Annotated in this window: 50 protein-coding genes (1 of these 50 running past the window's edge); 44 read left to right on the plus strand and 6 right to left on the minus strand. The window is 42.1% G+C overall.

From position 1 onward, the window contains the following. The 10 genes from D6856_RS15235 to D6856_RS14500 all read left to right on the plus strand — a co-directional run. Positions 1 to 1,410 (plus strand): hypothetical protein (locus D6856_RS15235; protein WP_158588971.1); only part of this gene is annotated, 1,410 nt, incomplete at its 5' end. A 21-nt stretch (positions 1,411 to 1,431) separates the two neighbouring features. After that, positions 1,432 to 3,039: a hypothetical protein gene (locus D6856_RS14460; protein ID WP_120687482.1), complete on the plus strand. Its 1,608-nt coding sequence runs from the start codon at positions 1,432 to 1,434 to the stop codon at positions 3,037 to 3,039. Positions 3,040 to 3,068: 29 nt separating this feature from the next. Next, positions 3,069 to 5,249 carry a hypothetical protein gene (locus D6856_RS14465; protein WP_120687483.1) on the plus strand — a complete coding sequence of 727 codons (2,181 nt, stop codon included), beginning with the start codon at positions 3,069 to 3,071 and terminating at the stop codon, positions 5,247 to 5,249. A gap of 41 nt (positions 5,250 to 5,290) precedes the next feature. Continuing rightward, positions 5,291 to 7,003, plus strand: a complete 1,713-nt coding sequence (locus D6856_RS14470; protein WP_120687484.1) for a hypothetical protein — start codon at positions 5,291 to 5,293, stop codon at positions 7,001 to 7,003. Positions 7,004 to 7,042: 39 nt separating this feature from the next. Then, entirely contained in the window at positions 7,043 to 9,292 is a 2,250-nt protein-coding gene (locus tag D6856_RS14475; RefSeq protein ID WP_120687485.1) for a hypothetical protein, read from the plus strand. Between the two features lie 68 nt (positions 9,293 to 9,360). Beyond that, positions 9,361 to 9,810: an NfeD family protein gene (locus D6856_RS14480; protein ID WP_120687486.1), complete on the plus strand. Its 450-nt coding sequence runs from the start codon at positions 9,361 to 9,363 to the stop codon at positions 9,808 to 9,810. Between the two features lie 45 nt (positions 9,811 to 9,855). Continuing rightward, entirely contained in the window at positions 9,856 to 10,779 is a 924-nt protein-coding gene (locus tag D6856_RS14485; RefSeq protein WP_120687487.1) for an SPFH domain-containing protein, read from the plus strand. 113 nt (positions 10,780 to 10,892) lie between these two features. Continuing rightward, positions 10,893 to 12,704, plus strand: coding sequence for an ABC transporter ATP-binding protein (locus D6856_RS14490; protein WP_243114100.1), 1,812 nt, complete (start codon positions 10,893 to 10,895; stop codon positions 12,702 to 12,704). Then, on the plus strand, positions 12,701 to 14,518 hold the full coding sequence (locus tag D6856_RS14495) for an ABC transporter ATP-binding protein (RefSeq protein WP_120687489.1): 1,818 nt from the start codon (positions 12,701 to 12,703) through the stop codon (positions 14,516 to 14,518). Before D6856_RS14490 ends, D6856_RS14495 begins: the two co-directional genes overlap by 4 nt. Next, positions 14,515 to 15,411 carry a metallophosphoesterase family protein gene (locus D6856_RS14500; protein ID WP_092247752.1) on the plus strand — a complete coding sequence of 299 codons (897 nt, stop codon included), beginning with the start codon at positions 14,515 to 14,517 and terminating at the stop codon, positions 15,409 to 15,411. The genes D6856_RS14495 and D6856_RS14500 overlap by 4 nt, the downstream gene beginning before the upstream one ends. 43 nt (positions 15,412 to 15,454) lie before the next feature. On the opposite strand, the gene D6856_RS14505 is transcribed toward D6856_RS14500, so the two are convergent. Next, positions 15,455 to 17,254 carry an L-fucose isomerase gene (locus D6856_RS14505; protein ID WP_120687490.1) on the minus strand — a complete coding sequence of 600 codons (1,800 nt, stop codon included), beginning with the start codon at positions 17,252 to 17,254 and terminating at the stop codon, positions 15,455 to 15,457. Positions 17,255 to 17,402: 148 nt separating this feature from the next. Here D6856_RS14505 and D6856_RS14510 point away from each other — a divergent pair, with 148 nt between their 5' ends. The 17 genes from D6856_RS14510 (at position 17,403) to D6856_RS14585 (ending at position 34,281) form a co-directional block, all read left to right on the plus strand. Then, a complete protein-coding gene (locus tag D6856_RS14510; protein ID WP_442861334.1) occupies positions 17,403 to 18,260 on the plus strand; it encodes an AraC family transcriptional regulator in 858 nt (285 codons plus the stop codon). Between the two features lie 38 nt (positions 18,261 to 18,298). Continuing rightward, positions 18,299 to 19,147 (plus strand): class II fructose-1,6-bisphosphate aldolase, encoded by an 849-nt coding sequence (gene fba, locus D6856_RS14515; RefSeq protein WP_120687492.1) that lies wholly within the window; start codon positions 18,299 to 18,301, stop codon positions 19,145 to 19,147. Between the two features lie 101 nt (positions 19,148 to 19,248). Next, the gene (locus D6856_RS15415; RefSeq protein ID WP_243114101.1) at positions 19,249 to 19,599 is read left to right on the plus strand and encodes a LacI family DNA-binding transcriptional regulator; all 351 of its coding nucleotides are present in this window, start codon (positions 19,249 to 19,251) and stop codon (positions 19,597 to 19,599) included. After that, complete coding sequence (locus D6856_RS14520) at positions 19,523 to 20,248, plus strand: substrate-binding domain-containing protein (protein ID WP_243114102.1); 726 nt, start codon at positions 19,523 to 19,525, stop codon at positions 20,246 to 20,248. Before D6856_RS15415 ends, D6856_RS14520 begins: the two co-directional genes overlap by 77 nt. 97 nt (positions 20,249 to 20,345) lie before the next feature. Beyond that, positions 20,346 to 21,839, plus strand: coding sequence for a xylulokinase (gene xylB, locus D6856_RS14525; RefSeq protein ID WP_120687493.1), 1,494 nt, complete (start codon positions 20,346 to 20,348; stop codon positions 21,837 to 21,839). Positions 21,840 to 21,908: 69 nt separating this feature from the next. After that, entirely contained in the window at positions 21,909 to 22,958 is a 1,050-nt protein-coding gene (locus D6856_RS14530; RefSeq protein ID WP_120687494.1) for a galactitol-1-phosphate 5-dehydrogenase, read from the plus strand. A 64-nt stretch (positions 22,959 to 23,022) separates the two neighbouring features. After that, the gene (locus D6856_RS14535) at positions 23,023 to 24,036 is read left to right on the plus strand and encodes an aldo/keto reductase family protein (protein WP_092247731.1); all 1,014 of its coding nucleotides are present in this window, start codon (positions 23,023 to 23,025) and stop codon (positions 24,034 to 24,036) included. Positions 24,037 to 24,078: 42 nt separating this feature from the next. Next, entirely contained in the window at positions 24,079 to 25,407 is a 1,329-nt protein-coding gene (locus D6856_RS14540) for a class II D-tagatose-bisphosphate aldolase, non-catalytic subunit (protein ID WP_120687495.1), read from the plus strand. A 27-nt stretch (positions 25,408 to 25,434) separates the two neighbouring features. Beyond that, positions 25,435 to 26,409 (plus strand): ABC transporter permease, encoded by a 975-nt coding sequence (locus D6856_RS14545; protein WP_120687496.1) that lies wholly within the window; start codon positions 25,435 to 25,437, stop codon positions 26,407 to 26,409. Positions 26,410 to 26,444: 35 nt separating this feature from the next. Then, complete coding sequence (locus tag D6856_RS14550; RefSeq protein WP_120687497.1) at positions 26,445 to 27,941, plus strand: sugar ABC transporter ATP-binding protein; 1,497 nt, start codon at positions 26,445 to 26,447, stop codon at positions 27,939 to 27,941. 11 nt (positions 27,942 to 27,952) lie between these two features. Further along, positions 27,953 to 28,927: an ABC transporter permease gene (locus D6856_RS14555; protein ID WP_092247719.1), complete on the plus strand. Its 975-nt coding sequence runs from the start codon at positions 27,953 to 27,955 to the stop codon at positions 28,925 to 28,927. Between the two features lie 60 nt (positions 28,928 to 28,987). Further along, positions 28,988 to 30,142, plus strand: coding sequence for a substrate-binding domain-containing protein (locus tag D6856_RS14560; RefSeq protein ID WP_120687498.1), 1,155 nt, complete (start codon positions 28,988 to 28,990; stop codon positions 30,140 to 30,142). A gap of 92 nt (positions 30,143 to 30,234) precedes the next feature. Beyond that, positions 30,235 to 30,693 carry an RbsD/FucU family protein gene (locus tag D6856_RS14565; protein WP_120687499.1) on the plus strand — a complete coding sequence of 153 codons (459 nt, stop codon included), beginning with the start codon at positions 30,235 to 30,237 and terminating at the stop codon, positions 30,691 to 30,693. 25 nt (positions 30,694 to 30,718) lie between these two features. Beyond that, positions 30,719 to 31,156: a hypothetical protein gene (locus D6856_RS14570; RefSeq protein ID WP_092247710.1), complete on the plus strand. Its 438-nt coding sequence runs from the start codon at positions 30,719 to 30,721 to the stop codon at positions 31,154 to 31,156. Positions 31,157 to 31,211: 55 nt separating this feature from the next. Beyond that, a complete protein-coding gene (locus D6856_RS14575; RefSeq protein WP_120687500.1) occupies positions 31,212 to 32,618 on the plus strand; it encodes a rhamnulokinase in 1,407 nt (468 codons plus the stop codon). A gap of 56 nt (positions 32,619 to 32,674) precedes the next feature. After that, positions 32,675 to 33,388 (plus strand): class II aldolase/adducin family protein, encoded by a 714-nt coding sequence (locus D6856_RS14580; protein WP_120687528.1) that lies wholly within the window; start codon positions 32,675 to 32,677, stop codon positions 33,386 to 33,388. Beyond that, entirely contained in the window at positions 33,385 to 34,281 is an 897-nt protein-coding gene (locus tag D6856_RS14585) for an AEC family transporter (protein WP_120687501.1), read from the plus strand. Before D6856_RS14580 ends, D6856_RS14585 begins: the two co-directional genes overlap by 4 nt. Positions 34,282 to 34,361: 80 nt before the next feature. Here D6856_RS14585 and D6856_RS14590 read toward each other — a convergent pair whose 3' ends face one another. Together D6856_RS14590 and D6856_RS14595 are read right to left on the minus strand one after the other, a co-directional pair. After that, the gene (locus D6856_RS14590; RefSeq protein ID WP_158588972.1) at positions 34,362 to 36,212 is read right to left on the minus strand and encodes a DUF4832 domain-containing protein; all 1,851 of its coding nucleotides are present in this window, start codon (positions 36,210 to 36,212) and stop codon (positions 34,362 to 34,364) included. Between the two features lie 184 nt (positions 36,213 to 36,396). Then, positions 36,397 to 36,825 carry a hypothetical protein gene (locus D6856_RS14595; RefSeq protein WP_092247698.1) on the minus strand — a complete coding sequence of 143 codons (429 nt, stop codon included), beginning with the start codon at positions 36,823 to 36,825 and terminating at the stop codon, positions 36,397 to 36,399. A gap of 405 nt (positions 36,826 to 37,230) precedes the next feature. Here D6856_RS14595 and D6856_RS14600 point away from each other — a divergent pair, with 405 nt between their 5' ends. After that, the gene (locus tag D6856_RS14600; RefSeq protein WP_120687503.1) at positions 37,231 to 37,515 is read left to right on the plus strand and encodes a co-chaperone GroES; all 285 of its coding nucleotides are present in this window, start codon (positions 37,231 to 37,233) and stop codon (positions 37,513 to 37,515) included. 63 nt (positions 37,516 to 37,578) lie between these two features. Continuing rightward, positions 37,579 to 39,201, plus strand: coding sequence for a chaperonin GroEL (gene groL, locus D6856_RS14605; RefSeq protein WP_120687504.1), 1,623 nt, complete (start codon positions 37,579 to 37,581; stop codon positions 39,199 to 39,201). A gap of 269 nt (positions 39,202 to 39,470) precedes the next feature. Here the strand turns inward: groL and D6856_RS14610 are convergent, their stop codons facing one another. From D6856_RS14610 to D6856_RS14620, 3 genes are read right to left on the minus strand one after another with little or no spacing between them, the layout of a single operon-like run. After that, positions 39,471 to 40,106 (minus strand): prolipoprotein diacylglyceryl transferase family protein, encoded by a 636-nt coding sequence (locus D6856_RS14610; RefSeq protein ID WP_120687505.1) that lies wholly within the window; start codon positions 40,104 to 40,106, stop codon positions 39,471 to 39,473. Between the two features lie 6 nt (positions 40,107 to 40,112). Further along, on the minus strand, positions 40,113 to 40,502 hold the full coding sequence (locus D6856_RS14615) for a hypothetical protein (protein ID WP_120687506.1): 390 nt from the start codon (positions 40,500 to 40,502) through the stop codon (positions 40,113 to 40,115). An 18-nt stretch (positions 40,503 to 40,520) separates the two neighbouring features. Beyond that, entirely contained in the window at positions 40,521 to 41,015 is a 495-nt protein-coding gene (locus D6856_RS14620) for a hypothetical protein (protein ID WP_120687507.1), read from the minus strand. Positions 41,016 to 41,459: 444 nt separating this feature from the next. On the opposite strand from D6856_RS14620, the gene D6856_RS14625 reads away from it, so the two are divergent. The 15 genes from D6856_RS14625 to D6856_RS14690 all read left to right on the plus strand — a co-directional run. Continuing rightward, positions 41,460 to 42,167 carry a queuosine precursor transporter gene (locus tag D6856_RS14625; RefSeq protein ID WP_158588973.1) on the plus strand — a complete coding sequence of 236 codons (708 nt, stop codon included), beginning with the start codon at positions 41,460 to 41,462 and terminating at the stop codon, positions 42,165 to 42,167. Further along, the gene (locus tag D6856_RS14630) at positions 42,164 to 42,913 is read left to right on the plus strand and encodes a radical SAM protein (protein ID WP_120687509.1); all 750 of its coding nucleotides are present in this window, start codon (positions 42,164 to 42,166) and stop codon (positions 42,911 to 42,913) included. Before D6856_RS14625 ends, D6856_RS14630 begins: the two co-directional genes overlap by 4 nt. 970 nt (positions 42,914 to 43,883) lie before the next feature. Next, a complete protein-coding gene (locus D6856_RS14635; protein ID WP_120687510.1) occupies positions 43,884 to 45,395 on the plus strand; it encodes a type I restriction-modification system subunit M in 1,512 nt (503 codons plus the stop codon). Beyond that, positions 45,388 to 46,887 (plus strand): type I restriction-modification system subunit M, encoded by a 1,500-nt coding sequence (locus tag D6856_RS14640; RefSeq protein ID WP_120687511.1) that lies wholly within the window; start codon positions 45,388 to 45,390, stop codon positions 46,885 to 46,887. The genes D6856_RS14635 and D6856_RS14640 overlap by 8 nt, the downstream gene beginning before the upstream one ends. Further along, on the plus strand, positions 46,874 to 47,995 hold the full coding sequence (locus D6856_RS14645) for a restriction endonuclease subunit S (protein ID WP_120687512.1): 1,122 nt from the start codon (positions 46,874 to 46,876) through the stop codon (positions 47,993 to 47,995). The genes D6856_RS14640 and D6856_RS14645 overlap by 14 nt, the downstream gene beginning before the upstream one ends. A 72-nt stretch (positions 47,996 to 48,067) precedes the next feature. After that, the gene (gene xerA, locus D6856_RS14650) at positions 48,068 to 49,042 is read left to right on the plus strand and encodes a site-specific tyrosine recombinase/integron integrase (protein ID WP_120687513.1); all 975 of its coding nucleotides are present in this window, start codon (positions 48,068 to 48,070) and stop codon (positions 49,040 to 49,042) included. A gap of 127 nt (positions 49,043 to 49,169) precedes the next feature. Next, complete coding sequence (locus D6856_RS15105; protein WP_147367853.1) at positions 49,170 to 49,697, plus strand: hypothetical protein; 528 nt, start codon at positions 49,170 to 49,172, stop codon at positions 49,695 to 49,697. Then, a complete protein-coding gene (locus D6856_RS14655; protein WP_199704180.1) occupies positions 49,694 to 50,155 on the plus strand; it encodes a restriction endonuclease subunit S in 462 nt (153 codons plus the stop codon). The genes D6856_RS15105 and D6856_RS14655 overlap by 4 nt, the downstream gene beginning before the upstream one ends. Then, positions 50,149 to 53,055 (plus strand): type I restriction endonuclease subunit R, encoded by a 2,907-nt coding sequence (locus D6856_RS14660; protein ID WP_120687515.1) that lies wholly within the window; start codon positions 50,149 to 50,151, stop codon positions 53,053 to 53,055. The genes D6856_RS14655 and D6856_RS14660 overlap by 7 nt, the downstream gene beginning before the upstream one ends. A 26-nt stretch (positions 53,056 to 53,081) precedes the next feature. Then, positions 53,082 to 53,834 carry an adenylate cyclase gene (locus tag D6856_RS14665; protein ID WP_120687516.1) on the plus strand — a complete coding sequence of 251 codons (753 nt, stop codon included), beginning with the start codon at positions 53,082 to 53,084 and terminating at the stop codon, positions 53,832 to 53,834. Between the two features lie 47 nt (positions 53,835 to 53,881). Next, positions 53,882 to 54,409, plus strand: a complete 528-nt coding sequence (locus D6856_RS14670) for a Pycsar system effector family protein (protein WP_120687517.1) — start codon at positions 53,882 to 53,884, stop codon at positions 54,407 to 54,409. A gap of 10 nt (positions 54,410 to 54,419) precedes the next feature. Then, entirely contained in the window at positions 54,420 to 55,163 is a 744-nt protein-coding gene (locus D6856_RS14675; RefSeq protein ID WP_120687518.1) for an adenylate/guanylate cyclase domain-containing protein, read from the plus strand. 34 nt (positions 55,164 to 55,197) lie between these two features. Further along, positions 55,198 to 56,226: a restriction endonuclease gene (locus D6856_RS14680; RefSeq protein WP_120687519.1), complete on the plus strand. Its 1,029-nt coding sequence runs from the start codon at positions 55,198 to 55,200 to the stop codon at positions 56,224 to 56,226. A 49-nt stretch (positions 56,227 to 56,275) separates the two neighbouring features. Further along, a complete protein-coding gene (locus D6856_RS14685) occupies positions 56,276 to 56,899 on the plus strand; it encodes a hypothetical protein (protein WP_120687520.1) in 624 nt (207 codons plus the stop codon). A 92-nt stretch (positions 56,900 to 56,991) separates the two neighbouring features. After that, positions 56,992 to 57,671, plus strand: the 5' portion of a protein-coding gene (locus D6856_RS14690) for a hypothetical protein (RefSeq protein ID WP_120687521.1). 106 nt of this gene lie beyond the right edge of the window; only the first 680 of its 786 coding nucleotides appear in the window; it begins with the start codon at positions 56,992 to 56,994; its stop codon lies off the right edge, out of view.

Genomic DNA, 57,671 nt, shown 5'->3' on the forward strand with positions numbered 1-57,671 from the left:
GTAGCTTTTGACAGCGAGCTTACCGATCATGTAAGAGCGCACGATACAGAGGCGTTTAACGGTGAGTTTAACCAAAAAATTGCCAATGCAACAAATTCTTTTAACAACGCGGATGCGATGCCAAAGCCTCTTTCATTTAATAATTATAAGACTATCAAAATGCTGGGACATGCCCAATCAGGGCAGGTGGATCCCGATACATTGTATGGCCTGGAATACGGAGATAATATGATGCGTGTACTCCGTGAGGGCGGTTATACAGATGAGCAGATAGAAAAAATGAATTATATACAACGTCTCATGGCTGCGTCAAATTTAGCTGCGGCTTCCAAGAAAAATCCCAAACCATTAGATGCTTTCGGGGATTTTGGAGCTGATCAGGGGTTGGGAATAAGCAGAGTTTTTAAAGCCAATAATGATATTCCCATTGATATAAGCGATCCAAATGATTTAAAACTGTTTATGGCTGATCCCAATAAATACAATGATTACATTATTCCTAAGGATAAGGAACAGTACGGATGGATCAAGCAAATTCCCGGATGCAGGAATCTGACTGATGCTGAGATTTTAAGGGAAATGATCAATATGAAACAATACGGATGTTCATATATGTTTCCGGTGAATATTATATTTGATGCATATGTAGGAGATGAAGAGGGATTTCTAAAGAAATTTGGATTCCCTATGAAGAATGAGAATGGGGAACTCAATTATGAGCTGCTTGAGATTTATTATTTTTTAGCAGAGGAAAATGTTGTACATCTTGATTGCTATGAAGGAGTAAATGCATGTGCCAAATATAGAAAGCAGTACTATGAGATAAGACCTAATGAATACAAGCAGAAATACGGAACAGACTTTGCGGTTGATAGTGGTAACGGAGCGCTTGATAATAACTGTTTAAAAGAGGCGGAAGAAATCCAAAAGAGCGGTGTTATAGATTACAGGCCGAATGTGAAAATTGAGGGTGAGTATAGAATTTCCGCTGCCAATAAGCTGGATCATTTTATGAAGAAGAATAAGATAATGGATGTTCAAATAGAGGATCTTGGACTTATTCCTGATTCCGCTGCTTTAAAGAAAGCTCTTGATAATGGAGGTAAAGTATTTTTAGGATTGGCCGGGGGCTTTGTTTTTGAGGATTATGAAGGAATTACTACTAACGATAAACCAATTGATCACGCCGTTGAATTGATTAATATTTCCGATGATGGAAGATTTGAGATATCGACCAACGGGAGGAGATTGTTTTATGATCCCCAAAAGAATGCAATGAGGGGATATGGCTATGATGCCTTTTCCGTGAACTATAAAAAGCCGCTTAAAGATCCTGAGAATAAAGGCCAGTGGAATATTGATCACGGAATTTTTGATGATGTGAATATTAATGATCTGCTTCCACGGTGAATATAGGAAAGAGTGAAAAGAATGAGTTTGAAATACGATCCGTCTGCGAACAATAAGCCTGCTAATGCGAGTTCACTTTATCTCGATAACGCAGGCTATAAGCAGCAACAAGATAATATCAATAATCATGAGAACGCGCAGAAACTAGATGTTTCAGCGTTCTCAGCACAGGAGGAGGTCAGCGGCACAGAGTGCGTTGGCCTCCTTATTGAGCATTGGAAAGACGTAGCGGGCGCGGGTGATAAGTTTAGAGATTTCGGAACGGGAGTGGTTAACGAAGCACTTTCGAGGCAGCAGAAGTCAATAGGTGATGTTGATAATGCAAATGCCAATTCAGTTCCGGTTGAAATAGCAAGCATGAATGAAAATAATAAATATATAAAGTCAACAAATCTTGTTTTTGAGTCAATTATAACGCCCAAGCCGTTTGATGATATAGGAAAGTACGGAGCTGATCAATCAGGACCTGAGAGTAATATTATCGGAGTTTGGAAAGATTTTCCTCTTGATATGAATAAAGTAAATACTATTAATGAGATTAAAAAGAATCCGGGATTGTATGATAAGTATTTTTATGTCTTGAATGAAAAGAGATGGCAGTTTATCAAACAGATTCCTGAATTCAAAGATAAGAGTATTTCAGAGATATATGCAGAACTTTATGAAATGAAGACAAGCGGCTGTACTTACATGCCTGTAGTTAATTTTATTTTTGATGCTTATCAGGATAATAAAGAAGAGTTTGAAAAACGATCCGGTTTTCCCATGGTAGGAGATGACAATGAGCTAAACTATGAACTCCTTCAGATAGCATATTTTAATCAGGAAAAGAATAAGGTTTATCTTGATGAACCTTACGGAATTGAGTGCTACGCCGAATATAAAGAAATCTATTACGAAGAGCATCCTGATGAATATGAAAAGAAATACGGAAGGCCGCTTTATTTACCTGATGGGAAAGAAGATCCCAAGCACTTTGAGCTTTGTTTGAATGAAGCAAAGGAAGCTCAAAAAGCAGGAATAAAAGAGATGAGATTTGATATAGGATATTCTCCTGCGGCTTCTGAACATTCGGTAATTAACAGAGGTAGTCATTTCTGCAAGACGAATCAAGTATTGGATATTCGATTTGAGGATATGGGACATACACCAACAGATAAGCAGTTGCAAGAAGTGCTGCAAAATGGCGGTAAAGTTGTATTCACGACAGAGAATTATGTTTTGGAAGATTACGTCGGAAACAGTATTGCGAAGTCTTCAAGCGGTCATCAGATGATCATCACGGGTATAACCGCAGACGGTAGATATATAGTATCAACATGGGGAAGGAAACTATTTTATGATCCTAAGAAAAACAGTATTAAAGATCCCAATCAGAATTGGTTTTATGCATCATACTACAGCATACCTAAAGTCAAGATAAATAAAACGGTTAAAAGATTCGACCTGGATTCGGTTGATGCATCGTTATCTGATATAGTACTGCCTCTAAATATCAAAAGTGTGGAAAACACTGACGTGATCGTTAACCCAATGTTGGGGAAAGGTGGAATCTCTAAGGATCACAGTTATGATGTTCAAGTTCCGGAAACACTTGAGATCAGTCCTGCAATACCATGGGAAGAGTAAATAATTAACGCAAAAGGGGAAGAGTAGATATGTGGTTAAAATACGATCCGACTTCAAACAACAAGCCTGCCAATGCAAGCTCTCTTTATTTCGACATCGCAGGCTTTAAACAACAACAAAATAATATCTATAACCATGAGAGCGTACAGAAACTGGATATCTCAGCGCTTTCAGCACAGGAGGAGGTTAGCGGCACTGAATGCGTTGGCCTCCTTATTGAGCATTGGAAAGATGTGGCAAGTTCCGGTGATGAATTCAGAAAATTCGGAACAGGCGTATTTGATCCTGCACTTTCAGGGCAGAGCAAGTCATTCATCGATGTGGATGTGAAAGAGGCAGAATCAATCCGGATTGAGTCACAGGGAACCCATGGCGTACGCGCACTTATAGAGGCACCGATGCCGGCTCCGCCTGAACCCGCAAAAGAAATCAGTCCGGCTATACCTTGGGAAGAAGATAATAAACCTGATCTCGGAATCGATCCTTTTGATAATAAAGGACAGTTTGGAGGAGATCAGACTGCGATGCAGGTATGGCCTGATAAAAGGCTGTTTGAATTACCGACAGAAGATTCCGAATTATATGAGTTCATAAGAAAGCATCCCGGATATGAAAACTATTCTGACGAAGCTATTTATGCACTTTTAAGTGAGATAAAAATGAATGGATGCTCTTATGTTGCTATTGCCAATATTATCTTTGATCAGTACAAGGATGATCCCGGTGAATTTATGAAGAGATTCAATATTCCGATGACAGCAATAGGTGGGGATCTTAATTACAAACAATTAATAGTGGATTTTTATTTGGAGACTCATAATAAATTGTATCCGGATGAGATGTGTGGCGTTATTAGTTTTTATCATTATATGGATAAATTCCCGAATGCAAAAAAGAAAATTGATCTGATATCAGAAATGAATGTAAGTGGTTATGACGAATGTGCTCAAGCTCTTGTGGAACTATGGAAGCATGGAATAAAAGAAATATACTGTGACGAAGAAGATCGTACCAGTAAGGAACAGCAGCTGAATAGATTATCACATTATCTTAGAATTCATGGCTGCGATGAATTTGAATATAAGACATTTTGGACTTCAAGAGGTGATGTAGAGAGACAAAAACAAATTAATCATGATATACAGCGTGCTATTGATGAAGGATATACTGTAGAAGTTTCCGCCGAGAAATTTGCGCTTTTGGATGAAAAAGGGAACGTACAATATGCGAATGTGGACGGCGGTCACGCAATGATAGTAACAAGAATTATGCCTAATGGTTTATTGGAAGTATCAACTTGGGGTGAAAGATTATATCTTGATCCTATAAATAATAATCCTGATATGAGTATTGATGGCTTCATGGCCGTGAAAAGAAAGAAAAAAATAACCCCCATTGAAGTAAACGGAAATAATATGTCAAAACTGGAACAGTTTAATAAGACATTGGCTGATCCGATGAGCGCTGAGGAAATGAATGAAAAAATACTTGCCGCAAACAGCAATATTTTTGATATGGTCGGACAGTACGGAGCCGATCCCGGTGGTCCCAAAGCTGAATTCGGAAATGGCATCAATCCGGAAAAAAGAAAAGAAATATTGAATTTTATTAAGAGGCATCAAAACTACGCTACTTGTGATGAAGAAGGGCTTAATACAGTTTTGGATGAAATAGAACTGTATGGCTATGAATGTATTCCTGAAGTAAATGCGATCATGTATGCATACAGAGGACGTCCGAAAGAGTTTGAGAACGAATACGGATACTCTATGATAAGAGAAGACGGTGAGCTTAATACAAACAGACTTCTTGTGGATTATTGTCTTGCGAACGGAATCTGCACCGAAGATGATCTGACATCGGCCCCCGCAGCGGCACAACAGAGATTGGACAATTTCCTGAAAGATAAAAAAGCCGGCGCAAGTGTCAAGAAACTTGGGGATAAACCTAAATACGATGAATTAAAGAAAAAGGTTAATGACGGTTATATAGTATCGTTTAAGGCCAATCCCTATGATCTGCATAATGAGCTTGGTTCCGGTAATAGTATAAGTGCATCCGGGCAAAATGCAGATCGTTTAACTGTTACAAGAGTTAAAGAAAAAGAAGATCAGTTATTTTATGATGTGGCACACTGTGGAAAGCAACATCGATTTGATGCATCCTTTTATGAGAGCAGTGATTATTATGCTATAAAAGTAAATATATAATATATATGGGGAATTAACGCAAAAAGGAAGAGAGTAAAAAGATGAAAATGCAATACGATAAGACTGCAAACAACAAGCCCGCAAACGCAGGCAGGCTTTATTATAATGACGCAGAATTCAAGGTACAACAGAATAATATCAACAACCATGAGAATGCGCAGAAACTTGATGTTTCGGCGTTCTCATCACAAGATAAGATCAACGGGACCGAATGCGTTGGTCTCCTTCTTGCGAATTGGAGTAATGTAGCAAACTCAGGCGATACATTCAGAAACTTTGGAACAGGAGTGCTTGATACTACGCTCGGTAAGATGGCGATGTCAATCAATAAAGTTGATGATGCTGCGGCAAAATCCATCAATATCGAAAGGGGTGTCGCATCAAAGCCGGCCAATATAAACGGTGTTAAAACGGAAGCAGAGAATATGGATAAAAAAAGTCCTGCTTCTGCCGGTGGTATAGCCGCCGGAAGAACCGCGGCTATAGCTGCAGGAGCTGCAGGAGCTGCAGGGGCTAAAGCTGTAGTAGCTGCAGGATCCACGGATGCCGAAAAGGGGAATACTTCTAAGACGTCCAATAAGAACGGAATAAAAATGGAAGTTAAAAATATGGATGCAGAACATGCCGCTCTCGCCGGGGCTATAGCCGTCAGAGACACCGGATCTGAAGTTTTTGGACCGGCGAAAGGAAGAGTGACAAAGAATTCCGGCTATGATGTACAGGATGTTGCAAAACAGGAAAAAAAGGAACTTGATTGTGCCGTACCAATGGAAGGAGAGTATCAGGGAACCAATCCCTTTGATGAACATGGATCATTTGGCGGAAACCAAGAGGACATGGGCATGGGTACAAGCTTTAGCATTTTTGGAATAGCAGGGAAAGATGAAGCATTATACAAATTTATCCGAACCCATAAAGGGTTTGAGAATTATAGTAATGACCAGATCCATGATCTATTAAAAGATGTAGAAGCACATGGCTGTACATTTGTAGCTTTGGCTAATTCTATATTTGAACATTATAGGAGTGATAAAGAAAGCTTTAGAGATAAATTAGGTTTTCCTATGATTGGTGAAAATGGTGATCTAAACTACAGATTTCTTATTATGGATATTGTTTGCAATACAGGGTTTAAGATCTACCTCGATGACGCAACGGGAGTGACTCCTTTAGCAAATTATTTTTATCATTATCCCGATGAAGTGAAAAATAAAAATTTATATGATGAAAAATTAGATCGTCTACAAAATGCTGAAAATGCAGCCCTTCAGTTATATAACCAAAATGGAGAGAACAAAGTATTTGAGACTAAATATTTACGTGGCCCTGTCGGATCAGTGTTTAATAGAGGGTTGCATTATTTTAAGGAAAAAGGTCTTGAGCTGAATATGGGGCCTTTGTTGTATGAGGATGATTATTTTGTAAAAGTAAAAGAAGAAGTGGAAAAAGGACATATTGTTGTATGTGCTGTACAGAATTATACTTTTGAAGATGCTGAAGGAAATCAGGTCTTTAATACTGAAGGAACTAATAATGCGCATGCGATTACTATAGTTGGAGTGACAAAAGATAATAGATTCATTGTTTCATCAAAGGGGAAAAAATACTATTATAATCCTTCAAAACAAAAAAGTAAGGAGAGTGATATACACGAATTTTATTATATATCACGTGACTCATATAAGTGGGTGCCGCATTATGAGTGGGCTAACACACCCCACGGTTCTTCCACGGCTATAAAGATCAAACAGTGATCATATCTAAGAACAATATAAAAGGAAAGAGATAAAGATATGGATTTAAAAAAAATAAACACAGGAAACTTTGGAACAAATGGTGACACCCTGTATCTTAACAGCAAAGTGACCAAGCAAAAGCAGGAGAAGGTACGCGACTGCGAAAGCCTGCAAATACTGGATGTCTCACCGATCAATGATATGGGGAATGCGATAAGAGGAACAGAGTGCATGAATTTGCTCATTAAGAACTGGGAAACTGTCGCAAGTTCGTCAGATCAATTCAGAAACTTTGGAGTCAATGATGTAGACACCGCGATTTCCGGGATCATGAAGTCTATTAATAATGTGGATGAGTTAAATGCAGATAATATAGGTCTTACCAATGACGCAAGTACCAAATATATAAAGACAAGCGGAGGAGATGAATGCATTGACGATCTTATTAAATGGATTGAACATGAAAGACCTTATGATGATAAGGGAAAATATGGCGGAAATCAGAGGGATTACGGAAGCGGTACAGATGTTTGGTTTACTATATGGTTTGAAGATGATGAAATATATGATTTTGTCAGAAGATATCCGGAATATAAAGATGCAAGTCAAGGCAAGATCCATGATATGTTAGAACGGATAAAACATACCGGCTGTACTTATATGGGAATGGCCAATATGATCTTTGACCAATACGTGTATAATCCTGAAGAGTTTAAGAGCGTGTTTGGCTTTGATATGATAAAGGATGGAGATCTAAATTACGCAGAATTATGTGTAGATATTTTTGTGAATACCGAAAATAAGTTCTATCTTGATGAACCGTTTGGAATAGCCTGCTACTCCAAATATAAAATGAAATATTACGTCCTGAATCAGGATGAATATAAGGCAAAATATAATGAAGGAAGTTTTTCTTATAATGATATAACCGGACATATAGAAGGTGACAGCAATGTTGCTGGTAATTGTATGTTTGAAGGAGTGCAAGAGTGGAAAAGAGGGGTTAATGAGATTAAAGCAGATTATCAAATGACTGCTGATCAGAATACAATAAACAGATTTTCACATTATTGCAGAGAGCATGGGATCGATATGGAATACAGGATGGTGGATAAGAACTCTCCTACTTTTGTTCAATACTATCTGGATGCTGGATATTCAGGTTTTATTGGAGCAGAAAACTATGATCTTCAAACGCCGGATGGGAAAATCGATCCTCAAACTACTGCACATTTGATGACAGTGACCGGAACAACAAATGATGGGAAATATAAGGTGTCTTCCTGGGGGGAAATGTGGTATCTTGATCCGAAAAGTAAAAGATCTGATATGAGACTCAATAATGTTTATCTTTTTAAATTAAAAAAGTCAGAGACATACGGTAGTTTAAAGGAAAAAATAAAAAATGAAATGATCAATCTTCCGGGTATGCAGCAAGATAGATCGTGTATGAATATTTTCAAGAAGTATCCCGGTTACGCAAACGTTTCTTATGATGATGCATGTAAGGTTCTGGATAGTTTTGAAAAAAATGGTACATATGCAAAGGCTGCTGCTGAAGCGATCATTGATATATATAAGTATAAGAAAGAAGAATTTAAGGAGAAGTTCCACCTGGATATAAATCGAAAAGACGTGGTAGATCTTCTTGCTTTGGATATTTATCTGCAAACCGATGGAAAGGTATATTTAGATGAACCGGGCAGTAAGGATAGCTGCGCACAGTACATTTACCAATATTATTGTAAAGATCCCAAGTCATTTAAGCTAACACACAATGATAATGTATTTGATGCGAATGGGAACATTAATAATGGTATGGATAACCAATTGTGGTCAATTTGTCAGAAAGAGGCAGGTATTTACGAAGAACTTGCCAATAAATCGCAGGAAAAAGAAATATTGTTCCCGAAATTATGCGACGAATGGGGAGAAAATGCTACTACATTCCAGAACAGGATCGATCATTATTTCAAGGAAAATAATATAGAAGCTAGTGTCAATATGCTTGATTATAAGCCAACTTTTAATCAAGTAGACCAGATGCTCAAAAACGGAAGCAGGGTGTCTTTCTGGACAGATCGTGCTGTTTTTGCTCTGTGCGATATATACGGTGATCTTTACTCTCCAAGTGCTCGTGATGCGGATTTAAAAGAGTTTGTGATAACGTCGACTATACTGACAAAGGATGAATCCGGAAAAGTTGTGGGCCGATATGTTGTTTCATGCGGCGGAAAACAGTTCATTTTTGACCCCAGATATGCTGAAACGACTATGAGTGGATTTTGTGAAATAAAGAAAAAATAGTATTTTAGCCTAAAAAAAGGTATAATACCTGTAATATCGTTTATATTAACAGGGGAAGGGGGCATCTTATGAATATAATTTCTACAGCGGCTGCTTTCTGGCTGATACTCACTGTGATCTTAGCTATTGTTGAGCTTGCTACCGTTGGACTTGTGACGATATGGTTCGCGGCGGGAAGTTTTGTTGCGATGTTTTTCGCGGCATTTGGAGCGAGTATTCCGGTGCAGATCGCTGTTTTTGCGCTTGTGTCGGTTATATGTATCGCTGCGGTCAGACCGCTTGCGGCCAAGTACCTTAACAACAATGTTGAGAAAACCAATATAGACTCTATCATCGGAAAGAGACTGGTCGTTAAGGTAGAGATCGACAATCTTAAAGAGAGCGGAAAAGTTGATTTCGAAGGCTCGACATGGCTTGCCAGATCCGAGGACAATAACATCACGATCCCGGAGGGAGCGGAAGTTACCGTCGTTAGGGTAGAAGGCAACAAGCTTATTGTAAAAAGAGATTTTATGTAAAATGAATGATCAAAAAAATTACGTATATACAAGGGAGGAAAGAACATGGCATCATTTTCATTTTTTATCGGTATAATAGTTGTCCTGGCTATTATCATACTTGCAGCCAACATCAGGATCGTGCCTCAGGCACATTCATTTGTAATTGAGAGACTCGGAGCTTATAAGGAGACTTGGGATGTAGGTCTTCACTTCAAAGTTCCTTTTATAGACAGAGTGGCAAGACAGGTGGACCTCAAGGAGCAGTACTGCGACTTCCCGCCTCAGCCCGTTATCACACAGGATAACGTAACAATGCAGATTGATTCCATCGTCTTCTTTAGAATTTCAGATCCCAAGGCTTACGCTTACGGAGTAAGAAATCCTATCGGAGCCATCGAGAACCTCACAGCGACCACACTTCGTAACGTTATCGGTTCGCTTACACTCGATGAGACACTTACATCAAGAGATCAGATCAACGCACAGATGCAGGATGCGCTTGATATCGCTACCGATCCTTGGGGAATCAAGATCACAAGAGTCGAGCTCAAGAACATCAATCCTCCGGAGCAGATCCGTGACGCGATGGAGAAGCAGATGAAGGCTGAGCGTGAAAAGAGAGAAAAGATCCTCTTCGCGGAAGGTGAGAAGCAGTCACAGATCACCGTTGCAGAGGGTGAGAAACAGAGTAAGATCCTCCAGGCTGAGGCTGATAAGCAGGCAACAATTCTTAGAGCTGAAGCTGAGAAGGAAAAGAAAATACGAGAGGCAGAAGGTCAGGCAGCGGCTATCAAGAGCGTGCAGCAGGCTAATGCGGAAGGTATCAAGATGCTCAAAGAGGCAGGTGCGGATGAGTCCGTTCTTACACTTAAGAGCCTTGAAGCCTTTGAGAAAGCTTCTGACGGACAGGCAACCAAGATCATCGTTCCCTCCAATATTCAGGGAATCGCAGGTCTTGCAAGCTCAATAAAAGAGTCTTTGAAGTAATCGGGCTCTTTATGGGCTTATAACAGCCATGGCCGATACTGACCATAGGTTTATACATGAACAATAAATATAAAACAAAATCACAAATGGTCCTATACTTCCTCAAAGGAAGCGTGATCTTTTTTGTAATAAGCATGATATGTTCGGTGCTTGTGACGTTTTTTGAACTTGTAAGTCCGAAATTCGTGCAGTATACGGTTGATTTTCTTCTCGTGGACGCTGCGGACAGCAGCGTCCCGAGCTATATCGATCACGTGATAAATATGCTTGGAGGAAGGGACTATCTGAGAGTACATCTTTATCTTATGGCGCTTGTTGTCGCGGGGTGCGCGATAGCAACGGCTCTCTTTAGATATTTATTCAAGCTTTTTAATTCAATAGCGGCGGAGAAATTTACAAGGCGAATGCGGGATACTCTTTTCGAGCACATCATACGCCTTCCTTTTGCATGGCATTCGGAGAACCACACGGGAGATATTATCCAGCGATGCACTTCCGATGTCGATACCATCAAGAATTTCGTATCCGAGCAGATGATCAATCTTTTTAGGATCACTGTCAGGATTGCTGTCGCGATGTATTTTATGCTAGGAATAAGCGGCTACCTTACGATATTCTCGGCTGTTTTTATTCCGATCATTGTGCTGTATTCATGTCTTTTTCACAGAAGGATCAGTAAGGGCTTTGAAAAGGCCGACAGTGAGGAAGGTAGACTTTCCGCGACGGCGCAGGAGAACCTCACGGGAGTGCGCGTTGTGCGTGCTTTCGGAAGAGAAGCGTATGAAAAAGAGAGATTTGAAACGCAGAACTATCATTACACAAATCTCTGGATTGACCTGATCCGCACGTTGTCTGCGTTCTGGGCATCGAATGATCTTATTTCGGGCCTTCAGGTCATGCTTGTTACGATCATCGGTGCTGTGCTGTGCGTAAATAACAGCATAACTGTCGGTGAGTACATCGCTTTTGTTTCTCTTAATGCGATGCTCACATGGCCCGTAAGAGCGCTCGGAAGGATCATCTCCGAGATGAGTAAAGCGGGAGTTTCAATCGACAGGCTTCGTTACATCATGAATTCCAAAGAGGAAAAAGACAGCGAGAATGCGATAGAACCTCCGATGAACAGGGATATTGTATTTGATAACGTATCGTACAAATACGGAAACGGAACGGAGGATGTCTTAAGCAATGTAAGCTTTAGGATTAAAGCGGGTACGACCTTCGGAGTTCTGGGCGGAACGGGCTCGGGTAAATCGACGCTTATGTATCTGATGGACAAGCTATATGATCTTCCGGAAAGCACAGGCGATGCCGCCAAGGCAGAAGGCCACGGGGGTGCGGGTGATGCCGAAACGGCAGAGAATTCCGGCAGGATCACGATCGGCGATGTCGACATCAAAGATATCAGGCGAAGCTACTTACGCCGCAACATAGGCCTTGTGCTTCAGGAGCCTTTTCTTTTCTCAGGTACGTTATCAGAAAATATTGCAATAACACAGAGTGACGCTAGTTTCAAGGAAGTTCGTGATGCCGCCAAGATTGCGGATCTCGATGAAGCGATACGTAACTTTAACAAAGGCTATGAAACGTACGTCGGAGAGAGGGGAGTGACGCTGTCCGGCGGTCAGAAGCAGAGGACCGCGATCGCGCAGATGCTTATGGGGAAGCCGCCTATTATGATCTTTGACGATTCGCTTTCGGCGGTTGATACAAGGACGGATGCGAGGATCAGAAAGGCTCTTTCAGAGACGACTGTCGGAACAACGGTCATTCTCATATCACACAGGATCACTACGCTCATGCATGCGGATACCATTCTTGTTCTTGATAAGGGCAAGGTTGCCGAGATCGGCTCGCACGATGAGCTTGTTGCAAATAACGGAATTTACAAGAGAATATATGATATTCAGAAGCAGGGAATATGAAAAAGGAAAACAGTACAACAGGTACGAATCTTAAACTTTTCGGGATCCCAAAGCTGTATCCTTACATAAAGCCATACCTTTGGAAGATAGTGTTTATGGTAAGTCTGGGAGTTTTGAGTTCACTCCTTGATTCGTTTATTCCAATCTTCAACAAGTATGCGATCGACAATTTTGTCGGAAAGGGAACGCTTAAGGGATTACCGGTATTTATAATTTTATACGTTGCTCTTTTGATCGTTTTGGTAGTTGATAACTTTGTCTGCACGTACATCTGCGGACAGGTCGAGATGGGCATGGACAGAGACTTAAGAAACGCTGCGTTTAATCATCTTCAAGAGCTTTCTTTTGCCTACTTTAATCAGAACAACGTGGGTTACATTCACGCGCGTGTCATGAGCGATACCGGAAAGATCGGTCTCATGGTGTCGTGGAGAATGATGGACATTGTCTGGAACGGCTCTTTTATCGTCTGCGTCCTCATCATGATGCTAATTCAAAACGTGAAGCTTGCGCTTATTGTTATGGCGATCGTGCCGGTTACGGTCGTTCTTGCGACTTATTTTCAGAAAAAACTGATCGCGATAAACAGAAAGGTCCGTGAGATCAATTCGACCATAACGGGTAACTTCAACGAAGGAATAACAGGCGCCAAGGCGATAAAGACGCTTGTTGTTGAGGATAAGATACAGGCGGATTTTGAAAAAGATACAAAGAAGATGTTTAGGACATCGGTAAACGCCGCGCATTATTCGGCATTTTTTACCGCATCCGTTACCATGCTTTCATCGTTTGCGCTTGCACTTGTTTTGTATAAGGGCGGAATCATGACGATGAAAGAGGTCCTTGGAATCGGCACGCTCTCAGTCTTTTTATCATATGCGCTTGCGCTCATGGAGCCTGTGCAGAACGTTATCGTGACGCTTTCCGAGCTTATCACGGTGCAGGTTAACGTCGAGAGATTTTTTAAGCTGATCGAGGAAAAGTCCGATGTATTCGATACTCCCGAAGTTATCGAAAAATACGGCGATACTTTCAATCCCAAGAAAGAGAACTGGGAGGAGCTTATAGGAGATATCGAGTTTAAGGACGTTTCCTTCCATTATCCGGACGGAGATGAGTACGTTCTTGAGCACTTTAATCTTAAGGTTCCTCAGGGAACGAACGTTGCGATCGTAGGTGAGACGGGCGCCGGCAAGTCGACGCTTGTAAATCTCGTTTGCAGATTTTTTAAGCCGACCGAAGGTTATGTTCTTATCGACGGAAAAGACGCAGCGGCAAGGTCGCAGCTCTGGCTTCACAGTAACATCGGATACGTCCTTCAGACACCGCATCTTTTTTCGGGTTCCGTAAGGGATAATTTAAGATACGGTAAGCCGGATGCGACGGATGAAGAGATATGGAAAGCGCTTGACCTTGTGTCGGCCTCGGATGTCGTTCGGAAGATGGACAAGGGTCTTGATGCGGATGTGGGAGAAGACGGCGATATGCTATCGACGGGAGAGAAGCAGCTTCTTTCTTTTGCAAGGGCGATACTTGCAGACCCGAGGATCTTGATCCTCGACGAAGCGACTTCATCCATCGATGTCGTTACTGAGAAAAAAATTCAGGACGCCATCGGAATCGTTACTAAAGGCAGGACTTCTTTTGTCATCGCGCATAGATTATCAACAATTGTTGATGCGGATATCATTTTGGTTGTACAAGATGGTAAAATAATTGAGAGAGGTAAGCATAGTGAGCTGATGAATCAAAAAGGCTACTACTATGAGCTCTTTACAAGACAGTTTGAGGAACGGAGTTTTAACCTGATATGACGGACATTGCGGTTTTCAGCGACATACATGCCAATCATACGGCGCTCCAGGCGTGCATTGATTATGCGATGGGCAAAGGTATCACGAACTTTGCTCTTCTTGGCGACTACGTGACGGACTGCCCCAATCCGCAGAAGACGATGGAGCTTATCTATGTGCTGAAGCAGTATTTTAACACTTATATCATCAGAGGAAATCGCGAGGAGTACCTTCTGGACTATTGGAAGGAAGGTAAGGGCAATTGGAAAAAAGGCTCTGCGAGCGGTTCGCTCCTCTATACATACGAGAACCTGACGGAAAAGGATCTTGAGTTTTTTGATTCTCTGCCGAATTACATGCTCTGCGAGATCAAGGGATATCCGCCTTTTGAGATATGCCACGGATCGCCCGAGAACACCGCTGAGCTTATGTTCAGGGAAAAGAGAAATACCAAGAGGATAATCGCGCATCTTAAGACGAATCTTTTGCTGCACGGTCACAATCATGTGCAGGATACGTATATCTACAGAGGAAAAAAGGCAGTGAATCCGGGATCCATCGGAATTCCGTGGTATCACGAAGGAAAGACTCAGTTCTGTATTCTTCACGGAAACGGAAAGGCTTGGGAAGAGGAGCAGATTCAGCTTGATTACAACAAGAAAGAGATCATCAGAGAATTCAAGGCGTCGGATCTCATGACGATGGCGCCCGCCTGGGCTGCCTCCGCAATGCACACGATCCGCACCGGTGTCGACATCAATGAGACGATCCTTCTTCGTGCGATGCGACTTTGCGAGCAGGAAAGAGGAGTCGTTCGTTGGCCCGACATCCCTGAGAAATACTGGGCGATCGCCCTTAAAGAAAACTATGTGGACCTCCACGGAAAAGACATTCCGCGGGAGACAGAAGAGTAAATAAAGAGGCCGCCTCAGCATGTTGGCTGAAGCGGCTTTTGATTTATTTATACAGCGGGCCGTAGGCGGCGCAGGCTCTGTAGTCCTGGCCTTCCTTGTCACTTCCGAAAGCGTTCCAAGCGGCGGGGCGGTAGATGTCGTCAGGTGCTACGTTGTGCATGCAAACGGGGATGCGAAGCATCGAAGCCATAGTGATGAGATCTGCTCCGATGTGACCGTAGCTGATAGCGCCGTGGTTGGCACCCCAGTTGTTCATTACATCGTAGGCTGTCATAAACGGTGAACCTTCCACGCCGTCCGTGCGAGGTGCAAACCATGTGCACGGCCAGGTGTAATCAGTTCTTTTCCAAAGAACATCAGATATTTCATCCGGGAGCTTAACTGTCCAGCCCTCAACAATCTGAAGTACAGGTCCCAGACCCTTTACAATATTAAGTCTTATCATGGTTGCGGGCATATCGGCTTTAGTGATAAATCTTCCCGAATAGCCGGCTCCTCTGAAATATCCGTTGTCGGCAGGGCACCACTCGGTCGCCGCCATTACCGTCTCGATATCTTTATCGCTTACGTTGTACCATTCCTTCATAACGGCGTTGCCGTTTTCATCCCTAAGCTCTCCGCACGCATCAAGACAGCAGGCACCTGAATTTATCAGATGAATAAAGCCGTCAGATTCTTTTGCATGACCTTCAAGCTCAAAGCCCGTCACACGTTTAACCGCATCTGCGCTCCAGTATGTGCGCACATCCGCAAACATCTGAGGTCTGTTAGTTAACAGCTTCATGAACAGCATCGAAGCTCCGTTTAATGTATCATTCTCCGTTGCAAGGATGAACGGTTCACGAACTCCGTTCCAGTCAAAAGAAGTATTGAGAATAGCTTCGGGAAAATCGCAGTTGGGCCAGTGATCTGTCCACTGTCTCTGTCCCTGGAAACCGCCGCAGATAGCGTTGTGACCAACGGCTTCTTCTTCGCAGCCTTCGGGGAGATTTGGATTTCCCTGATAGAGATCTTCAATGATGACCGCCATTTTTGCCGTGAATTCCCAATCCTTTTCTTTTTGCTCATCGGTCTTTTTTACCGAATCGGGATTCTTGTCAAAGCCCTGTCTGCAGTACTTCTTGATCCAAGAAAGAGCTTTCTGATATTCGTCCTCATTGTAGATATGTTCTTCCATGCGACGAAGGATCTCAACTTCGTCGACTGATTCAACTCGCATTCCGAGATATTCTTCAAAGAAATCGTGATTTATTATAGAGCCTCCGATTCCCATGCACTGAGAGCCTATCTGAAGATATGACTTATCGCGCATGGAAGCAGCTGCAACGGCGGCTCTTCCAAAGCGAAGGAGCTTGGTCTTTACATCTTCCGGAATAACCGTATCGGTTGCATCCTGAACGTCTTTTCCGTAGATACCGAAAGCGGGAAGACCCTTCTGAGCGTAGGTTGCAAGCACGCTTGCAAGATATACGGCGCCCGGTCTTTCCGTTGCGTTAAGTCCCCACACACCCTTTATCGTAAGAGGGTTCATGTCCATTGTCTCTGCGCCGTAGCACCAGCAGGGAGTTACGCTTAAGGTTATTGCAACGCCTTCTTTTCTGAATTTCTGCTCGCAGGCAGCCGACTCCGCAACACGTCCTATCGTTGTGTCAGCGATTACTACTTTAACGGGTTCGCCGTTTGAATACTTAAGGTTTTCTTCAAACAATTTCTTGGCGGAGAGCGCCATGTTCATTGTCTGGTCTTCAAGTGACTCTCTGACCTTAAGAGGTCCGCGCCTTCCGTCGATTATAGGTCTTATTCCTATAACCGGATAATCCCCGATATATCTGTTTTTTGCCATAAAAATCCTCCTTTGAATTCTTTTTTCACCCCAATAAAAACATGTTTATATGCCATGATATTATCTCTACCCGATTTGGAATTGAAGTGCTATACTGTAAAAAAATATAACAATATTCACCCATTTGTTAAAAGGGGTTGAGAGGAAGGTGACTTTGAAATACACTGACTATATCGAAAAAAGGGTTCAGGGAACGTTCAATTTTCCTATAGCCTATTACCGTGAAAACCCGCAGAGTCCGCGGTATTACATGCCTTATCACTGGCATCCTCACTACGAGATAATACGTATTATCGAAGGCTCTTTTAACCTGACACTTGATAATGAGACCAAGAGGTATAAGGCCGGGGATATTATAATGGTCACCGGCGGCGTAATTCACGGAGGAGAACCCGAGGATTGCATTTACGAATGTATTGTTTTTGATTTTGATATGCTTCTCAAAAACAATCACGCTTGTGCGGCTAAGATACAACAGATCATCAGCGGTAAGATCCGTATTCATACGCTCCTTTCGGAAAAGAGCTCACGCATACCGGCGATAGTTGCTTCGCTGTGTCAGGTGCTCTCCGAGAAAAAAGAGGGATATGAATTTATGACACAAGGTTATCTGTATCTTTTGATCGGAACCGTCATAAAGGAAAAGCTCTATGAAGAGTCCGCGTATTCCGCCGTTACCATCGAGCGTCTCAACTCGCTTAAGAGTATAGTGGACTACATCTCGGATCATTACTCCGAGAACATAAGTCTTGAGAAGCTCGCAAGGATAGCGGGAATGAATCCCAAGTATTTCTGCAGATATTTCCGCAGACTGACGGGTCGCACACCTATCGATTATCTTAATTACTATCGGATAGAAAGCGCCTGTGAGATGCTCAGCACTCGTAACATCACGATTAAAGAGACTGCGATGAACTGTGGTTTTTCTGATGAGAGCTACTTTGTAAAGACTTTCAAGAAGTACAAGAATACCACACCTAAACAATATACGAGAAAAGAATTCTAGTTCGCAGAATATGAGTTATTTCAGGAGGGAAAAATGAAATGCCACTTGTGACAACTGAAGAGATTTTGAGAAAGGCGAACGACGAAGGATACGCTGTCGGAGCTTTCAATGTCGAGAACATGGAAATGGTCCGCGCCGTCATCAAAGCCTGTGAGGAGATGAATGCTCCCGGCATTCTTCAGACAACTCCTTCAACCGTCAAATATGCCGATCTCGACATGTACGTTGCGATGGTTTCGGCGGAAGCCAAGAAGGCAGACGTTCCGATCGCACTACACCTTGATCACGGAAGCAGCTTCGAGCTTGCGATGCAGGCACTAAGAAGCGGTTACACCTCGATCATGATCGACGGCTCCAAGCTTGAGATCGATGAGAACATCAAGCTTTCCAAGAGTGTTGCCGATGCTTGCAGACCTTCGGGAATCCCCGTAGAAGCCGAGCTTGGTAAGGTCGGAGGAAAAGAGGATGATATGAGCTGCGACGATCCCGGATACACGGAAGTTGACGACGCAGTGAGATTTGTAAAAGAAACAGGAGTATCATCACTTGCCGTTGCGATAGGTACAGCTCACGGAATTTACAAAGGTGTTCCCAAACTTGATGTGGACAGACTTTCGGAGATCAAGAAAGTAGTTTCCATTCCGCTTGTACTTCACGGAGCATCGGGAGTTCCGGATGACGCAGTAAAAGAGTGCATAAAGAGAGGCATCAGCAAGGTTAACTTTGCTACAGAGCTTCGAATCGCATTCAGCGACGGACTTAAAGAGTACTTGCAGGAGAATCCCGATACATTTGATCCCAAGAAGTATTGCACCGCAGGTTCTTCCAAGGTGACAGAGCTTGTAAAAGCAAAGATAAGAGTTTGCGGATCCGAGAATAAAGCTTGAGGTTGTGTTGAACTTCCTATTTTTTTTTAGTATAATAAACGAAACGTTTCGCGCTGCGAAATGCAGCCAAAGGAAATAGATTCAAAAAAAGGGGAGTTCAAATGCCATCAACGATCAAAGACATCAAAGAGTATACCGGTTTATCACTTGCGACAATTTCCAAGTACCTTAACGGCGGAAATGTTTTACCTGAGAATCGTGCCAAGATCGAGAAGGCTATAAACGAGCTTCACTACGAAGTCAATGAGATAGCAAGAGGCCTTGTCACCAAGAAGACAAAGACAGTCGGCATCTTGGTATTTAGCATAACCAGCCCGTTCTCCGGAATGATACTTCATCATGTGGGACAGGCACTTCGCAAAAAAAGGCTACGGAATGCTTATCGTAGATTCATGCGACGACGAAGAGATCGAGAGAAAGAACGTCAATTATCTTATCAGCAAGAAGGTTGACGGCATTATCGTTCTTCCCGTTGCATCAAAGGGCGATTTTCTCAAACCTGTTAAAAGAGCCGGAATACCCGTAGTTTTACTGGACAGAGCACTTGCGGATTCACAGTATGATTGCGTTAGGATCACCAACCGCAAATCAACATACTATGCGATGCAGGAGCTTATAACAAGAAATCACAAAAAGATCGCGGTGATCGCATCTGAGAGAGAGTACACGGGACGCGAGCGTTTCAATGGTTTTATGGAAGCTATGAGAGATGCGGGACTTGAAGTACCCGTGGAGTATCAGGTCAGAGGTAAACACTCAATAGCAAGCGGCTACAACGGAATGATGAAGCTCCTTACGCTCAAGAACAGACCTACAGCCGTATTTATGAGTAACTATGAGATCACACTCGGTGCGATGCTTGCAATAAACGAGTCGGGACTTAAATCTCCCGATGACATTTCACTACTAGGTTTTGACGATCAGCTCTTCTTCCATGTCATGCAGCCTCAGGTCTACATGGTAGAGCAGCCTACACAGGCGATGGGAGAGAAGGCCGTTGAGCTTTTGCTTAAAAGAATAAACGGCGAAACTCAGGACGGACCTATGGAGCTTGCGCTTGGCACAAGTCTTCACAGAGGCAATTCGATCAAGACTTTGTAGGATTTTTGCAACTAAAAACTACAAGGGCAATTGCCCCATTAATTTTTAGATAAGAGCGAAACGTTTCGCTCAAAATCGACCAAATATGAGGATAAACATGACAGAACAACTATTACTGGGTATCGATATAGGTACTTCGGCATGTAAGGTGGCTGTCTTTGATACAGACGGAAATGTAGTGGCACAGTCCAATAAACCGTACCTTGTGTACTATCCGCAGCAAGGATATGCGGAACAGGATCCGGAAGAGTGGTGGGGCGCAATCGTAGCTGCCATCAGGGAAATCCTGGATCTTAAAACTTTCGATCCAAAGAAAATAGCAGGTATAGGAGTAGACGGACAGAGCTGGTCAGCCATACCGATTGACCGAAAACAAAACGTCCTTTACAGGACACCTATATGGATGGATACGCGAGCAAGGAACATTTGCGATAGAGCGAAACGTTTAGCTCAAGATGAAGAGATCTTCTCGATTGCAGGAAATGATTTCCTCCCATCGTATGCAACACCAAAGATGATCTGGTTTAAAGAAAACATGCCGGAGGTCTTTGGGAAAACGAATCTATTCCTGCAATCGAACAGCTTCATCGTTATGAAGCTCACCGGAGAGGTCAGCCAGGATCTCAGCCAGGGATACGGTATTCACTTCTTCGACATGAAGAAAAAAGAATACAACGCAGAACTGGCAGAGAAGCTGGGCTTATCCGTATCGCTTGTTCCTTCACTCTATAGATGCGACGAGATAGTAGGAGTGGTAACCAAAGAAGCTTCTGAGTTAACGGGCTTGCCCGAAGGAATTCCGGTTGTGGCGGGCGGACTTGATGCAGCCTGCGGAACACTGGGAGCCGGTGTATATGATGTCGGACAGACGCAGGAGCAGGGCGGACAGGCAGGAGGCATGAGCATTTGTACGGATAGTGCTCTTTCTCATAAAAAGCTGATCCTAAGTACCCACGTTGTTCCGGACAGATGGCTTTTACAGGGAGGTACCGTAGGAGGAGGCGGAACTCTCAAGTGGTTCAAGCAAGAGTTCGGTAAAGACTTAAGCTTTGATGAACTTACCAAAGAGGCTGAGAAAGTAAGCCCCGGTTCGGACGGCGTTGTCTTTCTTCCTTACATGGCGGGTGAGAGGTCACCGATCTGGGATCCCGATGCAAAAGGAGTTTTCTACGGACTTTCTTTTGACAAGACAAGAGGACATATGATCAGAGCCGTTTTGGAAGGCGTGGCGCTTTCACTGCAGCACAATATGCTTACGGCGGCGGAGACGGGCATCACGGTTGACAGTCTTAATGCAATGGGCGGATCTGCAAATTCTCTTTTGTGGACACAGATCAAAGCAGATGTCACAGGAAAAAGAGTTCAGGTTCCCGCATCGGATACGGCGACAACACTGGGAGCAGCGCTCCTTGCAGGAAAAGGCTGCAGTATTTACAAGGACTACAAAGAGGCGGTTGAGAAGACAATAAAGATCACCAGAGTCCACGAACCTAATGCCGAGAATCATGAGATATATAAGCACTCAATGGAGCTTTATCTAAGGCTTTACGAGGACCTAAAGGATACCTTTAAGGAATACAAAGATATCTAAGCTAACATAGCAAAACAGAGCAAAGCCAAACAAAAAAGTAATAACAAAACACAGAAAAGAGGAGAAAACATGAAAGCAGGTGTGGTACATGCCAAAAACGATATCCGCTACGAAGAGATCGAGAAGCCGATAGCGGGTCCCGGAAAAGTACTTATCAAGGTTAAATACACGGGTATATGCGGATCGGACATTCCGAGAGTTAACGGCGATGCCTGTCACTACTTCCCGAACGTACTGGGACATGAGTTTTCGGGTACCGTTACGGAAGTCGGAGACGGCGTAACTTCACTTAAGGTTGGGGACAGAGTTGCGGGAGTTCCGCTTGTTCCCTGTATGAAATGCGAGGATTGCCAGAAAGGAAATTACAGCCTTTGCAAGCATTACAGCTTCATCGGCTCAAGAGAGTTCGGAAGCTTTGCAGAATACGTTGCGGTCCCCGAGAAGAACGCGGTTAAGTTTGACGACGAAGTAAGCTTCGAGAAGGGCGCATTTTTTGAACCCGCAACGGTTGCTCTTCACGGACTAAGAAGAGTTGATTACAAGGGCGGTAAAAACGTGGCTATCCTCGGAGGAGGAACAATCGGACTTATGACAGCTCAGTGGGCCAAGATCTTCGGTGCCAAGAGCGTTACGATATTCGACATTTTGGATGAGAGACTTGAGCTTGCAAACAGGCTCGGCTGCGACTACGGCGTTAATTCATCCAAGCCCGATTACATGGACAGGGTAAAAGAGATCACGGGCGGCAAAGGTTTTGACTACGTGTACGAGACAGCCGGAAATACGATTACCATGAAGATGGCATTTGAGCTTGCGGCAAACAAAGCGCAGGTGTGCTTCATAGGAACTCCCACCAAAGATCTTTCTTTTACCGTACAGGAATGGGAGAACATGAACCGTAAAGAGTTCACGTTAACGGGATCGTGGATGAGCTATTCGGCTCCTTTCCCCGGGGATGAATGGGAGCTTACGGCTTACTACTTCAAGACGGGACAGCTCAAATTCGATGACTCTTTTATCTTCCAAAAGATTCCGCTTTCTTTGATCGACGCGGCATTTGAGATGTATAAGACACCGGGAACGGTAAAGGGCAAGATCCTGATAGACAGCGAGAAATAAAAGTAATACCGACACATAAAAAACACAAAAATCAATTACTAAAAGAAATACGGAGGAGAGAAAAATGGCAGTTGATGCAAACAAGGTTCCGCAGATTACCCTGTATAACGGCGACAAAGTTCCGTGCATAGGAATGGGTACTTTCGGATCCGACAGATTTACGGCAGAAGAGGTTTCAAACGCGGTTGCGGGCGCTATCAGAAAGGGTTACAGAATGTTTGACTGCGCAGCCTGCTACGGCAACGAAGACCTCATCGGAAAAGTATTTAAGCAGGCTTTCGACGAAGGCGTTGTAGAGAGAAAAGAGATGTATATCATGACCAAGGTTTGGAACGATATGCACCGCGATGTTGAGAAATCATGCCTTAAGTCGATCAGTGACCTGCAGTGCGAATACATTGATCTTTTCTTTATCCACTGGCCTTTCCCGAACTATCATGCACCTCACTGCACGGTAGATTCAAGAAACCCCGACTCAAAGCCTTTCTCGGTTGCTGAGTTCATGGATACCTACAGACAGATCGAAGCACTTGTAAAGAAAGGACTTGTTCGTCACATCGGAATTTCAAACATGACAATTCCTAAGCTTGAGGCTGTTATCGACAAGTTCGAGATTAAGCCCGTTGCATGCGAGATGGAGCTTCATCCTTGCTTCCAGCAGCAGGAGCTCTTTGACTGGCTCGTTGCTCATGAGATTCAGCCCATCGGATTCATGCCTCTTGGTTCTCCTCAAAGACCCGAGCGCGACATGGAAGCAACGGACATCGCAGATATGCAGACACCCGAGCTTCAGGCGATCGCTAAGGCACACAATTGTCATCCTGCGATCATCTGTCTTAAGTGGGCAATGCAGAGAGGGCAGATACCGATTCCTTTCTCAATTCACGAGATGGAATATACAAGCAACATCGAGGCAACAGTTTCAGAGCCTCTTACAGACGAAGAGATGAAGACTCTTTCAACTCTTGAGAAGAACAATCGTCTTGTAAAGGGACAGGTATTCCTTTGGGAAGGAGCTACCGACTGGCACGCACTCTGGGATGAGGACGGATTCATCGTTGATTGTCCCGACGCCTAAATGAGGTATAAAAAGGTATTTCTATCGAATGGGGTATAGATTATGGATGCTATGAGAGAAATGCTTGCCAAAAGAAAAAAAGGAATGCGGTACGCAGGTATCCCATCCTTTTGCACAGCTTCCGACCTAGTCATAGAAGCGTGTCTTAAGCAGGCAATGCGGTTTGACGACCACGTGCTCATTGAAGCGACAGCCAATCAGGTAAATCAGTTTGGCGGATACACGGGCATGAAACCCGCAGATTACAGAGATTTTGTTTACAAGATTGCCGATGATGTCGGATTCCCGAGAGAAAAGATCATACTCGGAGGAGATCACTTGGGACCGCTCACCTGGCAAAACGAACCCGAAGAGGAGGCAATGGCTAAATCAATAGAGCTCGTTAAGCTCTTTGTCCTTGCAGGGTTTAAGAAGATTCATCTTGATACAAGTATGAGAGTCGCGGACGATCCAAAGGATCAGCCGCTGACGGATGAAGTAATAGCAAGAAGGGGAGCGATTCTCTACGAAGCTTGCGAGGAAGCGTACAAGGAACTTTTAAAAGACAATCCAAGCGAGGAACGACCTGCTTTTATCATAGGCAGCGAAGTTCCGATCCCCGGAGGGGCGCAGGAGGAAGAAGATTCCATCAGCGTTACCAAGCCTGAAGCAGTAGAGAAAACGCTCGCGGTATACAAAGAGCAGTTTGAAAAAAGAGGCCTTGAAAACGCCTTCGACAACATCATCGGCATAGTTGTTCAGCCCGGTGTTGAGTTCGGAGATGCGGATGTCTTCCATTACAACAGGGGTAACGCGGCAAGACTTACGGAAGCGATGAAGAAGTACAGCAACATCGTACTTGAAGGTCACTCGACGGACTACCAGCCGCCGCAGCGTTTAAAAGAGATGGTAGAGGATGGAATAGCGATCCTTAAGGTAGGACCCGCACTTACATTCTCACTTAGAGAAGGGTTATTTGCTCTTTCAATGATGGAGAAGGCACTTGTACCTGAAGAGAAGCAGGCACACTTCATAGAAGTCATGGAAGAGACGATGCTGGAGCATCCGGAGAATTGGCAGAAACACTATCACGGTAGCGACACGGATCTCGCTTTCAAGAGAAAATACAGCTTCTCGGACAGATGCAGATATTATTTTGCACAGCCCGAAATGAAAGAGGCTATAGACAAACTCTTTGAGAACATGTCACAGATTGAGATCCCTATGGGAATGCTGAGGCAGTATATGCCGCTTCAGTACGTAAAGGTAAGAGACGGCGCTCTGAAGCCTTTACCCAAGGATCTTGTAGAAGATTTTGTTGTACATCTCATAGAAGATTACAACTACGCTACCAAACTTAATTACATGATAAGCGACGCTCTTTGTTGCTGATATCTTGATGTATTGGGAGGAGAAGTTTTGATACTTAAGAAGATAAAAGAAAATCCGATAGTAAAAAAACTCGGATTTAACCGAATTGTTCTTACCGGTGTCTTAATACTAATGTATGTCATATTAAGCTGCCTGGTCAATAATTTCGCCGGAATGCCCAGAGTTATGAGTGCACTCAACTATGCATATTTCTTGGGCTTTCTGTCACTCGGAGTTACTTTCGTAATTGCAACCGGCGGAATTGATTTCTCCATCGGACCCGTTATGTTCTGTTGCGCTCTTATTTCGGGCTATAGCCTTACGAGCCACGGAGTCCCGATGGGATTAAGTCTCATCATAAGCCTTGTAGTAGGCGTGATCTTCGGAGCTTTCAACGGCTACCTTGTAGCATATCAGAAAGTTCCGCCGTTCATAGTTTCCATGGCAAGTATGAATATCGCCAAGGGTGTCGCGAGTGTATTTACAAAGACTCAGTCCGTAAGCTGGCCTCAGGCAGCCAAAGGCGGATGGTTCAGATACTTTGTAAAAGTCGGAAAGGTTCCGGTAGGCATCATTGTCTTTTTCGCAGTGGCAATAGCCTGCTCGATCTTACTTAATCACACAAAGGCGGGTAGATATATGCTCAGTCTCGGAAGCAATCGTGAGGCGGTAAGGCTTTCCGGAGTAGATGTAAAAAAATGGGAGATGCTCGCATACGTTATCTGCGGACTCCTAGTAGGCATCGCGGCAATCTACTTTGTAGGCGCATATACGACGGTACAGCCCGGCTACGGCGATCAGTACAATAACGAAGCAATCGCGGGCTGCGTAATGGGCGGAACTTCCATGGCGGGAGGACTTGCATCCATCGGCGGAACCGTCATCGGCGTTTTCATTATCGCTCTTTTGCAGGAAGGAATATTGGCGCTTGGTTTTACCAAGGATTACCAGCTTATCATCACCGGAATCATAGTTATCTGCGCTGTATATGCAGATGTAATGGCAAGACGCAGAAGAAACTGATAACCGGCACATAAATGCAGAAGGGAGAAAAGAAAATGGGTGAAGTCATACTTCAGATGAAAGATATAGATAAAAGCTTCCCCGGCGTACATGCTCTCAATCATGTCAGCTTTAGTGTTGAGAAAGGCGAAGTACATGCGCTGATGGGAGAAAACGGTGCCGGTAAATCGACACTTATGAAGGTCCTTACGGGTATATACACCAAGGACTCGGGAACAATAACCTACGAGGGAAAAGAGGTTGAGTTCCACAATGCAAGAGAAGCTCAGGCGGCGGGCGTTGTTATCGTTCACCAGGAGCTCAATATGGTTGGTCATCTAAACGTTGCTCAGAATATCTTTATCGGACGTGAGTTCAAAAAGGGAATAAAGATAGATGACAAAAAAATGATCGAGGAGTCGAGAAAGCTCTTTAAAAAGCTCAACATCGACATCGATCCCACGGCAACGATGAGCGACCTCACGGTAGGAAAGCAGCAGATGTGTGAGATAGCAAAAGCAATCTCACATGATGCAAAGGTAATCATATTCGACGAGCCTACGGCTGCTCTTACAGAAGCGGAGATACAGGATCTTTTTAAGATCATAAGAGACTTAAGAGAGCAGCAGCTCGGAATCGTATATATCTCACACCGTATGGATGAGATCAAAGTAATCACGGACAGAGTTACCGTAATGCGTGACGGCTGCTATGTAGGAACACTTATCACCAAGGACTGCACTAAGGATGACATCGTCAACATGATGGTAGGACGAGTTATCTATGAAGAGCCCAAGACCAAGAGCATGGTTTCGGAGGACGCTCCGGTTGTTCTTAAGGTCGAGCATTTAAATGCAGGCAAGATGGTACAGGATGTCAGCTTTGAACTTCATAAGGGCGAGATCCTCGGATTCTCGGGACTTATGGGCGCAGGACGAACTGAGACCGCAAGAGCGATATTCGGTGCGGATCCCAAGGAGAGCGGTGACATCTATGTAAACGGAGAGAAGGTTGTAATAAACAGCCCCGAGGATGCCGTAAAGGCAGGAATCGGATATCTTTCCGAAGACAGAAAGAGATTCGGAATCGTAGTTCAAAAGACAATTGCAGAGAACACCACAATGGCGAATCTATCCGAGTTTATGAAGGGCATCTTTATAAACAAGAAGAAGGAAAAGAAAATCGCAAAAGAGCTTGCTGATTCACTTGCTACAAAAATGCCGAGCGTAGATGAGCTCGTCGTTAACCTCTCAGGCGGTAATCAGCAGAAGGTCGTAATAGCAAAGTGGCTGTGCAAGAACTGCGACATCCTGATCTTCGATGAGCCTACAAGAGGTATCGATGTAGGTGCCAAGAACGAGATCTACAAGTTAATGAATAAACTCGCAAGCGAAGGAAAATCGATCATAATGATCTCTTCCGAGATGACGGAGATCCTGAGAATGAGCGACCGTATCGTTGTTATGTGTGAAGGTAAGAAGACGGGCGAACTCAGGATAGAAGAAACGACTCAGGAAAAGATAATGAACTTCGCAACAAGAGATGTGGGCTAGGAGGAGAAAAGATGAAAAAGGAAAAAACTGCTGTGAAACTTAAGCAGGAACTTATCGTATTTTTGGTGGTGATCGCACTGCTCACTTTCTTTTGCTTAGCCAGCGAGAATTTCAGACAGTACACAACAATCCTCACCATCATGGATTACTCATATTACATAGTCCTTATGGCAATCGGTGTGTCTTTTCCCCTGATAACCGGAGGAGTAGATCTTTCAATCGGTACCGGACTTGTGTGCTACTCGCTTGCGGGAGGATATCTGATCCTTCACTGCGGATGGCCTGTGGGACTTGCAATGGTTGTGACGGTTCTTTTCGGAACGATCATCGGTGTTATAAACGGCGTACTCATAGGGGTTATGGATCTTCCGCCGTTCCTTGCGACACTTTGTACCTGCATGATAACAAGAGGACTCGGTTCCATCTGTTCACAGAATACCGGTATTTCATGGCCTACAGCGGGACAGCCCGGAAGCTGGTTTAGAAGCATCTTTAAACTTGATATCGGCGGAACAAAGATACCGCTTGGATTTATATGGGTACTGCTTCTTGCGATAATGATGCATTTCGTACTAAGGCACACCAAAGTCGGACGCTACATCATCGCAATCGGAAGTAACAAGGAAGCTGCGATACTTTCGGGTATCAACGTTAAGTTCTACCACATAATGGCATATACGATCTCAGGTCTTTTCGCCGCACTTGCAGCAATCGCATACTCAGCCGTGTTCAAGACGGTCCTTCCCGGAACGGGCGCAGGCTTTGAGCTTGAGGCTATCGGCGGAGCGATCATAGGAGGCGTATCCGCAACGGGCGGAGCGGGCTCCATAATCGGAACCTTCGTCGGCGTATTTGTCATCTGCCTTCTTAAAACGGGACTTCCGTTTATCGGGTTACAGGCAAACTGGCAGCAGATAGTTACGGGCTTTGTACTTATCGGCTCAGTAATGGTGGACATTATCAAAAAGAGAAGAGAGAAGAAGTGATATGGACTACGGACGTAGATCATATAAAAGAGAATGTATTTTTTTCTAAGGAGGATGAAAATGAAAAAAAGACTTTTTGCATCAATCATGAGTGTAGTTATGGTTACAGCACTTGTTGCAGGCTGTGGAGCACAGCAGGCACAGGCTCCCGACGCCGAGGCACCCGTCGCTGACACACAGGCTACTGAGGCAGCAGCTCCCGAGTCGGCAGCGCCCGAGGGAAAAGAGCTTAACTTCAAGATCGTTGTTAAGAGCTTCCAGTCATCATACTGGCAGGCAGCCGTTACAGGTGTTAATCAGGCAGCAGAAGAGCTTGGTGTAAACGTAGAGTGTAACGGTCCTAACGCTGAGTCTGACATCGCAGATCAGGTTAACATGCTCACCAACTATGTAAACGGCGCACCCGACGGAATCGGCCTTGCAGCTTGCGATCAGAGTGCATGCCTTGATGCTCTCCAGATGGCAAAAGACGCTGGAATCCCTGTAGTTTGCTTTGACTCAGGATGCCCTGATGCTCCCGAAGGATCTGTTCTTTCAACAATCGCAACAGACAACTACGGAGCAGGCGCAACGGCAGCTGAGAATATGTATGCAGCTCTTAAGGATACTATCGCAAACGCATCCGCACCCGTTCGTATCGGCGAAGTTAACCAGGAGTCAACTTCAGAGTCCATCACACAGCGTGGTCTCGGATTCATCGACAAGTTTGCTGAGCTTGCTGCAGCAGACGGCAAGAAGGTTGCTGTTGTAGGTAACGAGTTCTATGTAAACGGCGCTAAGGACAAGGGCGACGAGGCATCAGCAGATGTTATCATCGAGGTTGCCGTTCCCGCTCAGACAACAGTTGAGCTTTGTGCTACAGAGGCTTCAGCTATCATGAACAAGTCAGACGTTCTCGGAATCTTTGGTTCAAACCAGGTTGCAGCAGAGGGTATCCTTTCAGCTAACGAGAACCTCAACAAGCTTGGCTCAGAGCCCGGCAAGACAATCCTTGGTGTAGGCTTTGACGCAGGTAGCGTAATCAAGGGAGCAGTTAAGGACGGAACAATGTTCGGTGCTGTTACACAGTCACCTCTTGCAATGGGTAGAGCAACAGTTAAGACACTTTATCAGATCGCAACAGGCGAGACAGTATCTGATATCTCCACAGAAGGTTATTGGTACGACAGCACAAATATGGATTCACCTGACATTCTTCCTAACCTTTACGACTAAATCTATTCCGAAAGGGATCGGGATTACCGGTCCCTTTCAATAAAAAAAGAGCATAAGTTTAAGAACATAAATAAAAGAAAAGAGGAATAAAGATGTTAAAAGGAATCCCAACGATATTATCACCCGAGCTTTTGATGGTTTTGGATGAGATGGGACATACGGATGAACTTGTAATTGCAGACGGTAATTTTCCCGGAAGCACAATGTGCGACTACGTTATAAGAGCGGACGGACTCGGTGTTCCCGAGGTTCTTGATGCTATTCTTACAGTCTTTCCGCTTGATACATATCCCAATTCAAAGGGCGAAGAAGATGCACCCTGCACGCTCATGGCGCTTGAGCCCGGCGATGTTGGCAAAGTAGCCACACCTATCTGGGATGAGTATAAAAAGATCGTTGCCAAGTACGATGAGCGCGGTGAGAAAGCTTTTAAAGAAATCAATAAATGGAAATTTTACGATCAGACCAAAGAAAGAGCTAAAGTTGTAATTCAAACAACAGAGACGGCAATCTATGCTAATATTATTCTTAGAAAAGGTGTTGTTATCTAAAATTTTTTTATCGGAGGGATGATCCATGCCGGAGAACGTCGAAGTTATTTTTGAAAACAGAACAGCTATGATGCGTAAGCTTAAGAAGAAAAGCTACGAGATAAATATGCAAAGCTTTAGGGATGAGCACGGTCACTTTTTTGACGAGATGCTAAAGAAGGTTAATGCATCGGAAGATAAGGCTGCCGCTTCGCTTGAAGTGGGAAAAGAATTTGCGGATAAGATATTTGATGCCTATAACACCAAGGGTAAGATACGCGGTGCGATGCAGGCGGATCTCAATCTTTTCATGATCTATTATGTTTTTCCCGCAGTGCTTCTTACAGAAGATGAATCCGCAAAAGAGCTGTGCGACGGACTTAAAACGGCATGGAACAATCGCTTCGATGATACAAATATAAGCTATACGGATTATGCCACACTCTATAACTCTTTCCGCGATAAGATCTTTGGAATGTTCTAAGGAAACTCCGTGAATCCGGTGTTTCCTTGTGACTTAGATCGAGAGGGAAACATAAGTGAATAGAGAGTATTTTCTGGCAATAGACATTGGTGCGTCGGGAGGGCGTCACATCCTCGGTTCTTTGGCAGGCGATAAGATGGAGCTTACAGAAGTTTATCGCTTCCGAAACGGAATGGATGAAGCGCCGGACGGAGAACTCTTTTGGGACACCGAAAGACTCTTTTCCGAGATCCTGACAGGCCTTTCCAAGTGTAAAGAGCTTGGCAAGATTCCAAAGAGTGTTGCCATTGATACCTGGGGCGTTGACTATGTGCTTCTTGATGACATGGACAAGCCTCTCGGACGAGCCGTCGCCTACAGAGATCACAGGACAGACGGCATTGATACAGAAGTCTACAAGAAGATTTCGGAAAAAGAGCTGTATGCAAGAACGGGCATTCAGAAAGCAATGTACAATACGATCTTTCAGCTTGCGGCTCTTAAGAAATATCATCCGGAACTTCTTTCTAAGGCTGAGAGCCTTCTTATGCTGCCCGATTATTTCGGATTTCTTTTGACCGGAAAAAAGGCGCAGGAATATACGCAGGCAAGTACCACTCAGCTTTTAAACCCCATAAAAAGAGAATGGGATACAGAGCTTATTTCCGAAAAGCTCGGATTCCCCCAAAAGCTCTTTGGCAGGATAGCTATGCCCGGGAGCGTTCTTGGCACGCTGCGTGATGAGATCAGGGACAAAGTCGGTTTCGACTGCACTGTGACTTTGGCTCCTTCGCATGATACCGCGAGCGCTGTTTTTGCTGTGCCCGGAGAAGGCGATATTTGCTATATCTCATCCGGAACATGGTCGCTGATGGGCGTTGAGTTATCGCACCCTAGCTGCACGGAAGAGAGCATGGAGGCGGGGCTTACGAACGAAGGCGGCTACGGCGGAAGGATAACTTATCTGAATAATATAATGGGCCTTTGGATGATACAGTCCGTTCGCAATGAGCTTGCCAAGGATCTGGACTACGGCACTATATGCGAGATGGCTTCGCACGAAACTATAGGAAGTGTTGTTGATTGCCTGGACAATAGCTTTTTGTCGCCAAAAGATATGGCGGCCGCGGTTAAAGATTATTGTAAAAAGACAGGACAGGAAGTGCCGGAAACTTTGTCCGAGCTTGCCGCAGTTATCTACAACAGTCTTGCCAAGTGTTATGCGGATAGGCTTTCCGTTATTGAAGAAGTTACGGGTAAGCGCTACGACTGCATACATATTGTCGGCGGAGGATCCAATGCTTCATATCTTAACGAGCTGACCGCAAGGCGCACGCAAAGACAGATAATCGCAGGACCTACGGAAGCAACCGCTATCGGAAATCTTATGACGCAGATGATAACCGCCGGAGTTTTTGCGGATGAAAAAGAGGCAAAGGAGTGCGTGAGGAACTCTTTTGACGTAAAGAGATATGAGCCATGATCCATGAGGGTCATTTTGATATGGCAACGCATGACGTGGAAAACAGAGGTAGGAAAATGAATGAAATAGAGATCAAGCATTTAATATGTGACTTGGGTAAAAGAATATATGATAGGAACATGGTTGCGGCAAACGACGGAAATATCTCGGTAAAGCTAAACGACCACGAATTTCTGTGCACGCCCACCGGTGTGTCCAAGGGATTCATGACGCCTGAATATATATGTAAGGTTGATGAGAAGGGCAATGTACTTGAGGCAAGCGAGGGCTTTAGACCTTCAAGCGAAATAAAGATGCACTTAAGAGTATATGAAAGACGCCCCGATGTGGGAGCAGTCGTTCATGCGCATCCAAACTTTGCGACAAGCTTTGCGATCGCGGCAAAGCCCTTGAACAAGCCAATCATGCCTGAGGCCGTGATAGCGCTTGGCTGCGTTCCGCTGACACCTTACGGAACTCCTTCAACTATGGAGATCCCTGAGGCTATCGATCCTTATCTTGATGATTTCGATGCACTTTTACTTGAGAATCACGGAGCGCTTACGTGGTCTGTCGATCTCTTGAGCGCGTACATGAAGATGGAGTCGCTTGAGTTTTACGCTGAGCTCTTATATAAGTCGCAGACTATAGGAGAACCCAAGGAGTTTACTAAGGAAGAGATAGATAAACTTGTTGAGATAAGAAGAAAGATGGGAATGCCGGGAAAGTTCCCCGCAGACAGAAAAGGACCCAATTGCTATAAGTGCGATAGGTGTATTTGGAAACAATGAATACTACGGTAGTTTTGGGACAAATGATCATGATATTTATCATGATCTTAATAGGTGTCTTCCTATATAAAAGGGGACGTTTATCCAATGACACTTCGAAGCAGCTGTCGTGGATAATCGTTAACATCACAAATCCCATTACTTTACTTTGCGCTGCCTTGAAGGAAGAGCAGAAGATATCGGCAAAAGATCTTGCTACTTCGTTTGCACTTTTTGCGATCATGTATGCGATTCTTATCGCCTTTTCTTATTTGATCCCGAGACTTCTTTTTATAAGTAGGGAAAAGAGATTTGAATTCCGCATGCTAACGATATTCGGAAACGTGGGATTTATAGGGATACCTTTTGCGTCCGCCGTTCTCGGAAGTGCGTCGCTTATCTATGTGGCAATCTGCGGGCTTTGTTTTAATCTGATCTTCTATACGTATGGGATGAGAGTGCTGGCTTCGAGGTATGGTGGCATTGTGAATGCAGGGACCGTTATGTCTGTCGCAACGATACTTGTGTATGTGGCGGATTTTAAGATCCCGGGCGCGGTGAGCACGTTGCTTACGCATATCGGTTCATGTACGACTTTTATGTCGATGCTGGTACTTGGCGTATCCGTAGCGCAGATGATACCGAGAAAGGTCTTTTCCAATTGGAGATTGTATGTGTTTATTATGCTAAGGCAAATTGATGTTCCTATCATGCTTGCATTTATAATGAAGGCAATCGGAATTCGCGGACTGATGCTGCAGACGATTGTTATATTGTCGGCAATGCCCGCCGCAAATCTTCCGCTTATGGCATGTAAACAGTTTGGGATAGAAGAGGAGAATATATCCGCAGGTATCATTTTCACTACACTTGCTGCGATCGTGACGATACCGCTTGTTGTGATGTGGATGTAGCGATCGGTTTCGGAGAAAAACTAATAAAGTATATAAAAACAAACGGCAGGAAAACCTGCCGTTTGCAATGTTAGAGTGTATCAGTGCTTCTTATGTTTGTAGTGCTTGAAGCTGTATTTTTTGCCTGACTTATGCTTGTTGTCTTTTTTCTTGTTATGATAGTGCTTGTCGTCTTTTTTATCTTTTTTATTTTTTTTGTCTTTTGAATCACAAGAATCTTTCTTGTCCTTGTCTGTTTTGCCCTGATCATCGGTAGAAGCATCGGTGCCGGGTTCGTCAGTAGAAGCGTCGGCGCCGGGCTCATCAGTTGAAGCATCAGTGCCGGGCTGATCGGGAGTGTCGGGCTCATCCGTAGTTTCTTTTACGCCTTCGCTTGAGATGCTGATCGTTCCGATCTTGTTGGCACGAAGATCTTCATCGAAGCAGTCTTTGTTTGCAAAGCTGATTCCTGTCTTAGAAACTTCGCCTGTATCGGACGCATTTTTGATCCTGAGATAAACATCCCAGTCACCGGAAGCTAAGTCTGTAGGAACTTCGAAGGTCCAGTCATAATCCATGGTTCCGAGTGACTTCAGCTCTTTTGCATTAAATGAATCAATGCTTGAAATGAAGATGTCGTCGCCGTTTTTAAGGATGACCTCTGCCTTCTTATCTGTAAGGAAGTTACCAAAGCCGGTGTTTGTGATCTTACCTGTCATGCTGAAGGTTCCGTCTTCGTCAACGGTTTCTGACAGATCAGACTCTTTTACCAAGAGGCGATAGCCCATGTGATCGCGGATAAATTCTCTGTAGGACTTTCCTATATAAGGTGCAACGTCTGACTTATCCATGCCCGGAAGGATAAAGTCTTCCGAGACAGTGAGCTTGTCGAGCTCGCCTGCGATAACATGTCCGGATTCATTGATGTTGTGAAGGTAAGATAAGTGGGACATGTAAAGCTCGCCCATTAGCGCGGGCTCATCATAGATAATTGAACCGTCGGCTTTAAGTGAGGCCGCCGTTACATAAGCCATCTCTCCGCCGTAAGGAACGGTGTCCATTCTTTGAAGGAGATCGGCTGCAGTTTCACGAGTGATGTAAGGCCACTCATTTTTGTCGCCGAATGTACCGACATCTGTCGATGAACCGAGGTATCCGTCATTGTACATACCAAGCCTTGGATCGATCTTAAGGCTTCCGCTACTAACCGCTGCGGCAAAATCCTCTGCCTTACCTGCAAAGTCGTAGTGCGCCATGAGGTGCTTGGGCGCTCTTACAAGAACCTTGATGTTTGGATCCAGATCTGCGATCCAAGCCTTTGACAACTGACCGTAATACTCAGGCTCGTCGTACATTGATGTGTGCATTTCGCCCCAAGGGCCGTACATTCCGCACTCAACCGCAAGTACAGTGTCTTTATAATCATTTATTACATTGCTTAATTCCGAGATGTGTTTGAGAATAAGGTCGACGTCGGGCTCAGCGCCTTTTTCGCCTGCCTTGGAAGGCTCATTTCCTGTTGTTTTATCGCTTGCATAAGAAAATCTAAGAATAATAGATGTGCCGCTGTTTCTGGCATTTTGAAGTGTTTCTCTTAATGAATCAAGGAAATCGGGATGTTCGGTGAGAGATTTGTAACCACCGCATCCGGTTGAACTCTGATAATCGTTTTGAGTGAAATCATTACCGTTAGAAAAATACCGAAGATCGTACATGATGCTGTACATTCCTCCGGAGGGGTAGAGGACCTGAGTAGCTCCGTCGTTAACCGTGACCCATGTGTAAGGACATTCACCTCTTTCGACGTTGTTAAGCTCCATACCTGACTCCTCAAGGCTGATCGTTGAACCGAGATTCTCGGCATACACGGGCGCTGCACATAATACCATCGTTGACATGGTCAGAATGGTAGACGTAAGCAGACGCAGTACATTCGTCTTCTTTAACTTCATATTCACTTCCTTTCCTTTTTGCGTGTTGTACATTGTTACTAAAGCATGGTTGCATCCGTGTTCCCCATATGTAAAAAATGCACCATATGTCTACAGATTATAACGGAAACCTTTAGTAATTGCAAACAAAAAACCGACAGGGCACATACCCTGCCGGTTCCACGTCGGTTATTGAATTCTTGTATCAAACTGTGGCGTCAAACGATACCGAAGTATCCGCAGCCGTTGTTTTGGTTGCATCCTTATCATACTGCTTAAGCTGATTGTCGAGCCAGTCGGATTTAAGCTTCTCATACTTATCCGCTGTATTAACGGTGCTGTCAGTCTTCTTGGTAGTGGTAGCAGCTGCCTCTTTTGTCATCTCGGAAACAGTCTTAACCGTTTTGGTCTTGGAAGACTGTGATTCCTCTTTGGCAGGAGCCTCTACTGAAGCTGTAGAACCGGTTTTGCGGTAAGCGTCGAGAGCATTCTGATTGCCAACTTTTTTAACATACGATTTCATGAGTGTACCGTATGATCCGTTCTTTATGCTCGAATAATCAGAAAGGAGATTGCTCATATCATTAACATAATTATATGAACCTGATAAGCTACTGAATATGTTAGCACTCATAGGCATTACCTCCTTGCCAATCGCTTGCGTATAGCAAATCTCAAAACCTCCGTGTTTTGACTGATCTTTAAGTATCTGTATTATGCGCCGTAAAACGATTAATTGCAATTGCTTTATAATAAAATAATTCTAAAATAAATCTTACTGCGACAGATTAATCTATAAACTCCGAAAAGGCTTTTTTATATTGGTTTTATCAATGTTTCAGAAGAAATAGAAGAAAATGAGAGTATAAAAGAGTTATCGAGAGTATACAAAAGAAATAATGAGCAAATCCAATATATCCATATTTGCACATACACCTATAAGTAACTAATATATGTTCTTAGGGGTTAGCACTCGAGATAAAAGAGTGCTAACAATAAAAAAAGAAAAAAGAACCTATTATATAAAGGAGGCACCATAATGAAGTTACAACCACTTGCAGACAGAGTTGTGCTCAAGGCACTTGAAGCAGAGGAAACAACCAAGTCCGGAATCGTTCTTCCCGGAGCAGAGAAGGAGAAGCCCCAGCAGGCAGAAGTTATCGCTGTTGGACCCGGCGGAGTTGTAGACGGCAAGGAAGTTAAGATGCAGGTTAAGAAGGGTGACAACGTCATCTATTCTAAATACGCCGGAACAGAGGTTAAGCTCGACGACGTAACATACATCATCGTTAAGCAGAATGATATATTAGCTATCATCAAGTAATTGATATGGCAGAGCGAAGCGGAGCAATCCGTTCATAATTAATAATCTTGGAGGAAATTTATAATGGCTAAGACAATCAAGTACGGCGCAGACGCCCGCACAGCTATGGTAGAAGGCGTTAATAAGCTTGCAGATACAGTAAGAGTAACAATCGGACCTAAGGGAAGAAACGTAGTTCTCGACAAGTCCTATGGTGCACCCACAATCACCAACGACGGTGTAACTATTGCAAAAGAGATCGAGCTTGAGGATGCTTATGAGAACATGGGCGCTCAGCTTGTAAAAGAAGTTGCTACAAAGACAAACGACGTAGCAGGTGACGGAACAACAACAGCTACAGTTCTTGCACAGGCAATGATCAACGAAGGTGTTAAGAACCTCGCAGCAGGCGCTAACCCTATCGTACTCAGAAAAGGTATGAAGAAGGCTACAGATTGTGCAGTTGCAGCAATCGGCAAGATGGCTACAAAGGTTAAAGGCAAAGATCAGATCATGAGAGTTGCCGCTGTTTCTTCAGGAGACGACGAAGTAGGACAGATGATTGCTGACGCTATGGAGAAGGTTTCAAACGACGGCGTTATCACAATCGAAGAGTCCAAGACAATGCAGACTGAGCTTGACCTCGTAGAAGGAATGCAGTTCGACAGAGGATACATCTCAGCTTACATGGCAACAGATATGGATAAGATGGAAGCTAACCTCGAAGATCCTTTTGTTCTTATTACAGATAAGAAGATCTCAAACATCCAGGACATCCTTCCTCTTCTTGAGCAGATCGTTAAGACAGGATCTAAGCTCCTTATCATCGCTGAGGACGTTGACGGAGAGGCACTTACAACTCTTATCGTTAACAAGCTCCGCGGAACATTCAACGTAGTAGCAGTTAAGGCTCCCGGCTACGGCGACAGAAGAAAGGCTATGCTTGAGGATATCGCAATCCTTACAGGCGGTAAGGTTATTTCTTCAGACCTCGGCCTTGAGCTTAAGGATACAACAATGGATGACCTTGGAAGAGCTAAGAGCATCAAGGTTGAAAAAGAGAAGACAACAATCGTTGACGGTCTCGGAGTTAAGAAAGAGATCCAGGCAAGAATTGCACAGATCAAAAAGCAGATCGAAGATACAACATCTGATTTCGATAAAGAGAAGCTTCAGGAGCGTCTTGCTAAGCTCGCAGGCGGCGTAGCCGTTATCAGAGTCGGCGCAGCTACAGAGACAGAGATGAAAGAAGCTAAGTACAGAATGGAAGATGCTCTTAACGCAACAAGAGCAGCAGTAGAAGAAGGAATCATCTTCGGTGGTGGTTCAGCTTACATCCACGCTTCCAAGGAAGTTGAGAAGCTTGCTTCTGAGCTTGAGGGAGATGAGAAGACAGGTGCTAACGTAGTTCTCAAGGCACTCGAGGCTCCTCTTTTCCACATCGCCAACAACGCAGGTCTCGACGGATCAGTTATCGTTAACAAGGTAAAAGAGAGCAAGGTGGGCGTAGGCTTCAACGCATACTCAGAGAAGTATGTAGACATGGTTAAGGACGGAATCATCGATCCCGCCAAGGTTACAAGAAGTGCAATCCAGAACGCTACATCTGTTGCATCAAGCTTCCTCACAACTGAGGCTGCCGTAGCAACAATCAAAGAACCCGCTCCCGCAATGCCCGCAGGAAATCCCGGAATGGGAATGATGTGAGCGATAACGAGTAAAACTCATCACTCAAAAAATCAAGCACCACGAAGTGGTTTAATAATGAAGAACCCCATCACCAAGCTCGCTTGGTATGATGGGGTTCTTTGTTATTATAGTGCGCCGTAGGCGCGCTTGATTTTTTGAGTGTGCGAGCTTTACGACAACGGACGACAATAGAAACCGCCACCACAGTGATCAAGCTTACTTGCAGAACAGTGGTGGCGGTTTCTATTGTATGAGCGATAGCAATAAAGTTTGTTTATCGCATCGCCTTATTCTTTATCCTTCCGGACAGCCTTCCCTACAACAATCCCCGCAACAACCGCCATACACATGATCTGATTCGCCGTGATCACGCGCTCCGCATGCGTATCCCGCAGGAAATCCAAAAGAATCTTCACAAGCGCATATATCACAGCCGCGATAGCGGGAGAGTACTTTCGCTTAAGAAAAAAGAAAGTGGATACCGCAAACAAGATCAGGAATACAGCGGCTTCCACAGCCTGTATCGGGAAGACATTTCCGCTTTTACCGTGAACATGCAAAAGTCCGTTGTAGCCGATACCGCCACAGCAGCCTGCAAAAGCGCAGCCAATCTTGCCAAGCCCATACATAAGTGGAAGAGCCAAGATATAAGCGCTAAAAATAGAGTCCTTATACATTGGAGTAATCTTAGAAAAGATCAGCGCGCCAAGAAGAATCCCAACAGCGCCGCCGGTGCTGTTAAGCCCGTAGCTCTTGCCACCCGACAGAAGATAAGCGAACATCACACCAAGATACATGGATATCGTAAGTTCAAGAGCGACTGAATATATGATTATATTGTTAGGAACCTTCCTCATCTTGAGCGCGATTGCAGCAGCCGCATTTCCCAAGATAAAAGAAAGCCCGATCATTATACTGTACATGATTTATCACCCGATATTACCGCAGCTGCTGCAGTCATTTATGCATGAAGCAAAAGTAAAGATGCAAGCAGCTACAACAATGACCATTACGACCAAAGCAACTACAATTTCAACTATATACAGAATGATGAGCACCTTGGCAAATTTATTCTTTGGATATAAGACTTTGGCAATGATAGCCAGAACAAATCCGGCGATAAAGATCAGACCGTTTACTTGATAAATATATCTTGAATAATCTCCTAAAAACCCAAAAAGTGAATGAGGAAGAGCAAGTGTTATATTCGCTACTATCAAACATATCAGTGACGCGATACAATACTGTCGTGCATTCGGATTGTTGTTATCTTCGTATTCTTTTTGGGCATTCAAGTCATAATTATAATTATTGTCCATATTCTGTCTTCCATTAAATTAGCCTATATTACCGCAGCCGCTGCAATCATATAAGCACGAATCACATGCACTGCCGCAAGTAATTAACAACCAAAGATATAACCCTCCGACGATTACCAGCTCGATTATATAGATAATGATAAGAACTTTGGCGGTTTTGTTTTTAGGGAATTTAACCTTTGCGATTATAGCAAGGATAAAGCCTGCGATAAAAAATAAACCTATCGGAGGAAAGATACCAAGATCAAGCCACCATTCAAAAAGAAATATCGAAAGATGAGCAAGTACAAGTAAAAATATTGAACATACGCAGAGTATACTTGCTTTGGTATTGTGATTGTCCTCATATTCAAGATGAGCGTCAAGATCCGGACCGTCAGGCCGGCCATCATAATACTTATGTATATGTGAGAGAGGATCTTCCTCGGAAGTTTTACCTTCACCTGTGAAGGCGTTCTCCTCCGCGCTTGTATTCTCGTTGTTTTCGATATTGTTGTTATTGTTTTCTTCCATATTTCCCCTACATTCGGTTTTATATAACTATATCATAACCACCACCCCCTTGACACCATCCCCGCGCCATAGTAAACTACCCAAGGCTGTTACATTACGTAACCCCGACAGTTCGTTTGCACCATCCTGTCGTTAAACAAAACCAGGGCTAGTTAGAAACAACATGTATTACCATGCAATCTGATGGCTCTGCGTACTCCGCGCAGAGCCTTTTTATATCATAGGAAATTCCTTCGGATTACCTATGATATAAAAAACGTTCCACTATGGATGCGCAGCTCGCGGAATGGTAGATAATTGCTTCGCAATACCGCTCGCGCGCAAGCATTTCGCGAGCGAAATGCCATTTATTTTCCGGAGAATCCGATCCGAATCTAACTCCCCCTGCACCAACCATATACATATCAGAAAGGTTATAACGAAATGAATCTACTCCTAGGCATTATGGAACTCATAGTAATATTCTACGGAGTCCTCCTCATGGACAAACTCTTCGGCAAATTCGGCCTTTACACATGGATGGCCCTCGCCGTGGTATTTGCCAACATACAGGTCTCCAAGCAAGTCGACATCGCCGGCGTCTCAACCGCGCTCGGCAACGTTATGTTCGCATCAACCTACCTTACGACCGACATCCTCAACGAAAAATACGGCGACAAAGCAAGCAAAAACGCAGTCAAGATCGCAGCAGCGGCGCTCATCGCCTACATACTGTTCGCCCTCTTTACACAAGCCTTCATCCCCAACACCTTCGACACCGTCGATCCCGGAATGAAGAGCATATTTGCCATGTCCGTAAGGATTACCACAGCCTCCGGCATCATGTTCATCCTATCCAACTGGGGCGACGTCATCATCTACCAGAAGCTCAAGCAAAAGACAGGCGGCAAGCACATGTGGTTTAGAAACAACCTCTCGACCATCCTCTGCAACTGCGCCGAGAACTTCGGCTTCTCAATCCTTGCATTTATCGGAACATTCCCGCTCCTTTACTGCCTCGAGGTCGCTGTTACAGGCTCAATCATCGAGATGCTCATCGCCCTTTGCGACACACCTTTTCTCTACCTTGCAGGCATCTTCAACCGTAAGAGCGGCATTCTCCTGGAAAAAGAAAATGCTAAGGACGAAACTCTCTCGGAGGAAGCAGCATGATCTACGACCTCGTTCGCTACCAGCTTGTAGATGAAAAGACAAGCTCATTAAAAAGAGAAAACGTTCTCCTCGTATCCCTCGGCTGTTCCTGGGGAAAATGCGCCTTCTGCGACTATCAGGACGACAAAGCTTCAACCGTCCTTGAGAGCGACGCCGTAAACAAAAAAGTCCTCGCACAGGTGAAAGGAAGAGAAGTAGGCTCTTTTACCCTGGAAGTAACGTGCTCTGCCTCATACACAGAGCTTCCTTTTACCACCATAAACTACATCCGCGAGGTCTGCCGCGAAAAAGGAATAGACACCGTAATCCTCGAAGGACACTACATCTTCAGAGACGCCAATCCGTTTTTTACCGACTTCTTTAGGCAGTACGGGATCAAGACCATCTTCAGATGCGGCGTCGAGACCTTCGATGAGCACATCAGAGAGGACATCCTCCAGAAAGGCCTTCCCGGCGTGACGCCCGAGCAGATCGCACGCCACTTTAGCTGGATCAACATCATGTTCGGCATGGAAGGCCAGACCACCGCTCAATTGGAAAAAGATATTGCTACGGGCCTTAAGTACTTCGACCGCGTGAACCTTAGCATCTACACCACAGTCAAAAACGGCCCCGCCCGCGACAGCGCCGCGATCAAGACATTCTACGACAGCGCCTTCTACCGCGACCTTACGCAAAATCCCGCCATCGACATCTACGACGAATGGGACGACGCCAACGAGCATAAAGTCGGCCATGATATTTGACGTAGCCGCAGAGAACTGCCAATATAATAAAAGAAAAGGTGCTACCGATAGACGGTTAGCTCCGGTTAATAGTTACAGATCAAAAAAGACTGCATCCTACTTTGCCAGAAGTGTTTCAGCGGTCTTTTTTGATGCTCATTTTTGTCTGTTCTTATAAATACTGATCACAGTAACGATGATACTGATAATCGTCACTACAATACTTATAAGAGTTATAGCAATTTCTAACATCAAGATTGCTCCCTATCAGATTTCCCATACCGTTCCCTGTACTTATTTAGTACATTTTTTGACGCCAACCCCGACCGGATGTTATCCTGTTAGAAATACTTACAAAGGCTATCGGTATGTATTTCGGCACACGTCACTTTATGAAATGGCGCGAGATCTACATGATGCACACAATAACTCACAATAGGAAAAAAGAGATCCTGCATATGGTCTTGTCCGTGTTTCTCGCGATCTTGTCGCTGGTTGTCTTTATAAAGTCCGGAGGCTGGTTGATGGATGTACTTGTGTTTTTAACATAGCCGGCTGCGCACTTTGGAGAGAACGCTCCGGGAAGTGACTGTTAGCACTGTAATATGATAATATTGTCTAATAACCACTTAGTTTCCAGGCCAGGCGGTTATTTTTGTGTCTTGGAAAAGGCGACGCTGAACAGCGCCGCCTTTTTTGTACATAAAAGACGAATCTTATAATTCAATTACCTCATCATATGTATTTAATTTAGTCATTTGTCCGGTAAATGACTAAATTAAAACAAAAATAATAGTCTGAAAATGACAAAAAGAAAACCTTGTTGTTACGCATATTTATAAGGATTGGTACGTTGTCTATGATATAATTAAAAGCGTATACACAGCTTGAATTCAGCACAGTTAATACTACTACACTTTAATATAGTTCTAGTATATTTGTTAAAGATTATTATTTCTATGTTGAAATATCATATAAAAGGAGACACGCATTGGATATTAATATAAATTCATCTGAAGAAACTACGAGCCAGGAGCTATTTTCACACTTGTTTGAGGCTTGCAATATTCTGAGAGGCCCAATTAATCAGGATGACTATAAAAGTTATGTAACACCAATCCTTTTCTTCAAAAGATTGTCAGATGTTTATGATGAGGAGACTCAGATTGCATTAGACGAATCAGATGGTGACGAAGAATATGCGGCATTCCCTGAGAACCACAGCTTTATTATTCCAGAAGGATGCCATTGGAAAGATGTACGTGAAGTTAGTGAAAATGTGGGCACAGCTATTGTTAATGCTATGTATGGCATTGAGAGAGCTAACCCAGATAGACTTTCAGGTGTATTTAGCAGTTTTGATGATGCAAACTGGACAGATAAAACAAAGCTCAGCGATGAAAGACTGAAAGATTTAGTAGAGCATATGTCTAAGATCCGTGTAGGAAATAATGATTACGCTGCGGATGTAATGGGCGATGCATATGAGTACCTTATAAAGAAATTTGCAGATTTATCTAAAAAGAATGCAGGTGAATTCTATACACCTAGAACAATAGTTAAACTTTTGGTTATGCTTATGGCTCCTCAGGCAGGAGAGTCGGTTTATGATCCTGCTTGTGGTACTGGAGGCATGCTTATTGAAGCTATCCGCTACATGCATAATGATCAGCTAACCTATGGAAAAATCTATGGTCAGGAAAAAAATCTATCCACATCAGCTATAGCAAGAATGAATTTATTTTTGCATGGTGCAAGGGACTTTAAGGTTACCCAGGGTGATACACTCAGAAACCCAAACTATATTAACGCTGGCCAGTTACAGACTTTTGATTGTGTAATTGCAAATCCACCATTTGGTCTAAAAGCTTGGGGAGCAGCTGCTTTTGAAACTGATGCTTATGGTAGAAATATTTGGGGTTGTCCTTCAGATTCTAACGCAGATTTTGCATGGCTGCAGCATATGATTAAATCAATGAATCCGGCTACAGGTCGTGTTGCTGTAGTAATGCCGCAGGGTGTTCTGTTTCATGGTGGTAAAGAAGGCGAGATAAGAAAGCAGATTATCGAGTCTGACAAGATTGACTGCATTATTACTTTGGTGGGTGGTATTTTTTATGGCGCCGGGGTATCCGCATGTTTAATACTGATGAATAATCAGAAAGTTCCGGATCATAAAAATAAAATCTGTATGATTGACGCTACAAGCATCTATACACCAGCAAGAGCTCAGAATTATATGTCAGAAGATGATATTCAGCTTGTATTTAATCTTTATTCTAACTACAAGGATGAAATAGAAAAAGTGAAGATTGTTTCACTTGATGAAATTAGGGATAAAGATTACACCTTATCAGTTAATACATACATAGAGAAAAAGGAACAGGAAGTAGTTCCTCCTGAGGTTGTTCGACAGAGCTATTTTGAAGCACTGCAGGAAGTAAAGGATGCCGAGCAAAAAATGAAAGAGCTGTTAATTAAGGGAGGCTACATTAATGAGTAAAAGAATTACACAAGAAGAACTCGAATCATACCTTTGGGGTTCTGCCGTATTGCTCAGAACTAGTATTGATGCCGGAGCCTATAAACAATATATTTTCCCACTATTATTCTTTAAAAGAATTAGTGATGTGTATGATGAAGAATGTGAAAAGATTCTTGAAGAATATGATGGCGATGAAAGCGCACTAGAATGGGAGGAAAACCATTTGTTTATGGTTCCTGAAGGAGCCCATTGGAAAGATGTACGTGCTAAATCAGAGAACATTGGTGCGGCTCTTGTAGATGCTTTTTATAAGGTCCAGAGTGCGAACCCGGATAAGCTGCAGGGAATCTTTGGTGATGCGGCCTGGACAAACAAAAACAGGTTACCGGATAGACTTTTAAAAGATTTGATTGAGCATTTTAGCTCCAAGACTCTTTCCCTTGCTAATTGTCCAGAGGATGAATTAGGACAGGGATATGAGTACCTTATTAAGCAGTTTGCGGATGACAGTGGACATACAGCGCAGGAATTTTACACAAACAGAACAGTAGTGCATTTAATGACTGAAATGCTAAAGCCACAATCTGGAGAAAGCATATATGATCCAACTTGTGGTTCTGCAGGAATGCTTATATCAGCGATTGCTTACCTTAAAGAGAAGGGTGAAGAATGGAGAAATGTAAGCGCCTATGGACAGGAGATAAATGCCTTAACATCAGCCATTGGAAAAATGAATTTGTTCCTTCATGGAATAAAAGATTTTGAAATTGTAAATGATGATACTTTGGCAAGGCCCGCTTTTATTGAAAATGGGAAGTTGAAACAGTTTGATCTTGTATTAGCCAATCCACCTTATTCTATAAGCCAGTGGGATAGAGAAGCTTTTGCATCAGATAAGTATGGCAGGAATTTCCTTGGAGTGCCTTCGCAGGGAAGAGCAGATTATGCTTTTTTACAGCATATTATTAAAAGTATGAATAAGAATACTGGAAGATGTGCAATACTGTTTCCTCATGGAGTACTTTTTAGAAATGAAGAAAGTGCAATGCGAGCAGAGTTGGTAAAAAGTGATTATGTCGAATGTGTAATTGGACTAGCAGCTAATCTTTTTTATAACTCACCTATGGAAGCATGTATCATGATTTGCAAAATGAATAAGAAACCTGAGAATAGGGGTAAGGTACTGTTCATAAATGCAATCAATGACGTTGAGAGAAAAAATGCTCAGAGCTATTTGACGGATGAGCATATCAAGCATATCGCTGGTGCTTACGATAATTATGAAGACGTTGATGGATTTGCAACCGTAGCAACTATTGAGGATATTGCTAAAAATGATTATTCATTAAGTATTCCATTATATGTTAAGTCCAATAATGAGGGCATTGAGAACGATAATAGGACTTTTAAAGAAATATATAGCAGCTGGGAGCGTTCATCAGATAGTATGCATGAAAGCTATGATGAGCTGAATAGATTATTGCAGGAGGTTAGCAATGTCAAGAGTTAAACTTGGGGATGTTGCTTTTGAGCGAAAAGAGACATTGAAGAATAATACAGGGCTGCCCACAGTTGGGTTGGAACATTTAATTCCTGAAGAAATAGAACTTACAAATTGGGATGAAGGTGCAGATAACACTTTTACAAAAGTTTTTCATGTAGGGGATGTTCTATTTGGTAGAAGGCGAGCATATCTAAAAAAAGCAGCTGTAGCTCCTATAGATGGTATATGTTCAGGAGATATAACAGTAATTTCGGCAGATAAGGATAAGATAAGTCCAAGACTATTACCGTTCATTATTCAAAATGATAGTTTTTTTGATTTCGCTGTTGAAAAGTCAGCTGGTTCCTTATCACCAAGAGTAAAATGGCAGCATGCAAAAGAGTATGAATTTGAGCTTCCGGATATGGATAAACAGGAAGAATTGGCAGAGCTTTTGTGGTCAATGAATGCTACTAAAATGGCATATAAGAAACTGCTTCAGAAGACAGATGAACTTGTGAAATCTCAATTTATCGAGATGTTTAAAGATTATCCAAGAGAACGATTTGACGATTTTTGCTCTACACATGCAAGAATTGGGTGGCAGAGACTTACGAGTGCAGAGTTTTTAGATGAAGGAGACTACTATCTTGTTACAGGTTGGGACATAATGCCAGATTATACTGTAGCCTTTAATCAATGCAAGTATGTAACAAAGGAAAGATATGAGCAGGATCCTAAGCTGATTTTATCTAAAGGCGATGTTCTACTAACGAAGGATGGAACACTAGGTAAAGTCGCTATTATTGGGGATCTTGATAAACCAGCCACACTAAATGGGCATATATTCGTAATACGACCAAAGGACGATAGAATCCTTCCGGAGTTCCTGATTGGATTGTTCACATCAGAAGACTTTAAAAGGCAGATGGAAACAAATAAGACAGGGAGTACTATTGTCGGAATCACGCAGAAAGCGATACTTGAGTTTATGATACCGGTAGCACCGGTTGAGAAGCAAAAAGAATTTATTCTGTTTATGCAACAGAGCGATAAATCAAAATTTGAACTAGAACAGGCGATTGCAGAATTGACTGCAACATATAAAAAAATAATAGCAGACAATCTTGGCTAAGAAAAAAGGTCATGAAGTTTCCTCCGGCTCGTGAAAAAACCGGAAACGGAGGCAGTGAAGGAGGAAATAATCATGATTATAAAAATTATTGCGGATATCAATGAAGAGTTAGTAGATGTGCTGGATGAAAGCCAAAGAAAACTACTTGTCAGTGTGTTAGAAAAACATCTTTTGCCATTAGAAACTGATAAAACCGCTGAGTATAAGCAACAGAATATGTTGCCAATTTTCATTGCGGCCAAAAGAGTTGAAGGTTGTTCAGAAAAATCACTGAGGTATTATGAGTCTACAATACGCAATATGATTGAAAGTATCGATAAGCAGGAATGCCAGATAACAACAGAAGACTTACGGTCATATCTTGATGAGTATCAGCAGCGCGGAACTGTAAGCAAAGTGACGCTTGATAATGTTAGACGTATTTTGTCTAGCTTTTTTGCCTGGCTGGAAGATGAAGATTACATAGTAAAAAGCCCTGTTAGGAGAATACATAAGGTCAAAACTGGTAAAACAGTAAAGGAAACATATACTGATGAATCGCTAGAGATAATGAGAGATCATTGCGATAATACAAGAGATCTGGCTATGATTGACCTGCTTGCATCTACAGGAATACGTGTAGGTGAATTAGTAAAGCTTAATAGAAATGATATAGATTTTGAAAATAGAGAATGCATTGTCTTTGGTAAAGGAAATAAGGAACGTAAGGTGTATTTTGATGCTCGAACAAAAATACATCTTCAACGATATCTTTCTGAAAGAATGGATGGCAGTGAAGCCTTATTTGTATCATTGCTAAAGCCATTTGACAGACTTCAGATAAGTGGAGTAGAGATACGTTTAAGGAAAATTGGTAGAGAATTGAATCTTCATAAGGTCCATCCTCATAAATTTAGAAGAACACTAGCTACAGTAGCAATAGATAAGGGAATGCCAATTGAGCAGGTACAGCAATTATTAGGACATCAGAGCATAGATACGACATTGCAGTATGCTATGGTAAACCAAAACAATGTAAAAGAATCACATAGGCGTTTTATAGGATAGAGAGTTAGCTGTTTGCAATTCTCAATTTATCGAGATGTTTGGATTGCCTTTTTCCGAAGGATGGCCTGTAAATGGTAAGTTTGCGGACTTTACTTTAAAAATGCTAAAAGGACCATTCGGCAGCGATATGAAAAAGACTTTATTTGTTGAGAAGGGACCAGACACTTATAAAGTATACGTTCAGGTAAACGCAATACAGCAAGATGAAACGCTTGGAGAATACTATATTTCTAAAGAATACTATGATAGCAAGATGCATAGATTTGAGGCTTTTCCTGGAGAATATTTAATTACATGTGATGGGACATTAGGGAAATATATACGTTTAGATGATGCAATGGAACCAGGCGTTATATCTCCATCAATGCTCAGCTTGAGATTGGATGAAGAACGTATAGTGCCAAGGTTCTTCGAAACCTACTGGAGTCTGTTCATTTTGGACTACTTAGTTTCAAAGACGAGAAATACTGCACTGGTACATTTGCCGTCAGCAAAAGCAATCGGAAATCTTGATGTTGTCATTCCAGATATGAAAGCTCAGATTCGATTTGCTGAGATGGCAGAGCAGAGCGATAAATCAAAATTTGATGATGAGAGTCTTTCAAATCTCAATTTATGGAGCTGTTTGGTCTCTATCCGCAAGATGAAAAAATGAAAGAACTTGTGGGTTCAATAAAGACTGGGAAGTTGAATGCAAATGCTGAAAAAGCAGATGGTGAGTACCCATTTTTCACTTGCGATGCCAATCCAAAAAGGATAGATAAGTATGCCTTTGATACTGAGGCAATACTTGTATCAGGAAATGGAAGCCAGATAGGACATATAAATTATTACAATGGAAAATTCAATGCTTACCAGCGTACATATGTGTTGAGTGATTTTTCCGAGAGAATAAACATCAAGTACCTGTTGGAGTATTTTAAGATTTTTTTAAAGCCCTATATTGTTGAAAACTCCATTGGTTCGGCAATACCATATATTACTCTACCGATGCTCGAAAACTTTATGATTTCCGTTCCTGACATAGAAGTGCAAGAGAGATTTGTTTTATTTGTAGAACAGAGCGATAAATCAAAATATCTATGTCATAGTGTTAGGAGGCTTTTATGTTAAACGAAGATACTATAGAGCAAATGCTTATATCAGTACTTCAGAAAAATGGGTGGACTTATATCCCTGCTGATAAGATGCCAAGACAAGATTCAGAAGTTATGGTTGAATCTATGGTTAAAGCTGCGCTTATAAGACTTAATCCAGAAATAGCAGCTGAACCAAGTAGGGCAGACGAAGTCATCTATAAGCTTAGGTCCTTAATATTATCAGCGCAGCCACATAACTTGATCGCTCAGAATGAGACATTCAAAAAGCTTATTTTTGAGGAGAATTCATTCCCATTTGGCAAGGACGGAAGAATGGTTCCTATTCGTTTCTTTGGAACTATGACAAAAGAAAACCTTGCTTTTAATGAGTATGTAGTAACCAATCAGTGGTGCTTTCCTACAAGAGAAGGTGGCAAGCGCCTTGACTTAGTGTTGCTTGTAAATGGCTTTCCACTTATAATCGGTGAGCTTAAGACGCCTTTTAGAGATGCAATCACATGGTTGGATGGCGCAAAAGATATAGCTGATTATGAAAAGAGTATTCCTCATATGTTTGTAACAAATGTTTTCAATTTTGCATCAGAAGGAAAATGTTTTAGATATGGCTCTATCAATATGCCCATAGAAATGTGGGGACCATGGCATACTCATGATGATAAAACAGAGGGAACTCTTATATCTGTTCAGAAGAGTGTTGTGGACATGATTACACCTGAGAAGGTAATGGATATCTTCCAGTTTTTTACTATGTTTGCCACAGATAAGAAGTATAGGAAGTATAAGATTATTTGCCGTTATCAGCAGTATGAAGGTGCAAATCTTATTGTAGATCGTGTTAAAAAAGGCTATCCCAAGAAGGGACTCATATGGCATTTCCAGGGGTCTGGTAAATCACTGCTTATGGTATTTGCAGCATATAAGCTCCGTATGATACCAGAACTTAAGAACCCAACTGTAGTTATTGTCGATGATAGACTGGATCTGGAGACACAGATCACAGCGACTTTTAATGCCTCAGATATTCCTAATATGGCAGCAGCGCGTACCAAAGAAGAACTGATAAAGTTCTTTGAAGGGGATATGCGTAAGATACTCATTACAACCATCTTCAGATTTGGAGATGTAGATAAATGTTTAAACGAAAGCAGCAACATTATTCTTATGGTTGATGAGGCTCACAGAACTCAGGAAGGTGATCTTGGAGAGAAGATGAGAACTGCTTTACCCAATGCGTTCTTCTTTGGATTGACTGGTACGCCTATTAATAGAGTAGATAAGAACACCTTCAGAACTTTTGGCGCAAAAGAAGATAAGAGCGGATATATGAGTAAGTATTCATTCTCGGATTCAATTCGTGATGGTGCTACTCTTCCTCTTAATTTTGAAGCTGTACCGGTAGAACTTCATGTAGATAAAGAAAAAATCAATGAAGAATTTGATTTAATGACCAAGGATTTGTCTGATGAAGATAAGGCTGAGTTATCACGAAGAATCAACATGAAAGCGATCATGTATGATAGGAAGCGAATAAGGAAGGTCTGCGAGCATATTGCTAAGCACTATCAAGAAAAGATAGAGCCAAATGGATATAAGGGACAGGTCGTTGTATATGATCGTGATTGCTGTCTTATGTATAAGGAGGAGCTGGATAAGCTACTTGGTCCAGAGGCTTCAACTATTGTCATGGACACTAATAATGACAAGGCTGATAAGTACAAAGCATACAGACGAGATCGTGATGAAGAGAGTAAACTTTTGGATTACTATCGAGATCCTAAGACGCCTCTGAAGCTTGTTATTGTAACAGCAAAGCTATTAACAGGATTTGACGCTCCAATTTTGCAGGTTATGTATTTGGATAAGCCTATGAAAGATCACAATCTTTTACAGGCTATTTGCCGTACTAATAGAACCTATGATTCCGGTAAAACATTTGGGTTAATAGTTGACTACATCGGAATATTTGATAATGTAGCAAATGCGTTGAACTTTGATGAAGCGGGAATGAAGAAAATAATTACCAATATTGAAGAAGTTAAGAGTAAACTGCCTGAACTTGTTGATAATTGTATGGATTATTTTGCGGGTGTTGATTTTCGAAAAGATGATTGGGAGGTACTGTTAGAAGCGCAAGAAAGACTTCCGGATGATAGAACAAAAGATAGATTTGCGGCATACTTTAGAGCTCTTTCACGCGCGTGGGAAGCAATATCACCTGACTCATATTTAAGTAAATTCCGTGATGAATATATATGGCTAGCAAAAGTATATGAATCTGTGAAACCTACTGATAGTAGAGGCTCTCTTGTTTGGGTTGCTTTTGGAGCTAAGACGATGGAGCTGGTTCATGAGAATATTTCTGTTGAAGATGCGAAAGAGTCTGATGAAATAATAACCATGGATGCAGAACTAATTGATGATTTCATAGCAGCACAAAAAGATATAAAGAAAACAACTATGAAGGTAGAAATTAGTTTGGTCGCTATTATTCAAAAACATTCTAAGGATCCCAAGTACATTGAACTTGGAGAGAAGCTTGAAAAACTGCGTGATCAGCATAAACAGGGGTTGATAGGTAGTATTGAGTTCCTTAAGATGTTACTTGCTTTGGCTCGTGAAGCTGCCAGAGCTGAACGTACTGTGGTACCGGAAGAAGAGATTGATAGAGGTAAAGCAGCATTAACAGAATTGTTTAATGGTGTCAGAAATGAAAATACGCCCATCATCGTAGAGCGAATTGTAAATGACATTGACGGCATCGTAAAGATAGTTCGTTTTGATGGATGGCAGAATACAACCGAGGGACAGAAGGAAGTAAAGAAGGCTCTGCGCAGTATCATTTGGATCAAATATAAGCTTAAAAACCAGGAGGTATTTGATCAGGCGTATAGCTACATTGAGCAGTATTATTAATTGTAATTGTTTATGGAGATAAAAGAATGGCATACGACTTTGCTGCTTCAAGAGATAGGATAGATTGTATCCTTTCATCTAAAACTAAAATAGTGAAAAAAGATATTATTCCTGAAAATGATTCCGAGTTTACGTACTCTAATGGCATAAGATCTTGGGTTGGAGCTATTTTTGTTGATATGGTTAAATCAAGAGAGATGTGTGACTCACCAGATGAAAGTACAGCTCGAATTTTTCGGGCATATTGTTCGGAATTGATTGCAATTTTAAAGGAGGATACTTCCTATCGCCAAATAGGAATAAGAGGAGATTGTGTATATAGTATTAATTCAATCTCGAATAAAGATAATCTAGTTGATATGTTTTATACAGCGGTGCAAATTAATACTTTTATGAAAATGTTCAATAAGCAATTATTGAATTATGGGTATAAAAATATTAGGGTGGGAATTGGCTTGGGGTGTTCAGATGGGCTTATTATAAAAGCAGGACAATCAGGAACTGGTATAAATGATAAAATATGGATCGGGAAAGCAGTTGTTGAAGCATCTAGTCTTGGTGATTTAGCTAATAGAAATGGAGTTGAACCAATAGCTATGAGCACATTGTTTTATAATAATGTTCATTATTCATTTGAAAAAATAAATAAAAATTATACAACACTAATTAAAGCACATAAAAAAAGACCGTTTAGTTATTATGATTATTCTAGCGTAGATTATTATCATTGTAATGTTTGCTTAGCAGATTTTGATGATTGGATAGAGAAGTATCTATGATTATGAATTTATAATAGCTCAATAATATGCATAATATTGGAGGGGAAATGGGAAAAAGAGTGGATAGAATAAAACTATCTGAAAAAAATTTAGATAGAGTTATTGGATTTATTAATAATTGTGATACTAAAGCTTCAATTGTTCTTGCTTTGATAGGCATTTTACTTACAATGATAAGCACTGTGCTTCCTGTCACAATCGTAGAAATTCGCAACTCCGATGATTTTGACATGAATGTTGAATATATATTATTGGTGGTTTTGACAATAATTAGCATAGTTTCGCTTATAGTATCAATTATTCTTTTGATTAATGTTCTGTGTGGTAGGGTGAAAGTGATTGGAGAATCGAAGATATATTTTGGAGATATTAGTAGTTATGATGAATCTGATTATGTGGATTTGATACGGCAATTAAAAAAAACAGATTATGAAATGGACTTGTTAAGGCAAGTAAAAATTAATTCTGATATATGCAAGAAAAAGTTTGACAGATTCAATATCTCACTTGTTTTTTTATTGATAGGATTATTATCATTTGGAATAGCAATTATGTTGATAGTAATTTGTTTATGAGGATATTTAGATGAGCGTATATGATTTTCGCGAAGGGAAAAAAAGAATTGAAGAAATTTTGTATAACGAACTGGAAGTCATCGATCAGAATAAACTCCCTTCTGAAAGGGAGTTTACATTTAATAATGGATATTATAGTTGGGTATCTTCAATTTTTATTGATATTCGAAATTCAACAGCATTATTTAATAGTGAAGATAAAGTAAAAGTTGCAAGGATTATTCGTTGTTTTACATCGGAGATAATTGAAATATTAAGAAATGATGAAAATTTGCGCGAGATTGGGATAAGGGGAGATTGTGTCTATGGAATCTATACTACTCCTAATAAGAACGATGAATATGAAATGGCTGAAAAAGCGTTTTATATTAATACCTTTATAAAAATGTTGAATAAACTATTAATGAAAAAAGGATTCGACTATCTTCTTGTTGGTATAGGTGTGGCGTCTGCTCAAGAATTAGTAGTTAAAGCAGGAAGAAAAGATACTGGTATAAATAATCAGGTTTGGATAGGAAAAGCAGTATCAAGAGCAGCAAATTTATCTTCAATAGGCAATAAAGAAGGTAATGGAGCGATTCTTTTTTCAGAACTTAGCTACAGAGACTTTATAGATAAATTAGTGAATAATAATGGTGAAAAAGCATATGATTGGTTTGAACGGAAGTATAATAACCGAATTGGATATTATTACAGTTGTAACTTGATTGATACAGATTTTAATAATTGGATTAATGAAGGGATGTATTGCTAAAAAAACATATAGAAGATGTAGTAAAGGGAGTATTATGAGTATTTGGTTATTTAGAGCAGGAAGAAATGGAGAGTTTGAAAACAAGTTCCTAAAAGATAAGAGAATATATCTTACTTGGGACAATTTGCAAGAAGATTTATCTAAATATAGTGACAGGGCGAGTCTGCTCGAAAGGCTTAGTGAACTATATAGTAATGAGAATCCTAATACCATAAGAAACTGGGCTTCTCAAATATATCCTATTGCACATCGTATTGAAAAAGGTGATTGGGTTGTCCTTCCAAGTAAGCTATCAAGCACAATTCATTTTGGTAGAGTTATTGGAGATTACGTTTTTGATAAAAACGCGGAAAGCCCTTATTTTCACTATAGAGATGTAGAATGGTTTGCGACAGATATACCAAGAAGTAAATTTGATCAAGACTTGCTATATTCTTTTGGCGCTTTTATGACTGTATGTAAGATTACAAGAAATGATGCAGAGAAGCGTTTGAAAGAGATGGCTAATAATGATTGGAAAACAAAAGCGATTTCTTTTGATGCATTTAATGAGGCTGTAGATGTGGTGGCTTCATCATTAACAGATATTGAAATGGCTGCTATTGACGCAATATCAAATCATATTATTCAAAAATTTCAAGGATATAGGATGGAGGAACTTATATCCGAAATCCTTAAAGCTAAAGGATTTACTGTTTTTCATAGCAAACAAGGCGCAGATGGTGGAAAAGATTTATTAGCATCCGGTGGCGAGATGGGATTTGGATCACCTAAAATATGTGTTCAAGTAAAATCACATGATACTCCGGTAGATAGACCTACACTGGACCAGCTTGGCGGGGTAATGTCAAAGGTTGGAGCTGAATATGGTTTACTTGTATCCTGGAGCGGATTTAAGAACAGTGTTGAACAGGAAAGGGGCAATCAGTTCTTCAGAATACGTCTTTGGGATTCAACGGATGTTATTAAAGAGATTTTCAATAATTATGGAAAACTAAGTCCTGAAATTCAGGCTGACATACCATTAAAGAGGATATGGATGCTTAGTGATGATGGGGAATAGTTAGTTAAGTATAATTATTGAGGTATGACAAATATGATGAGGGGGTTGTATGAATAAAAACAAAAAATCAACTATAGATAAAATAATGTCTTCCTTTGGCAGAATATGCGGGTTAATACTATTATTGTTCGGAATTAGTATATTAGTAATAGCCGTTATACATTCTGATGAAGTTTATTCTTTGAAAATGTTTTTTTTGGGTTATATGTTTGCTTTGATTGGAGCGGGGATATGCGTAATATTATCTAGTAATTGCAGCAGTACCACTTATTCAGTGATATCCGGAAAGGGATTTTTTATCTGTGCGTTATTTCCATTTGCGGTAATTACTGCTGTTTTATTAATACCTGATTCTGATTTTTCATCATTAAACAGTAAAACGGGAAATACATGGTTAATAGCGCATGCATTATTAACCGGTGCATGGTTTATACAAAAAATAATTATTAAGATAAAGGAAAAGAAAACTTGGCAGGAAATTGAGTTGATGAGAATTGACTTATATTCTACAGTATCAATGGTTCCTCTTACGTTGATATGGGTTATTTTCAAGCTTGATGTTGTCGAAGTGGGATTTGCAACACTACTTGGAGAGTTTTTGATTATACAATTTTTGGTTAAAATAGCACTAATTAAACTAAAAGAACGGAGTGAAAATTGTAAAGAGACATAGAGAAGTGGTGTAGGCCATTGTTAATTAGATTGTTGGAAGAAGTGAGTAATATGGTAGGGATATATTGAGTTATACGAGTTCGAGGTGTCATTATGGATGAGATTTTTGGTATAAAAAGAGATTCATATGATATGTATGAGGAACTGCTTCTTAAGCGTGATCAGCTGGAGCGTGAGGCGTCTTCGATTCGTATTTCCTACATGAAGGAGTTCGGTGATCTGATCACGGAGGACTATAATCTTAAGATTGAGTGTATCAAGAAGAAAAAGACAATTGCTTATTGCCAGCAGTCTATAAATAAAGGACAAGTTCTCGATATGCAGGTCATAGATGCTTCCATTACAGAGGATATGAAGATTTATTATGCGGAGCTTGAGCAGCTTTCTCATGACTTTGAGCTTGCAAAGAATTCGAAAACTTCTTCTGCTAGTAATGCAGAGAGAGCGAAAAAGATATATCGAAGGATTGCAAAGAGAATACATCCGGATATTTATCATCAGACCATGGAACATGAGGAGCTTAAGGATTTATGGGAGAGGACATTCTCTGCGTATCATATGCTAGATCCTGATGAATTGGCCGACATTGAGGTGCTTATCAATAAATATCTTAAAGGGCTTGGAGAGGATTCTTTTGAAATAGATATTCCTGACATTGATAAGAGAATTGAAAAGCTTGAAGCGGAAATTAGCGAGATCATGAGGACTGAGCCTTATATCTATAAGGAAATCCTTGATGATGAGAACGCAGTTTCTGAAAAGAAAAATGAGTT

The sequence above is a fragment of the Butyrivibrio sp. XB500-5 genome (assembly GCF_003625505.1).
Lineage (GTDB): Bacteria > Bacillota > Clostridia > Lachnospirales > Lachnospiraceae > Butyrivibrio.

Coding starts and splice junctions, on each gene's coding strand:
- D6856_RS14670 (WP_120687517.1), top strand. CDS start 53,882: ATGGGAAAAAGAGTGGATAGAATAAAACTATCTGAAAAAAATTTAGAT.
- D6856_RS14625 (WP_158588973.1), top strand. CDS start 41,460: ATGGAACTCATAGTAATATTCTACGGAGTCCTCCTCATGGACAAACTC.
- D6856_RS14565 (WP_120687499.1), top strand. CDS start 30,235: ATGTTAAAAGGAATCCCAACGATATTATCACCCGAGCTTTTGATGGTT.
- D6856_RS14465 (WP_120687483.1), top strand. CDS start 3,069: ATGTGGTTAAAATACGATCCGACTTCAAACAACAAGCCTGCCAATGCA.
- D6856_RS14485 (WP_120687487.1), top strand. CDS start 9,856: ATGGCATCATTTTCATTTTTTATCGGTATAATAGTTGTCCTGGCTATT.
- D6856_RS15105 (WP_147367853.1), top strand. CDS start 49,170: ATGAAAAAGACTTTATTTGTTGAGAAGGGACCAGACACTTATAAAGTA.
- D6856_RS14585 (WP_120687501.1), top strand. CDS start 33,385: ATGAATACTACGGTAGTTTTGGGACAAATGATCATGATATTTATCATG.
- fba (WP_120687492.1), top strand. CDS start 18,299: ATGCCACTTGTGACAACTGAAGAGATTTTGAGAAAGGCGAACGACGAA.
- D6856_RS14580 (WP_120687528.1), top strand. CDS start 32,675: ATGAATGAAATAGAGATCAAGCATTTAATATGTGACTTGGGTAAAAGA.
- groL (WP_120687504.1), top strand. CDS start 37,579: ATGGCTAAGACAATCAAGTACGGCGCAGACGCCCGCACAGCTATGGTA.
- D6856_RS14675 (WP_120687518.1), top strand. CDS start 54,420: ATGAGCGTATATGATTTTCGCGAAGGGAAAAAAAGAATTGAAGAAATT.
- D6856_RS14535 (WP_092247731.1), top strand. CDS start 23,023: ATGGCAGTTGATGCAAACAAGGTTCCGCAGATTACCCTGTATAACGGC.
- D6856_RS14460 (WP_120687482.1), top strand. CDS start 1,432: ATGAGTTTGAAATACGATCCGTCTGCGAACAATAAGCCTGCTAATGCG.
- D6856_RS14530 (WP_120687494.1), top strand. CDS start 21,909: ATGAAAGCAGGTGTGGTACATGCCAAAAACGATATCCGCTACGAAGAG.
- D6856_RS14590 (WP_158588972.1), bottom strand. CDS start 36,212: ATGAAGTTAAAGAAGACGAATGTACTGCGTCTGCTTACGTCTACCATT.
- D6856_RS14520 (WP_243114102.1), top strand. CDS start 19,523: ATGCTTATCGTAGATTCATGCGACGACGAAGAGATCGAGAGAAAGAAC.
- D6856_RS14555 (WP_092247719.1), top strand. CDS start 27,953: ATGAAAAAGGAAAAAACTGCTGTGAAACTTAAGCAGGAACTTATCGTA.
- D6856_RS14665 (WP_120687516.1), top strand. CDS start 53,082: ATGGCATACGACTTTGCTGCTTCAAGAGATAGGATAGATTGTATCCTT.
- D6856_RS14660 (WP_120687515.1), top strand. CDS start 50,149: ATGTTAAACGAAGATACTATAGAGCAAATGCTTATATCAGTACTTCAG.
- D6856_RS14595 (WP_092247698.1), bottom strand. CDS start 36,825: ATGAGTGCTAACATATTCAGTAGCTTATCAGGTTCATATAATTATGTT.
- D6856_RS14620 (WP_120687507.1), bottom strand. CDS start 41,015: ATGGAAGAAAACAATAACAACAATATCGAAAACAACGAGAATACAAGC.
- D6856_RS14480 (WP_120687486.1), top strand. CDS start 9,361: ATGAATATAATTTCTACAGCGGCTGCTTTCTGGCTGATACTCACTGTG.
- xerA (WP_120687513.1), top strand. CDS start 48,068: ATGATTATAAAAATTATTGCGGATATCAATGAAGAGTTAGTAGATGTG.
- D6856_RS14645 (WP_120687512.1), top strand. CDS start 46,874: ATGTCAAGAGTTAAACTTGGGGATGTTGCTTTTGAGCGAAAAGAGACA.
- D6856_RS14495 (WP_120687489.1), top strand. CDS start 12,701: ATGAAAAAGGAAAACAGTACAACAGGTACGAATCTTAAACTTTTCGGG.
- D6856_RS14630 (WP_120687509.1), top strand. CDS start 42,164: ATGATCTACGACCTCGTTCGCTACCAGCTTGTAGATGAAAAGACAAGC.
- D6856_RS14600 (WP_120687503.1), top strand. CDS start 37,231: ATGAAGTTACAACCACTTGCAGACAGAGTTGTGCTCAAGGCACTTGAA.
- D6856_RS14570 (WP_092247710.1), top strand. CDS start 30,719: ATGCCGGAGAACGTCGAAGTTATTTTTGAAAACAGAACAGCTATGATG.
- D6856_RS14680 (WP_120687519.1), top strand. CDS start 55,198: ATGAGTATTTGGTTATTTAGAGCAGGAAGAAATGGAGAGTTTGAAAAC.
- D6856_RS14615 (WP_120687506.1), bottom strand. CDS start 40,502: ATGGACAATAATTATAATTATGACTTGAATGCCCAAAAAGAATACGAA.
- D6856_RS15415 (WP_243114101.1), top strand. CDS start 19,249: ATGCCATCAACGATCAAAGACATCAAAGAGTATACCGGTTTATCACTT.
- D6856_RS14610 (WP_120687505.1), bottom strand. CDS start 40,106: ATGTACAGTATAATGATCGGGCTTTCTTTTATCTTGGGAAATGCGGCT.
- D6856_RS14505 (WP_120687490.1), bottom strand. CDS start 17,254: ATGGCAAAAAACAGATATATCGGGGATTATCCGGTTATAGGAATAAGA.
- D6856_RS14560 (WP_120687498.1), top strand. CDS start 28,988: ATGAAAAAAAGACTTTTTGCATCAATCATGAGTGTAGTTATGGTTACA.
- D6856_RS14475 (WP_120687485.1), top strand. CDS start 7,043: ATGGATTTAAAAAAAATAAACACAGGAAACTTTGGAACAAATGGTGAC.
- D6856_RS14685 (WP_120687520.1), top strand. CDS start 56,276: ATGAATAAAAACAAAAAATCAACTATAGATAAAATAATGTCTTCCTTT.
- D6856_RS14470 (WP_120687484.1), top strand. CDS start 5,291: ATGAAAATGCAATACGATAAGACTGCAAACAACAAGCCCGCAAACGCA.
- D6856_RS14550 (WP_120687497.1), top strand. CDS start 26,445: ATGGGTGAAGTCATACTTCAGATGAAAGATATAGATAAAAGCTTCCCC.
- D6856_RS14540 (WP_120687495.1), top strand. CDS start 24,079: ATGGATGCTATGAGAGAAATGCTTGCCAAAAGAAAAAAAGGAATGCGG.
- xylB (WP_120687493.1), top strand. CDS start 20,346: ATGACAGAACAACTATTACTGGGTATCGATATAGGTACTTCGGCATGT.
- D6856_RS14655 (WP_199704180.1), top strand. CDS start 49,694: ATGAAAGAACTTGTGGGTTCAATAAAGACTGGGAAGTTGAATGCAAAT.
- D6856_RS14500 (WP_092247752.1), top strand. CDS start 14,515: ATGACGGACATTGCGGTTTTCAGCGACATACATGCCAATCATACGGCG.
- D6856_RS14640 (WP_120687511.1), top strand. CDS start 45,388: ATGAGTAAAAGAATTACACAAGAAGAACTCGAATCATACCTTTGGGGT.